Consider the following 57,671-nt stretch of genomic DNA (forward strand, 5'->3'; position numbering starts at 1 on the left):
TTTTCATGATCGGAGTTTGAGCTTCTCCACCAACTCGTGAAACCGAAAGACCGATATTTATAGGCGGTAAAAACCCTTTGGCAAATAGATTGCTCTCTAAGTAGATTTGACCATCGGTAATGGAAATAATATTGGTTGGAATATAGGCGGAGATATCACCTTCTTGAGTTTCTACGATAGGGAGTGCTGACATTGACCCTCCTCCTAGATCATCAGACAGTTGAGCACTCCGCTCCAGTAAGCGAGAGTGAAGATAAAAAATATCACCAGGATAAGATTCCCGTCCGGGTGAACGCCTCATGAGGAGCGAAAGAGACCGATAGGCTACTGCGTGTTTGGAGAGGTCATCATAAATAACTAGAACATCTTGGCCCCCATTCATAAAAAATTCTGCAATGGTACAGCCGCTGTAAGGAGCTAGATAAAGAAAAGCTGGAGAGTCTTCGGCTGAAGTTGAAACAATAATGGAGTATGCCATAGCATTATATCTTTTTAAAATGTCAACCATTTCTGTTATTGCCGATAACCTTTTCCCAATAGCCACATAGACACATAATACATTTTTTCCTTTTTGGTTAAGTATAGTATCAATGGTGAGGGTGGTTTTCCCGGTTCTTCGATCACCGATAATTAATTCTCTTTGTCCTTTTCCAAGTGGAATCATGGCATCAATCGTTTTTATACCCGTGAAGAGAGGCCTATGAACCGGTTGTCGTTGGATAACTTCAGGAGCGTGCAACATAATCGGTCTTTTATAACGGAAATCAGGCGCTGGATTACCATCTAAAGGATTTCCTAAGGGATCAATTATACGGCCCAATAATTCATCACCAACCGGAACTTCTAAAACTCGATTGGTACGAAATACTCTATCTCCTTGTTTTATGAGAGAATGGTCTCCGAATAGAATACAGCTAATCCGCTCTTTTTCTAAATTAAAAACCTGCCCTTTTAAACCATGTGGAAAAATGAGCATTTCACCCATCATGGCTTCTTTTAAACCAGCAATGGTTATTACGCCACCTTGGACCTCGATTACTTCACCAATTTCATTAATCTCCGGTTCAGGGATATATCCTTGAACAACTTGTTTGGCTTTTTTTATTGTATCGGTTAAAATTGCCATTAAATCATGCCTTCCTTCATCTTGTCGAGTTGAGTCCGCAGGCTGCAGTCGATTAGAATTTCTCCATAAATGATGATGATCCCTCCAATGAGAGAGGAATCTACTTCCTCTTGGAAAACCATTTGGTCGATATTCCCAATTCGGGATAATTTATTTTTAACTATTTTTTTTTGCGATAGAGTCATCGGAAGTGGAGTGATGATTTTAACGATTTCTTTATTATTATTGCTTACCATGTTGTACATCCGTTTTAATTTCGATTTTATTAATCGCTTCTTCTAAAAGCTGCTCAATTAACTGGTCCTGCTTGGATATATCGATTCGTTCATGAAGTAATTTAGCAGCCATCTCAGTTGAAATATCAATAATATCCAACTTCAGATCAGAATAAAGTTTGTCAATTTCAATTCTGGCTTTTTCTTCAGCAGTTTGCTTAATCTTCTCGCTTTCCTGGTAAGCCTCGTCAATTATCTTTGATTTAATCTTTACTGCTTCTTGATTGGCATATTCCTGCATTTCTTGGTATTTAATATGAATATTTTTACTTTCTTCTTCATATTTTAAACGCAACTCTTCAGCTGCTTTTTTTTCTTTCTCAATTTTTTCCATTTCTTCACGGATATGATTTGAGCGCTTATCCAAAGCTTGAACCACCGGTTTGAAAAGAAATCGAAATAGGAGAGCAACCAAGATAAGAAAATTGATAATTTGAAAAATTATACTTCGATCAATACTAATCATGGTTTATGAAAACCTCATTTAAAGACATATTTGAGTAGGGGATTGGCAAAGAGAAGAATCAAGGAAACCACTAATACATAAATTGCTAAGGATTCGAGTAAAGCAAGACCAACAAATAATGTTCTACTGATTGGTCCGGTTGCCTCAGGTTGGCGGGCAATTCCTTCCAGTGCTTTCGAACAAGCTTTTCCTTGACCTAAAGCTGGAAAAATAACGCCAATAGCTATCGCAAAACCTGCAGTAAAAACCGTTACACATAAGAAAAGGATTTCTCCTTGCACCTTTAGTCACCTCTTTTGGGTAAATTTAATGGATTCTATCACTATCAAAGTAAAAACACAAACTTATAAACTTTTGCGGAACGATAAATATCTAAAAGCTGCTAGGGGAGGGTTTAATTAAGTTTCGCCTTCTTTTTCAACTGCAGCACTTAAATAAACGATGGTTAATATTGTAAAAATATAAGCTTGGATGACCCCAGTAAAAATTGCAAACAACATCATTGGAACCGGAACAAATATCGGAGCAAGAATAAAAAGGATAGCAATGACAATTTCTTCACCCAGTATATTACCAAATAAACGAAGAGCCAGTGAGAATGTACGAGTTATTTCACTTATAATATGAAAGGGAGCCATCACTGGGGAAGGTAAAATATAAGTTTTTAAGTAATTTTTCCATCCCTGAATTTTTACTCCATAATAGGGGACTGCGGCAAAAACTATTAAAGCCAGAGCCAGAGCAGTATTAAAATCACTGGTCGGTGCCTCTAAGCCGGGGACAAGACCGGTAAGATTTGCTGCTCCGATAAATAATGCCAAAGTACCAATTAATGGGAGGAAAATCCTTCCCCGAGAGGGTGCCATGTCATCAATCATATTCATGATACCTTCAACAAATAATTCCAATAAATTTTGTAAACGGCCAGGCAAGAATTGCAACTTACGGGTTAAAAGAATTGAAACCAAAACTAAAAAACCCATGACTAACCAAGTTGCTACTACTGTTGTCGTAACCGGTAATGGTCCAATCATAAATAATACGTGTGGTCCTAAATTTTCCATATCACTTTCACCTTTAAAAGAATTTAATACTGATAATCCAGACTGTCAAGAAGTATGTAATGAAAAAACCTAAAAAAAACATGAGAATATCTGGTTTTATATATTTTAAAATAAAAATAATAAAGACTCCCGTGGTTGCTAAGCGACCAATAAGTCCAGTAAACGGCTGATATTTTTTAAAATAAATTAATTTTTTGACATTCCAAGCCACTAACCAGGCAACAAATGTAGAAAGACCTGCTCCTAAAAGGATACTAATGATGGCTTTGATTATCGTGTTCATTTTTTTTATCTTTTTTTTCGTATTTTTTTATTTCTTTGTCAAAAAACTGGTAAAGGTTATAAAAAGCAAAAAAAATTCCTAAAATGAGCATTGAAAGCGTCCAGGAAAATCCTTTTGGATACTCTCGATCCAAGTATTGACCTAAAAATAGTCCTAAGATTATAGGTGCAACTGTCATCCAAGAGATATCCCAGATTTGCCCAAAATTTTTCCAGATATTTTCATCGAAACCCCTACGTGTTTTTCTCATAGACTTATTATAAACCAAATTCCGTCTTTGATGACCAATAGTCAATCAATCTATAACTCTCTGTGAGAAACTCTTGAAAAAATATCCAACACCAGCTAATATAATAGCAATAGGGGCGGAAATAGCTCAGTAGGTAGAGCATCGGCTTCCCAAGCCGAGGGTCGCGGGTTCAAATCCCGTTTTCCGCTCCATTATTTTTGGTAAAGCCAAAATATCAATCCCTTCCCCTTGATGACTTCTCAAAATCCCTTCTAAGAGCAACGGCCTAATCTTTTTTTGAGATAATAATTTTGAACTCAATTTAAAGGTGAAACGTAATTCTTGAATAATTCCCTAACCTGTAATTCAGCAATACCATCAACTTGAACGGGTTGGTTTATTTCTATTTGTTTATAAATCCATTTCCTAGTGTAACGAATGGTCCACCCCATTTCTTCAGCCTTGCTATTGATGATTCTGGAACGCAAACTTCGGGCAACACACCCCTCTGTTTTCCAAAGATATTTCAATGTTTCATATCCTTCTTTATCAATCAAATATTGATTAATTGTTTGAATAAATCCTTCTTGGGTAATCTGTTCATAAGATTGACCTACGTTTATAATTTTCCCGTTAACTATTTGCCGATATATCCATCGAATTAAAACATCCAAACTAAAATTTTCAACATCCTGAGCGTAAAGATTTTCATAATAATAAAACAGTTTTGCTGCTTCACGAATTGTAAGAGGGAAAGTAAAATAATTAATTAGCTTATTTCCCTTATTGCCTAACTTATCATTCTTCTTTGATTCAAAGAGTATTTCTAACTTATCACCCTCAACCACCAAATCAGACCTCTTCTTCACTTCATTTAACTTTAATCCTCTAATGGTATTCTTTAGATATATTCTAAATGACCCTTTACTCAATGGTGCTTTCCAGTTTTTCATTAATGCTTCGTAGGTATCCCACGCATAACTTTCAATATCTTCTTTCTTTATGTTCATATGCTTTTGTAAAAATTTTATGAGATATTTAAAAATATATGTTTTAAGCAATTCATTCTCTTCTTGTCCCTGGCGAAGAGCCCAGATACACATTTGGGTGATTATTTCTTCTTGGGAGGCTTCCTCGACAAAAATGATAGGAGAGGGGTGGGGATGAATCTTCCTTAAGTCAGTCTTTGTTTTGGTTATTAATTTTTTATCTTCTCTGAGACGTTTAAATTTCTTTATGTCAATTTCAAGAAGTTTACATTGAGTTTTTATATCGTCAATTCTGGGGAGATTCCCTTTCCTGCTTTCTTCCAACATCCAGGGAATTCTTTTGATTGCTTCCTCTCGATTTTTACCGGCATTTAGCATTACTTCTAAAACATCTTGATAAACTCTATTTTTAATCATATATCTTAAACAAGCAGTTTGCCAAAAGAACAGTCGAGTATTGATATATTTATCTTCTTGTTCTACTTCATAGTGTCCCATATGAAAAGTTTTAGAAAAAATCATATCATCAACTTTCGGGAAAGTTAGTAAACCAGAAAAGATAAAATAAAAATACATATCATAACCCATAAGAAGAACTACGTTAATATGATTTGGTCCGGGTTGAGGTTGATATTCCATAAACCAACTATTTTCATCTTTTATATCAGTAAACTTATACCTATCATCTTCGGACAACAACTGAATAAATAAAGATTCTCGATATGTCCATTGGTTGATTCCTTCACTAGGATGAAATTCTCTTAATCGAGTAAGATTGTCTTCCATTCTTCTAGAAACTAGATTCCAGCCTTTTATTAATTCTTCCGGGGTAAATTCCTTCTCATCCATTTTTCATTAACCTTCAATAATCTTATAGGACACTTTTGACATTATTAAATTATAGCATTAAAAGTTAAAAAATTAAATATAGGAGGAAATATGGTGAACAAAATGAAATTTCTCCGGTTAAGTCGGGGGATGAAAACTTGGGAATTAGGAGCCCGGGTAGGGTGTGGTGAAGTTTTTTTGAACGGTGTTGAAAATGAAAGGATAAAGGCGAGCTCTGAATTGTTAAAGAAAATTTCAAATGAGCTTGGAACTACAAAAGAAGAATTGTTTGAAAGAGTAGAAATTAAAGCGGTGGGAGTCAAGTAATGAAAATATCAACAAAAAAAATCCTGGTGGTCATCATATTCCTTGGTCGGGAGTAACCACCAGGCAAAAAAAAGGAGAAAAAACGTGCACTCCTCGACAACAATTATAACAAAGACTGGTAAAGTTATCGACTTGTGGAAAATATACAAAGTAAAGGGCAAAATACTTTACAAATCGTTAAGCGGTTCTGGTCATACCCTAACAACCCCCCCAGGGTTCGCTGTTGACTATGGGATATTTTTAGAAGCCCGGGATAAAGGGTGTCGGTTCGTCCAGTTTTATGATAGGGAAGTTGAGATTTTTTATACAGCAAAAATTGAAGACTTTTTATCAAAGGGATTCCGGTTTAATCGAGGATTCGGGGAGCAAGTAGGACTTTCATTATCGAAGTGGATAAAAACAAATACGTCAAAAATTTCGAGAAAATTAATTTTTGAAGCTCCATACTTCCCATTTTTTAAGGACAACAATGGACAATAAAAAAGAAATAATTGAAACCCTAAAAGCCCTCTACTCTTCCAATTCAGTTATTGAATTGCGAATTCCCAAATCAAAATATGGTCTGGTGAGCGGTTATTTCAATGACTTCAACCTCCTGGCCGAAGCAGTAATGAAATTTGATGGGAAAGTTGCCGGAATTTATATCACCCTTAACATAGTTAATCCAGACCTTCTATATCGGGCTAAGAACAAGTTGAAGTTTGGCCGGGAAGCCAATCCTACCACCAGTGACCAAGATATTACTGAAATTAGTTGGTTACCCATGGATTTCGACCCGGTCCGGCCTTCTGATATTTCAAGTAACGATGAAGAACATGAAAAAGCATTGGCAAAGGCACAGGAGGTAAGGGAATGGCTGACCGTTCAAGGATGGCCAACCCCTATTTTTTCAGATTCAGGAAACGGAGGCCATTTGATTTATCCGGTCAAACTTCCCAATGACCAAGAAAGCCGAAAGCTAATAGAAAAGTGCTTAAAGGCCTTGGACTTTCTATTCTCTGATGAGGTGGTCAAAATTGATACTAAAGTTGGGAATCCAGGGAGAATTTGGAAACTGTATGGCACAATAAGCGCTAAGGGCGAAAACTCTCCAGAACGACCCTGGAGACGGTCAAGAATAATTGAAACCCCAGAAAAGTTAATCCCTGTAACCCGTAAGCAATTGGAGAAATTAGCCGGTTTTCTTCCTGAGTCCCCAAGAGGTAAGGTTAATGGAAGTATTGATATTGAACGATGGTTAGATGAACACAACATTAAGGTATCCAAAATTAAAAACTGGAACGATGGAATCCTTTATGAACTTGAAGAATGTCCTTGGAATCCGGAGCATAAACGGACAGCATACATTATCCAATTTTCCAGCGGTGGAATAGCTGCAAAATGTTTCCATAATAGCTGTAGTGAAGAAAATTGGTGGACCCTTAGAGACATGTTGGAACCTGGATGGAGGAAGAATAAGCCGGAGAAAAACCAAGATGATAACCCTATCTCATATCTTTCTGTTAACGATATTTTAGCCCAGGAAAAGGACATCATCCCTCTTTGGGGAAATATGCTTTTTTCTGAAGCGGTCCATATACTTGTTGCTAATACTGGGGTTGGGAAAACTACCTTAATTTATAATCTCATTATTCATGCTGCAAATGGTGATGAGTTCCTGGGTGCTCAATTCTCAAGGCCTTTGAAGGTACTCTATTTGACTTTGAAACCCCCCGGGCTCTCCGAGGCCATAAGCTCAAAGCGATAAAAGGATATAAGAGAGCAGCTGAGAATATCCTCATTATTGAAAATCCACTTACCATGGAACAGTTGAAAAGTGAAATAATTAAAAACCATTTTGACATAGTAATCATTGACACTTACGACCTCTTCTTTCCCATGGATAAAGAGGACGATAACGGAAAAATCAATAAAAATATCATCGGACCTTTACTCACTATTGCCCGGGGAACTGGAGTAGCGATAATCTTAGTTCATCATTGTTCAAAAGGCGCATTGGAGCGTGACAAAACCCAAAGAGGCCGGGGAGCGAGTGTACTCAATAATCATGCCCACGTTCTAATTAACTTAGAAACGACCCAGGATGAGGAAATACTTAAACTGGATGTTGTGAAAAACCGTTTTATGCCTAATGTATGTGTGTATCTCAAGAAGGTTTGCGGTGAATTTGAGGTGGTAGACCGGCCGGACTATGAATTTACTAAAACCCAATTGGCCGAGAAATGCATTTTAAAGGTTTTGGAAAAAGGAGAACAGCAATTAAAGGACATCCTTTATGAAGTGGAAAATATGGGAATATCAGAAAAGACCGGGCGGTTGGTTTTAACTACCTTACAAACTTCGGGGAAAATAATTAGAAGCAGTTACGGAAAATATTGCGAAGCGGGGAATTCAGAAAAATTACCAAGTTGCCAAAATATGGCTATACAAAGCGAAGAAAACCTGGTAATCCAAGTTGGTAATGACTTGGTAAATTACCAAGTTCCTCAAAACCAACTTGGTAATACAAAAGATGATTACCAAGTTCCATTACCAGGTTTTTTAGGCTCTACAAAGCACCTTAAACCCCAACTTGGTAATTTGGTAACACAATTAGACGATAAAGATAATACCTCAAACAATAAAACAACCTCCAAGGAAGAAAACCTTTCTAAAATTCCTCCTCCCAGAGAAGAACCAGTGAAAACAACCGAGAAAAAGAATCCATTAAAAGAAGTAACGATATGACCACCTTTGAACTTCTCGAGGAATTAAAAAAGCGAAAGATAATTATTTATTTATCGGAAGGGAAAATAAAGCTAAAAGGGGAAGAGGAAACCCTCACCCCGGAACTCATTGACACCATTCGAAAGTATAAATCGGAATTAGTGAAGTATTTGACCGAACGGTCAAGGAATGATGACCAGACCGAATGGGTAAAATATGCTCAATGGGCCTGGACTGGAATCCTCTTAGAAGCTGAGAGACAAGGCGATTCTGAACGAGCCCATTTTGCCAAACAAGTCTTGGAAACGATATAGTCTTAAAAAGGCTTATATTTAAAAAAAGAATAACATAGAGTTTGAATACAGATGACCTCTTATACAAAAGGAATCAGCACAGAATAAGAAGGTGAACGAAAATAACCGACAATGAGCGACTAAAACTCAAAGATGAAGCGATTATCAGCGCATTATTAGCGACTGGAAGCCAACGGGAAGCCGGCCGGTGCGTCAAGGTGTCAGAAAGTACCATCAGGAGGAAACTAAAGAATCCGGCATTTATAGAACAATACGACCAGGCCAGGCGGAAAGCCTTTTCAATAAGTTTAGGACGGTTACAATACATGACAACCCAGGCTTGCTCAGTGATTGAGGAACTTCTCAACTCTAAGAAACCTTCAAGTACCCGATTGAGTGCAGCCCGGACCATTCTTGAATACGGTGTGAAATGGTTGGAACTTTCCGATATAGAAACCCGGTTAAGCTCACTGGAAAAGAAGATGGAGGGAAAGTAATTTTGAGACAATTTCAAACCCGACTGGAGAAGTTAGAAAACTGGAAGATGAATAGTACCTTTGTTCCTCCGATGATTTTTACCTTCGATCCACGGACAGAAACTCAGGAAGAATTTGAAAACAGGGTTAGTAAGGCCAAAGAATCCATACCAGAAGAGGGCCAGGCGATAATAATTAAAGTTCGGAAGAAATACAAAGAATCGGATGAAAAAGATAAGTAAGAGAATCTATGAATTACTTTTTAAAGTTGTTGGAAAGACAGAATCGCTATTTATTAAGGTAGTATAAGCGTAAGAAAGGTCTTTTATTCTTTGGGTGGTATGTTTATACCTTTTTAGAAAGTTAGGAGCTTTCTATGCCATGCTATCAACGGATAAAGGGCAATGTTTAAGCGATAGTTTGGAAATTCAGAATGATATTGGTAAAACAAAAAGTGCGTAAAGACTAGTAAAGATGATTAAGGTTACATATTCTGAGAAAATTGGTTCTTAGAAAATCAGCATTTGATTTAATCCATATCTCTAAGAACCAATTTTTGGACTTCCAGAAAATCTCAAATTCATTTATTTTGCTCAATAGTAATAAATACTGCCGGTTCGTCTCCTATTACCCAACCATCGTGACCAGGTGAGATAATGACTACATCATTTGGTTTCAGGTCCTTTTCGGTTCCATCGGAAAACTTTATGTGAAGTTGTCCTGAAATCAATATCCCAACGTGAGTCATTTCACACCAATCCGTTTTAACCTGAGGTTTTACATCTTGAGACCAACGCCAACCTGGTTGATAGGTTTGTTTGTTAAAAGTATATCCATCCAATTTCATAATTTCGAATTTCATCTTGGACAGTTTTTTGGTTTCATCTGCAATATCAAAACTTTTAATGAGAATATTGTCCATATTCATCACCCACTTTATACCAATAAAACCCTTTCAATCGAAAAATATTCTTTCTTGTATATCCTAAAATTAATAACATTTTTATTTACTTATCCTAATGTCTATTTATAGAAATTAAAAATCTGACCAAAAAAGATAATTATATAGATTATAATCTCAACTTTCGCAGTTCAATAATAGCACTTTTTCTCTCAACCATGCTGGAAGACTATTTACAAAATAGATGAGTAGCTCTTTGACTTTTTCTTCTGAAAGGACAAGAATCTGTTTGATGGTCGTCTTCAGGAGCTCAAGAAGAAGAGTGAGTGCTTCCATAAGAGTGATATCCTGAATTTCATCATAGCAGGCATAGAAAAGCTCGCCAAAGGTTCGGGGATCGGTGTTTCTCCGGGCAATAACCGCGAGCATGATATAGCGGATAAAGACGATACTGGTATGGGATACCAGAGCATCATAGGATCGAACCTGAAATTCTCGAGTGAGTTTCAAGACCGATTTCACCATCTTGAAGAAAACCTCGATATCCCAGCGTTTCCCATAGAGGGTGACGATCTCGTCTTCAGAAAGAGACAGATCGGTTGAAAGCAGTGCCAGCCACTGGTTTTTTTGTTTTTCACTTCGGACCAAGACGATGCGGGCATACAGGGGGTTATCAGTCAAATTGAGATTAATCACACAAGATCCAAGGATCGGACCCTGTGGTCTTTTCTGAATCCGGTTGAAAAGAGAGGAAAGAGAAAGAACTTTTCCACCAAAAGAATAGTAAATTTTTGGGGTGTTTTTGAGCATGCACACCACTGATAATCCGCGAAGAGCACATTTGCGGATGAGGGCTGGAAAACTGAACCAACTATCAAAGAGAATAGTTGAGACCAAAGGACAGTGTTTCAAGGCTCCATCCAGGAGGTTGAAGAAGACATCTGGAGCTTTTTCTTGGGATTCTTTCCGAAGGTGAGCTCTTTTGCTCCGCCCATCAATGGAGGCATCCATGGGACAGAGCTGGTTTTCTTTTTGGTGAGAACTTAACAATGAAAAAGCAAAGGGAATGAATGTAGCACCATCGGTGAGTCCTAAAGTGAGCATTCTGAAACCCCGACTGAACCGTCCTTGGGCGTGATCATAGAATCGAGAGAGCCCTTCAACTTTCAAGCTCCGAGGCCGTTCATAGGGGGAATCATCCACCACCCAGGTGTAGCGTTTCAAACTGGTAAAAGGAAGGAGCGCTTCAGAGACTACTTTGGTACTCAAAAGAAAGAGCAATTTTCGCCAGCTCCCACTGGTCTTGTGGAGGAAACGGTAAAGAGTGTCTTTCTTTCCTTGGAAAAGGGGATGTCGAGATTGGAGAAGACCAGCAACGTTTTTCTGAGTAAAGACTAGGAGAAAGATCATCTGAAAGACGTCTTTGACTGGGAACCCTTTCTTTTTGTTCATATGGCATTTTCGAAACAGTTGGTTCACTTTAAACTCCTTCATAAAGGAGGAAAACATGGGTAACAAGGTCCTTTCATTTTTCAAATTTTCTGGTAGGATAGTCATGAAGACACCTCTCTCTTTGTGGTGATTGGTTTTTTTCCTTAAGTCAATTCTACCAGAAAGGAGGGGTGTTTTCATTAAAAAACCCTTTAAAATCAAGGTTTTTCAGCATTTATTTTAGTGCGAAAGTTGAGTTATAATATTTAAGATATTTCTTTCTTTTTTGGATAACGTATACTAAAGTTCGCAATTTCGCACCTTGAAAAAAGCCACCGGAGACTCCAAAATGAAGGTTGTACGAAACAAAAACTTCATCGAGGAGGAATATCCGATGGCTCAAAATAATCATACACCATATCTTTTAAAAAATGCTCCTTGAATTCATGACTCAAACCTGATCCGCTTTATGCAATGCTCGAGTGGCTGACCAATGAACTTATGAAACTAAAACTGAAAACAAAGTAGGGGCTCACCAAGGAGAGCATTGTTCAACCCGAACCACCATTCTTTCGGTATCCGAGTCAGACGATTTGATACGAGGTTAGGAACCATCTACCTTCTGGTTCCAAAACTAAGGAAAGGAGGCTATATTCCTTTTTTTGTGACTAAAAAGGAAACGCTCCGAACAAGCCCTCCTGAAAGGTGGTTCAAGAAGCCTTTATCAATGGTGTTTCCACCTTAAAAAATGGAGCGCCTCGCTCAAAGCTTAGGGATTCAAATCCCTCTTTTGCTGGTCAAGGATCAGAAATCACCAAAGATCTCAACGAACAAGTCGAATGGTTCCGTACCCGTCCTTTGGAAAAAGAATACCCAGTCATTTGGGTTGATGCCCTCTACGAGAAAGTTCGCTGTGAAAGACACGTCATCAGCATGGCGGTAGCTGTTGTCCAAGGTCTGACCAGCGAGGGAAATCGAGAGATCCTGGAGGTCGAATCCTTGATAGCTTGAATCAGAAGACACCTATACTCATCTCTTTGAACAGCTTAAAAGCCGAGGAGTGGAAACCGTCTGGCTTTGTGCATCCATTGCTCATGCAGGACTGAAAAATGCCATTTTAGAAATGTTTCTTAGGATCAAGTTGGCAACGCTTTCAAAGTACACTTTATGCGAAATATAGTGGTCCATATCCCCCATAAAGAAAAAGAATCCATAGCCCTCAACTCAAAACAAATCTGGTACCAGCCTGACCAAGAGAGTGCGAAACGGGTTGTTCTGTTGGTCATCCAGGAATACCGAGATCGCTTTCCTCAAGCCATTGCTCTTTTAGAGGAAGGACTGGAAGATTCCTTACAATTCCTGGCTTTTCCTCACCTTGACCAACGAAAGATCTCTTCGACCAACTCACTCGAGCGGATTCACAAAGAGATTCGTCGTCGAACCCGAGTGGTAGGGATCTTTCCTACCACCGATTCCTATCTCCGGTTGGTCACCAGTTATCTCATTGAGTATACTGAAGATTGGATGAGGAGTAAAAAGTATATCAGCTCTGAGGCGATTACCGAGCAACAAGCAGAGCTTCTAAAGATAGCCTAAAAAAAGAAAAGAAAACAAAAAGAAAGAAAGAGGCTGTGGATAGATGGACAACCCTGCGGGTTGACCACAGATCCACAGCCCGACGACTCATGAATAGTTATTCACTAAAACAACAGAAAAAATTGACCAAATAGAAAGGTCCTATTCTTCTCTTTATTTTTTATCATTCATATTGCTGGAAGAGGAGGTGAATAAATCGAGTCATTGTTCAAAGAGAGATGACTTTCCATTCAAGTAAGGTCATCTCTGTGTTCAAAAAGGGTCTCCGGTGTTTGCTAAGAGTAAATTGCGAACATTATTTGACACATACAATAGTAAAAATAAATATATTTTACAAACAATTATTTTTAATTGTTAGAATATGAATATTTATAAAATTCATATTGGAATTTAAATATTCTTTATCCTCTTCTTATTAAACAAATTAACCGGTGAAGCGGTCTCATGCTCTCTCTTCAAATCTTCTCCCGTCAAGGCCAAATATCTCTTTGTCATATTCAAATCAGCATGGCCCATAGTCCGTTGAAGGGCAAAGACATTCCCTCCATTACGAAGGTAGATTAGAGCGAAGGAATGACGGAGAGAATAGGGGGTGATTGAATGGCCAAGTTGTTGACTGTATTTCTTCAATCGGTGAGCCCAGGAGGTTTCAAGCATGGGTTTTCCCTCATAGGAGCAAAAGACTGGTACGGTATCACCCCAGGCATTCAAACGACCCTTTATTAACTTCTGAAGGTAGGTAGCAGTAAGGGGAGAGATTGGAACGGTCCGGGTTGATTTAGTTTTGGCTATTTCCTTTCTGATGGTAACCTCCAGGCCAAGAAGATTTATATCCTTTGGGAGAAGGGATAAGGCCTCACTGGGACGGACTCCGGTATCAAGGGTGAAAAGAATTAGACAGTAATCTCTTAACCCGGTAAAGGTTCTTTTATCAGGTTTTTTGAGGAGTTCCATTAAAAGTTCCTGGGAAATATTTCGAGCCTTATACTCATCCTTCCTTACCGGGAAATCGATTGGATTATTAGGAATAACTCCTATCTTCACCAGGTAAGAAAAGAAACATTTTAAATATTTCCGTCTTATATTGAAAGTTGCTGGAGCAATATCAGAAACGGCAAAATACTTTGAGACTTCTTGACTGAGTAAATAATAATCATCTAAACAGTCAGGTGAATTTTTGAAGAAACGAGGAATATGATGTTGATAATCTTTAATAGTTCTTTCCCGGCAACCCTGGATTTTCTTTTCTGTTATAAATTCAGAAAGATATTCCCTCCAGGTTAAAACTTCAATCAGTCTTAAAGTTCTTCCCATTGAAAACACTCCTTCCAAGAGCATCGGCCTCTTGATTTATTTCAATGGGAAGAGATTTAATTTATGGCTTTGTTGAGCCTTTCAAGCTCAGTAGGTAGAGCATCGGCTTCCCAAGCCGAGGGTCGCGGGTTCAAATCCCGTTTTCCGCTCCATTATTTTTTGTCAAAAACCAATTTCTTTAGTTTACTCCTCAGCATATTTGCTAATTGATTCGGCAGTGATTCTTAAGCGAGGAAGACATTCGGGATAATTTTTTTGAATGAAGGTAATAAGCTTTTCCCGAACTTCGCAACGTAATTCCCAGGCGGAAGAAGAGTCGGCAACACTCATCAAGGCTCTTAGCTCCATTGTCGTTTCTTTGCTATCGGTAACTTGAAGGGCACTGACTCTTTTATCCCACCAAGGTGATTGGTCTAATATATTTAAAAGCTCATGGCGGAGCTCGTCAACGGGAAGGCGATAATCTACATAGAGAAATACTGTCCCTAACATATCTGATGATGTTTTTGTCCAGTTTTCAAAAGGATGCTCCAAAAAATAGCTGGTAGGAACAATTAGACGTCTTGAATCCCATATTTTAACAACCACATAAGTAAAATTGATTTCTTCAACTCGACCCCACTCATTCTCAACAATGACCACATCATCAATCCGTATCGGTTGAGAAAACGCAATCTGAATACCAGCGATTAACGCCGCTCCAGTTTTTTGAGCTGCAAGACCAACAACAATACCCATTATCCCTACTGAGGTTAAAAGGCCTGTTCCTAAGGTCCGTACGCTCTCAAAACGCAACAAAGCAACTGATATGATGACAATGGCTACAATAATGATGCCAAGATGTTTAAATACCATAAATTGAGTATGTATTTTACGGGCAAAAAGATTATCTTTTTCATCCATGCGATATTTTTGAATTAGAAAGTCCTCAAAAACCGAGATCAATTTCACGATTGACCAGCCAATAGCAAAAAGGGTAATAAAATAAAGGAAAGATTGAAGAAATGCATAGATTTCTGGAGAAATAGGAGTCTGCAAAAGTGAAATAGCAGTTCGGATTGCAATTATTATAAAAAATAATCGCACAGGATCTTTTAAGTGTTTAACCAAATACTTATCTAAGTTAATCGTTGTATAGTCTGTTATTCTCTTGAGGATTCGAAATAAAATAAAGTGTACGAAATATCCAATGAAAATAGCGATCGCAAAAAAGAGAATCATCCAAAAGGAATCATGCAATAGATTTAACATAAAAAATCACCTCTCGTTTCAGGGTGTACTATCGTCTCTATCAGGTGATATAAATTGGTCAGACGTAGTAATGATAATGTAGTAAAAAATAGCAAAACACAGCCAACCTATTTTTCGATTGGTGAATTTGAAATGAAGGTTTTTTATTTTCCAAATTAAAAAAATCGAAACGGTTTGTTTCTACAATACCTTAATCCCTCGATGAAGTCTACTTTTCAATTCATATTAAAATACACGGGCATGATAAATCAAGCCACTATAAAAGTTTTAAAAGGCGTCATCCTGAGTGGTGTTTTCCCGAGTAAGGATCACTTTTTTAGTTTTTTCTTTTATTCTTTTTTTATTCACCCCCTTGCTCCCTTTCTCAACCTTTTTCGTGACCGATTACTGTAGCGACGTGCTATGGCTATGGCATGTCGAATCTTGGTTTTCATCCCCATCTGGCGACATAAAAAGTAACATGAAGGTTTATTTTGTAAATATTATAGGAATTGACTAAAGTGAATTATTGAATTAAATATGATTTATGATATTCAGAATTAATCGTAATTAGGGAGGGAAGACTCTTGAAAAAGCTTTTATTGGTTTTTTTATTGGTTTTGATGATTTCATCAATTGCCTGGGGACAAATATTTAGGTGCTACCAAGACGACAAATTGTTCCTTATTAATTTAGATTATATAGTTTTTATTGAGATTGGAAAGCCAATTACCAATGATGACGGAACGAATAACTGGCCTATTACCTTATCAAGTCATTTTAAGCAGATCAATTTGATTTTAACCACTGAAGAAAAGGATTTTTTATTTGAGCTCTATTATTTAAATCATTAAAATAAATTATTTTATCTATTTTTATAACTGATTAATTGTTATAATAAAATGAAAGAGAAACTATAAATAAGGCAAGTATACAGGGAGAGGAGGAGAAAATATAACGAATAAAATATAAAACTATTTAAAGATCATTCTTAATGAGCATGAGTGTTTTAATGGAATTTCCGGTATCTATCATCATTTTGATTTAAAAATCTCACTAAAAATTAATCAAATTTGATAGAATGCCGAATAATCATTTATGGATATTAATAAATAAAAAAGGGGGTTGTAAATTCTATGAAAATGAAGGTTTTTTTAATCGTAATGGCAATTTTAGTGTTAGCTATGATGATGGGAACATCGGGCTGTATTGAAGATGAACCGCTTCCTCCAGGATTCGGGAAAGTATCCATTTGTTCTTCATCGTCGAGTGTTTATGGGAGAGTGTATATTGATGGAAATCGAATTGGCAATGCTTATCTTAATCCAAACGGCTGTTTGTTCAGTTTAGCTAATGTAAAATTATATGAAGAACATATTGTACGAGTTGAGACTGATTGGGGAATTTCTTATACTGAAAGGTTTTATCCAACCTATTCAGGATATACAGTAACAATTTATTAACATGAAAGTCTCTTATAAGGAGAAAGGGTTTATAAAATGAAAAAATATGTTTCTGTCTATTTATTTCTTAAATTCTTCTTAGTGTTTCTCTTTTTAGCCGGATTTTCAAGTATGGTTTTGGCCAAATCTTCGGTTACTTTTCAATTTAATATTTCACCCGAGGACCACCGTTCTCTACCTCGGTCTTCTCAAATCTCACTCTCTACTGACCGAGGCGATGGGGGGTTTTATTCGGTGGGAGAAAGGGTAAACTTGCGTTACCGAACCAGCGTGGGTGGCTACATAACTCTTGCTCAATATAACCCTGGAGGGAGTGCTCAAATCATTGAAGAAAACAAATTTGTTCGGGCCAACTCTCCACAAATGGTCAGCTTTATGGCGAAAGAGCCAGTTGGAACTCACCGGGTTGTAATTATTTTAACTCCTGACACTATACCACGAAATAGAATTCAAGAATTTTTAAGGAATCCAAGCCGCATTTCATCCATATTCGGGGGTCAGTACGCAGTCAACCGAACTGAATTTGTGGTTGATGGTGGTCAAGTTGAACCATTAATTGAGGTTCAACCGGCTACATTTAATCTCAATTCTGGTTCTACGCAGACATTTTCTATTAGATTAACAGACTATTCTGGACGGCCAATCCCTGGTAAAAATTTATTATTGGATGCCCCCTATGGGACTTTAAGCGCCCATCAAATACGAACTAACAGTCGAGGCATGGCCACCTTTACTTATACAGCTTCTTTTGTAAGAAGGTCATCGGTTAGGATTTCAGTTTTGTTCCCTGGCGATACCGATCATGGTTGGACATCAACCGAAATTGTAGGGCATATTCGTTAAGAAAGGTGTCCATTGAAAATAAAATAGTCTTGATGAAAACTAAAGGGGTTTTAGAAAGTAATTTTATTAATAGGAAGAATCATCTTTTTTGCTTTTTTATTATTTGAAAAAAAGAGATTAACAAACCACTATCAGAGCTATTAAGAAATTACTTTGCTCTTTAGAGGTATTTGGGGAAAATGGATAGTTGTTAAAATAACGGGCGCTTCTCTTATAAAGCAAGGTTCAAGTTATTAGAGAAGTGCCCGATAAATTTAGTATTTTTCGAAGGTTTATCAACCACCGGAAGGTATAATCTAAGCTTAATCCTTAATTTCTTTTTTACCCAGTAACTCTTCAACCTTCCGGAGCCATTCTCGAATTGGAATATTTTGGGGACACTTTTCTTCACATATTCCACATTGAATACAAGAAGCAGCATGCATTTCTTCGGGAAAAATGTTTTGATAAATATTTTTATTTAAATTGACTTGATTAAAAACCAAAGCGGTGTTGAACAATTCAAAATTACGTGGAATGTCCACTTGATTGGGGCAGGGCATACAATAACCGCATTTGGTACAGGGAACTGGATTCATGGAAGAATATCTTGACTGTGCTCTTGATATAGTATCCAGTTCCTCAGAACGAAGAGAATTGACATCAGAATGATTCGCGCTGTTTATGTTTTGTTGAACCTGTGTAAAGGAGCTCATTCCACTGAGTACCGTCGAAACTTCAGGTTTATTCCAAAGCCATTGTAATGCCCAATCAACAGGGGAGCGTTGAGGATTAGCCTGGTTTAGCAAGGAGAGAATCTCTGGATGGGGATTGGCTAACGTTCCCCCTAAAAGCGGTTCCATGATTACCACCGCAATGTCCTTTTTAGCAGCATATTTTAATCCTTTTGTGCCTGCCTGGACATCTTCATTCATATAATTATATTGAATTTGGGCTATCGACCAACGATCATAGGAATCAATAAAAACCTTAAAGACGGAAAATGGTTCATGACAGGAAAAACCAAAATATCGAAAAAGACCTTTATCAATTGCTTTTTCAGCCCAGGAGAATATTCCCAGGTTGAGAAGTTGATGAAAAGTTTTCTTTTTAAGATTGTGTAACAAATAAACATCTAAATAATCAGTTTTTAATCTACTAAGTTGTTCATGTAAAAAACGGTCGAAATCATTGCTTTTTTCCACTAACCAGATAGGCATTTTGGTGGTTAATAATACTTTTTTCCGATAGCCATCTTGCAGTGCTCTGCCAATTACTTCTTCGCTTCTCCCGTTATGGTATGTATAAGCGGAATCGATATAATTTACACCGTTATCAATTGCATATTGCAGCATGCGAATGGTTTCCGCTTCATCAATTTCCCCAGATGATGGCTTGTGATCAATGGTTGGAAGTCTCATGCATCCGAAGCCAAGTGCGGAGACTTTTTCTTTTGTCGAGCCGAGTATTCGATATTTCACTGACTGGAATCCTCCGATTAAATATATTTATTTTGACCTTATTAGGAATTTTTTATAGATACCTACCAAGGGTAGTTAAAGTAAGATTATATCAAAATATACCACTAATTTTAAAATCGAAAATAAAAACTGAAGTCGTCACTTCCTTGAAAAGCCCTGAATTTCGTATTCTTTAAAAAAAAGACCCCTCTCATTTTTTTGGGAAGAGAGGGGTGTCTACCGGCAGGATTGAAGCGAATTAGGATTTATTATGGCAGTAATTGGCTAACTTTATTGATAAGAGCTTCTGGGGTGATATCCTGCTCGGATATATCGCTCAACACGGTAAAGTAAATCATAAAGGATTTTGATTCCAGTGGTTGAAGTGTAAATTGAGAAGCATTCGAATAGACTATGTAAGGGGCGGCCCCAGGTTCATTTGAATAATTCTTACCCCAGGACCAAATTTCAGCTCCATTAAAAAATTCCTCAGGTTTCCAAGATTTTATAAACACATCTTTTGTTTCAGGATTATATATCCCAGCCAGGTTAGTACTGAGCTGCGAAGCTGATTGAAATACTAAATAATCATTGATCAGTTTCCATTGAGAGAAAGATTCTGGCCATTCAAATATGCTTTCTTTCGATCCTGCCCAGTCATTTTTACTCTCTAAAAGTTTAATTTTGTTCACTGGTAAAATTATTTGTTCATTGCTATTTTCGTTATCATGAATATAAAAAACCGTAAAATCTCGAAACTCTAAATCTTTGGGATTTTTCTTTGAAGTATTGGATATTTTAGCTTCAATTTCAATAACCGGACTTACTTTTTTCATTCTCACCCAAACTTCGGTGAGAGTTTTTTGGAACATATCTTTTCCAGAAAGGAAGACTTCTCCAAAATCCTCTGAAGAGCTGGTAATTTCAAACTGTAAATCAAAAGGCTGACGATCCCGGGTATTCCACGGGAGTGAAAAATAATAACCACCGAATTCTACAGTGTGGAGACCACCGGGAAGAACCATAGGATCAGGAACGAATTTCTGGTAGAGAAAGGGTTGTTGTTTGTCGGTTAACGAAAAATTGGATAAGATACGACCGCGGTTAGGAATTATATCCAGGGAAATAAGGTCATTTCTCATATGAATGATTTCTGGATTAGTTTTTGTGCTGGCTAGTTCAGCTACCGGAAGAACATATTGATCTTCAGTTACATTGATTGACACTTTTGATTGAGCTATTGAGAATGTACTTATAACCAAACCCGTCATGATCAAAACACTAATTAAAGATTTTTTAATTTTCAATGGGATTCCCTCCCTTTTTATTATTCTTTTACTGCTCCTGCTGTGAATCCTTTAATGAAATAACCTGATACCGGCATGAAAAGGATAAATACTGGTATCATAATAAGAATCGATCCGGAGAGCAATGGTCCCCATTCAATATATTGTTCAGCAGTAAATGTTGCTAATCCCAAAGGCCCAGTCTTTTTTAAATTCGAGCTCATGAGAATTAAAGCAAACATATATTCACCCCAAGCGGTAATAAAAGAATAGGCTCCTGCAGTCACCAAACCGGGTGAAGCTAGTGGAATAACAATTCGAGTGAAAGTAGTAAAAGTACCAGCTCCATCAATTCCGGCAGATTCTTCCAGTTCTCTAGGAATATTTTCAAAGAAAGATACCAACAGCCAGGTACAGAAAGGGGATACTAATGCAGTATATATGATAATGAGGCCAAACAAGTTGTCATAAAGGCCCATAGAGGTAAAAAGTTTGTAAATTGGAACTAAAAGAACAACAGTTGGGAAGACATAAATAAAAAGGAGAAATTTTGAAATCAAACCAGCACGAAGCCTTCGATTCCGGGCAATACCATAACCGCTGATCGATGATATTACGAGAGAGAAAAAAGCAGTAAAGACAGATACATAAAGACTATTGAACAAAAACCGGGGAAAATCTCTGACTGGTGTTCGGGCAAATAACAGGGTTTGATAATTTTTTAAAGTTGGTTCAACCGGCAAAAAAGAAGCCCGAGACATGATTTCTTTTAAAGGTTTAAATGAAGAAATGAATATATATATAAAAGGCCATATAATGAGCGCAAGGACCACTACGACAATGCATACGGTTATAATATTTTTTGTCCGGTTGATTTCTGCCAAACCGTTTCACCTCACCAACAGACTGAATGATAATTCCCTTAATTCAATTATTGCCTTTCTTTCGGAGTAAGATAACTAAAATAGAAAAAACCAAGAATAATTAAAAAGATACCAATGAAAACTGTTGCTGCTGATGCTTCTCCCAAACGGAAGGTCTTAAAGGCAGTTCGGTAGATTAAAACTGGTAAGGTTTGGGTTGCCGTTCCAGGACCTCCCTGAGTCGTTAACCAAATAAAATCAAACGTATTAAAATTCCAGGCGAATGCTAGGAATCCAACAAACCAGATCATTGAGCCGAGAAGCGGAAAGGTAACAAAACGAAATTTTTGAAAACCGGTGGCCCCATCCACCTCAGCTGCTTCAAAAACACTCACAGGGATAGCTTGCAGGGCAGCTAAAATCATCAAAGTTCCAAAAGGAAGAAACTTCCAGGAGTTGAGAAGAATGAGAGCAGGCATGGCTGTGGTATTGTTACCTAAAAAATGAATTTGTTTCTCCATTAAACCAATCGAAGACAAAAAAGCATTAATTATGCCAATTCTAGGAAGTAACATCCATCTCATACAGACTGCAACTGCAACGGTAGGTGCAATCCAGGGGAGCATTACCAGTGATCGAGCAAAATGAATTCCTTTCATTTTTATGTTCAGTAAGATCGCCAAGAAAAGGGGTACAATCAACTGAATAATTAGATTGCCGAAAGTCCAATAAAGACTTTTCCCTAAAGATTCCCAGAAAAAGCCACTACTCAGAAGGTAGGTATAATTTTTTAGTCCTATGTAATTAGATTCGGCACCTCCAAAGGAAATATCATAGAAAGAGTAAATTAAATTTCGAATATATGGATAAGCAAAAATTACCAAGACCACAATAAAAACCGGGAGCAAGAATAAGTATTGCTGTATTTCATTTTTCCGAATTTTAAGCATATAAACCACCCGTACCAATAAAATATCAACGAGCTGGAGCAATGGCTCCAGCTCGTTGATATGAGATTATTGCGCAATCGGTGAAGAGTACTTGGTCATGAGTTCTGCTCCATAAGCTGCTGCTTCTTCGGGAGTCATTTGACCACTTACAACTTTATTTACAGTATCAGCCAAAACATCAGCACCAGAGATGTCGCCAATACCGGTATTAACCCATTTACCATATTCAAATCCATAGAGCGTAGCATAATCATTTAAAGCTTCCATGGCAATTTTATGAGCATTTTCGAATCGTTTAACTATCGGATCATCCCAATATTCCTTGGCTTGGGAAGCGGCAACACTGGTTGGAAAGAAACCACCGGGTTCTTGACCAGATGTTAATATAGCGTTTATATCAGGTCTCATCATGAAACGAACGAAGTCGTAAACTGCTTCTTTGTGGCCTGGTTTTTCTAAAGTATCTTTATAGAGATGGACTTCATTGGGGTAGGTAATTGTCCCCCGTTCAGTTCGCTCTTTATAAAAAGGTATATGGGCAGCATCATAGTCATCGCTATCAAACTCTTCGTGGAATCTTTTCTGGACTGATGGAAAGTAGGGAGACATGGCCAAGGTTCCTGCTGCAATATTCAATTCGATTTCTCCCCAAGACCAGGCTTCTGCTCCGGGTGGAGCAAATTTGATTAAATCGTTATATAGTTTCAGCGCTTCAATTGTTTCTGGGCTATTAAAGGTGATATTTCCATTTTCATCAAAGAATCGCGCACCGGTACTTGCCATAAATATATAGGCTTGTTCGTCAGTCATCAGATTCTTTGCTCCACCAATACCAATACCATATACTTCTTCTTCCGAATTTTCGGTGATCTTTTTGGCATAATCAAGTACTTCATCCCAGGTTTTTGGTGGTTCAGTCGTTCCAACGTATTCTTCGAGGAAACTAGGTCGATAGGTCATAAGCATGACCATAGTCATTATAGGAACTCCCCAATAATCACCGTCATAGAAATACATATTCTTCTGGTTGGGGAATATTTGGTATTTTTCATCAATTTCTTCCACTAAATCAGTTAGTGGTGCCAGAGAACCGGTCTTAAACATGGTTGTAACGAAATCAGGTAAACCAAATTGGAAATCAGGGAGTGTGTTCGCTTCAATAGCAGCTAAGGTTTTAACCCAAGCATCACCCCACATGACAACTTCTTGTTTTAAAATGATGTTGGGGTTTTCTTTCATGAAAAGGTCGATCACTTTTTGAAATGCTGCGACCCGGTGAGCAGGTGCTTCGTGATGCCAAAAGGTTATTTCTAATGGTTGATCTTGAGCAAAAGTTACACTTCCCAATACCATGACTAAAACAAAAACCATCGGGAATAAAATCCCTTTTTTCATTGTATAACCCTCCTATATAAAAAAAGTATTTAACCAAAAACAATTAAACTTAACAAAATCTATAAATTTTTAATTCGGTTAAAATATTCTTCAACATATTTTGCATTGGCTTCATCACCGCCAATTCGATTGGCACTCATCCATACTTTGGGGGTTACTCCTTTGTTCACCATATATTTAATGGTTTCAATTTCAATGCGGCGTACGATATATCCGTCAGTCATAGCTGAAATAGGAGCGAAAGGTCGATCGAAATTATCAATCTCCATGACAGAGTCACCTATAGGGTTATAATCATCAATGAAAAGATCGACCAAATCCATCATGTTCTTACGGCTGGGATGGCGAGTAAAGTGATCCTTGGGGATCTTTTCTTGCCATTCACTTCCTCCAATACCGATCGTGTAAGCTTTTTTCTTTTTGCATTCTAAAGTAGCATCGATAGCGGCAGCATTTACTCCGATATTATTGAATATAATTGTTACGTCTCCAGCTTTGACTCCATAATAATCGACAACTCGGTTCATATAATCCGGACACCTTTCAATACGCATTCCATGAGTAGCCCCACAAGCACCATATAGTGCTCCTATTGGGATGATGTAATTGACCGGAACCAAACCACCAGCTCGATAAAACATATCATACGCAGGAATATCTGTATGTCCTCCAGTACCAATTACATGGAGCAAACCATCTTTCATGAGGGTATCGCCGATAACTTGCCCGGCTTTTTCAAAGTTTTTTGCTTGTTCTTTTTCAATTTTTTGGAGAAACTCAATGGTAATATCAAGATAGCTTTTTCCTTTTACCACGGGCATGACCTCCTTTTTTATTTACTAAAGAAGAATAAAAAATTCACCTCCTCAATATATTTATCAAAAAAACAATTATATCATGTATATACAGGTTACATTGAGATATAATAAGCTGTCAAGAGAAAATGATGAAAATTGTATAGATTTGCCCATTGTTTATAGTAGTTGATCCTTCGGTTTTAATGGTAAAAAAACAAGGTAATTATGAATATTTTAAAACCCGGAGCGCATGAGTAGTCAGTAACTGTCAATATGGGGATGAATACAGATTAATCAAAACTGGTATTTAGAAATAATTTTAAAATTAATAAAAAGATTGAATCCTTATTTTTCTATTGACTATTTATTCTTCTGATGGATAACGTTTCTTTTATCAATCATAAATTTATATCTGTCGGCTCGATAGAGAAAAGTAACATATTCTATCGGTGTATCCAATTCATCAAAAGTGACCCTCTCGCAAAGCAATCCAGGGATATTGGTAGATACATCAAGAAGCTTGGCTTCCTTGGTTTTTAGTAAAACAGCTTCAACACTTTGTTTTGCCCATAAAACAGGGTGATCGATAAAATCATTCAAGATCTCGCACAAATCTCTTCTTTCAATTTCTTGTTCACTGGTTTGCATAAATTTAAAGAATATCCGATAAGGCAAAAACACGTTTTGCAAGCAGATCGGTTCGTGGTTGGCATAGAGAAGCATTTTAACATAAATAATTTTTTCTTCTTGATCAAGATTGAGTACCTCGGTAATTTTGGGATATGGCTCATCAATTCGTCGTTCCAATAGTTTCCGTTCGGGTATAAGACCGCGACAAATCATATCATCAGTAAAGGTTGTAACATAGGTTAATTTCTCAATGATTTTGGGTTCACAAACAAAACTGCCCTTACCGGCAACTCTCTGAATGTATCCTTCGTTTACCAGATCGCTAATAACTCGTCTTACCGTCATTCGACTGATGTTATACTTTTTACAAAACTCGGACTCAGAGAACAACTTATCACCAGGTTTTAATTTTCCACTTTCAATCATTGAAAGAATTATTTTCCTCAGTTGTATATGGAGTGGAACTGGAGATGTTTTTTCAAGAAGCACCTATTCTTTTCACACCTTTCGGTAATATATATATATATTATAACATCTTGTTAGAACTAGTTATAACAAGAATAAAAAATTCTTTTTCATAAGTCAATACTTTTTAGCGGTAACCAGCTAAAAGTCATTAGTTTTGAGTTTAGGTGTTTCCTTCGACTCAGTTTTTATTATCAAGGAAGAATGATCTTTATTTCTCAACTGCTCTTTGCCGGAGTAATTAAATACTTTAAAAAAATAATGGTAAACTACTTTAGTATAAGCAAGTAGATATTCAATATTAGGAGAAAAAAATGGATATGAATTTTGCTTTTAATTTGAGTTATTATGAAAAAGTGAACAATCAGCTCAGGAACATAATTGATTCAGAAAAAGAAAAAATGATGCAAGCTTCAGTTCAAATTGCTCAGTCTATTGCCAATCAAGGACTTGTTCATATTTTTGGAACCGGTCATTCTCACCTGTTCGGTGAAGAAGCTTTTTATCGAGCCGGGGGCTTAGCATGCGTCAATCCGATTCTTGAACCTTCACTTATGCTCCATGCTGGAGCCATGAAATCTTCGGCGCTCGAAGACTTACAAGGCTATGCCGAGAAAATATTCAACCATGTTCAACCTGAGAAATCAGATATATTTATCATTTTTTCCAATTCTGGAGTGAATCATGTTCCAGTTGAGATGGCCAAGATAGTTAAAAATTCTCAGCTTCCTCTCATTGGTATCGGATCAAAAAAATACAGCGAGTTTTTAAAAAACACCAAAAAACGTCAATCTTTGAGTGATTTTTCTGATATATTCATTGATAATCATGCTGAAATCGGAGATGCCGTTTTGTCTGTATTCGGAATTGAGCAGAAAATTGCGCCAACATCTACAGTCTGTGGCGCTTTTATTCTCAATTTGATATTAGCAAATGTTTCAATGTGGCTTGTTCAGCAGCAAAAAATAACCCCTCCAATATTTATTAGTGGCAATCTACCCGATGGGAAGAAGAAAAATACCGAACTCTATAACCAATATCGAAAAAGAGTGAGAGCTTTATGATAAAAGATTCTCCTTATATTTTAACTATAGATATCGGTACCACCAATTTAAAATGTATAATTTATGATAAAAAGGGAAGAATTAAGGCAAAATTATCACAATCCCATCCCACTCACTTTTCGCTTCCTGGATATGCCGAACAAAATCCAACTGTTTGGGTATCCAATCTACAGAATCTTCTTCGGATAATGGGAGGTAAACATCCAGAAATAATTCAATCTATTCAGGGAATATCTCTTACTGGACAGATGCATGGACCGGTTTTTTTAGATTCAAAGCAAGAAATAGCCTATCCTTGTCTTATTTGGTCTGATACCAGAGCACATAAGGAAGTTTCTTTTTTAAAAAACACTTTTACCACCGATTCTATTTTAAAAATTACTGGAAACCCAGTTCAAGAAAGCTTTGCTCTTCCTAAAATTCTATGGTTGAAAGATCAACAACCAAATCTTTTTTCTCAAATCGATAAAATCATATTTCCTAAGGATTATCTCGGATTTCTTTTAACCGGTACTATTGCTACCGATCATTCTGATGCTTCTGGATCGATGCTATACAATCTAGCAAATCACTGCTGGAGTGAAGAAATTATTGATACCTGTGAATTAAGAAAGCCCTTATTTCCAAATATTATCCAGAGTGATGCCATTTTAGGAAGGGTAACTCGAGAAGCTGCCCAGCAATTTGGCATACCAGAAGGAGTTCCTGTTATTAAAGGTGGTGGAGATTTAGCAACAACTGCATTAGCAACTGGAACCGGTAAAAAAGAAAGTATTTCACTCTGTATTGGTACTGCAGCACAAATGTTGATGAGTTTTGATTCAATCGAAGAAAAATTATTGGGACATTTATACTTTTTTTCTCATTGCTTACCCCAAAGCTATTTTTGCCTTGGGACAGTTCCAACCGGGGGATCATCCATACAATGGTTTCAAGATCTTTTTGAGTTGAAAAATATTGAATTTATTTATAATGAATTAAACATCACCTTTGATGATGCAATTGAAAGGAATACTCTCTTTTTCCCTTATTTAATGGGAACTGGTACTCCACATTTTGATTACCGAGCCAACGGTGCCTTTTTAGGACTTCGGATTAATCATAAAAGATGTGATTTGATATATTCCATTGTTGAAGGAATAATTTTTGCCTTAAAAGATTCTCTGACCTCGATATTAAAACCAAACTTAGGAAAAATATTTTTAAGTGGTGGTGCTACTCGTTTTTCTATGTGGCCTAAGTTGGTAAGCAATATTTTTAATCTTCCAGTTTATACTTATCAAAATGCTGACTCTGCCACCATTGGAGCTTTTCTTCTTGGAGCAAGACGATTAGGACTTATTGAAGATTATGACAGCATTATTAACGGTTTTATACCCGAAGAACCAGTTCATCCGCAAAAAAAATTTGTTCAAAAGCTTGAGAAAAAGTTTGAAAAATATAGGCATTTTTCATTATTAATCAGAGAATATTCGACTTATGAAAAAGATTTTTTAGTATAAACTTAAAAAAGCGGAGGATTGATTAATGGATATCATTTATGCCAGCAATTATGAGGATATGAGTCGAAAAGCAGCAACGACTATTGCCCAACAGGTTATTAAAAAACCAACATCAGTATTAGGTTTTGCTACAGGTTCCACACCCCTTAGAACTTATGAAATACTCATTGAATTCCATCGACAGGGGATTGTCGATTTTTCTTACATCAATACCTTTAATCTTGATGAATATGTTGGACTATCCTCAGATCATCCTCAAAGCTATTCATTTTTTATGTTTAAAAACTTTTTTCGTCAAATACAGCTTGATCCAAGTCGTGTTCATATCCCTTTGGGAACCGCTTTAGATCTGTCGAGGGAATGTACTGATTATGAAGAAGCAATTCAAAACTTGAGTGGAATCGATTTTCAATTGCTTGGTTTAGGCTCAAATGGTCATATTGGATTCAACGAGCCAGGAGTACATTTTAACAGTGTAACCCACGTTGTTTCTCTCAGTCAGGAGACCATCAAAGCAAATTCACGATTTTTCAATTCTTTAGAAGAAGTTCCAAAAAAAGCGATTACTATGGGGATAAAATCAATTATGAATACACGAAAAATTCTTCTTTTAGTGAGTGGAGAGAAAAAAGCTGAAATAATTCGTCGAGCTCTTTCGGGATCTATCAGCGAAGAGGTACCAGCATCGGTTTTACAACTTCACCCCAATACAACCGTGATAATCGATCAATCAATTTTATAAAAGTGTTTTGTATCACACTATTCAAAACTATGGAAAATACAAAGGAATATATTGAATAATGCAGCAGGATACCAGTGGCTAAAAATACTTTGATCGTGAACAAAGAGTAATAATTAAACCTGAAAAGAGTGAAATGAAGATAATTGAAACACGGTAGGTTCCAGTTAGGTCGATTAAAGAACCGAAAACGACTGGAAGGGCAAGAGGCCCAACGTTTCCCAATGATGAAATTACACCCACAACACCACCTACCGAAGAAGCATATCTTTCCAGTTCGGCTGGTATAGCGAGGCTAATGGTTAAAATACTATTTAAACAGAATCCAGCTATGAATAAGCTTAAGTTAAATAAAGCATGATGACTGGTATTTATTCCTAAAGTGGATAAAAGGGTTACGATCCCCATTAGAGTTAATAGAGAGTTACGGTTTTTCAATCGATCAGAGACGAATCCAATAATAGGGCCTGAGAAGAAAAAACCTAAAGGGAGTAAAGTTGCCACAGAAGGACTAAGATTTTTCATTTCGATTATTTTTGGAATCCAGGTCGCTAAGGTATCATAACCACCCATACCAGCTATAACTAAAAGTAATAAAATCCACAAAGAACGATCTCTGAGGATAACTTTAAATTGACTCAATTGAATTGTTTCAGTTTTCAAATGAGTCGCGGGAATCAAGATCCACCAAAATGCTGATACCAAAACCGGTATAAGGGCATAAATGAACAGAATGGTCCTCCAACTGATAAAGTTTAATAAACTTGGCGTAAACGCAATAGCAGTTGCATTCCCAGCAGCAAAACCAGCAACATAAATTCCGGTAGCAAAACCAGTTGATGTTTTTTGAAATGATTTTTTAACTAAAATTGGCAGAATTGGGAGAACTGATAATAAACCAAAACCAAGAGCGAGCTGAGTAAGAAGAAGGGTAGCATAACTCTGGGTAAAGGGGCGAATGACTGCTGCAATTGCTGATATGGGAAGAGCAATCCGAAAGGCATTCCGAAAACCAATATGATCTCCTATAAGTCCCCAGGGGATACGAGAAGCAACCAAACTGATCATAGCAATCCCAAAAATAAAGGCAAACCCAGCATGAGAAAGGTTCATTTCTTTCATGATAATTGTTGAAAGTGGAGCAGTTGAAAAGAGAAGGAGATGAAGCATAAAGGCAATCGAAAATGCAAAAAGCGACATTTTTAATTGATGATGATTCATCGAATTTTTTATCATGAAAAGACTCCTTACTTCTTGGAATTGCTTTTACCTTTTAAAATCCGCTTAAATATTTATGCCAATTATTCCAAAATGATAACGCCTTTCATATATTCAGTATTCTCTCCCGATGCTGCTTCAAACCCTTTAGCTAGGTCTTCAAGGTAAAATTTATGAGTGACCAATTGATCGAGAGGAAGGAAGTGGTTTTGATATCCCCAAACCCCTTTGGCGACATCTTCCATAAAATTGAGAGAATGCCAGGGGTGAACCGAGGTGACTATCGGTGATTTAAACATCAGTTGATAACCAAGAGTGTTGCTCATTATTTGATCACCAGCGTAAAATGACGATGCGATGATTCTGCCCCTGCCTTGATACCCATAAAAGGATGCATTGCGAATCATCAACGAAGCCATTTCCAGGCCTTTTAATTTTCCAGTTATTTCAATTGCCACATCTACCCCTCGATTATCAGTTAAATCTTGGATAAATTGTTCACAGTCATCTCGTTTAGGATTGAGGGTTATTTGGGCACCAAATTTTTTAGCCCATTCCAGGCGTGAATCTTGGAGGTCGATAGCGATAAGGCCTTGAAGGGGCATTTGTTTTAAAGCTGATAGCGTTAATAAACCCATTGTTCCACAACCAATGACGGCAACAAAATCACCATATTCAGGACGGGCAGATCGAACCATGTTCGATATACAACCTAAAGGCTCAGCTAAACAGTATTCTGGATTCTTAACCGAATCGGGAATTTTAACCAATTTTTTAGGAATAGTAACCACATGTGACGCAAATGACCCATCAATCGGTCCCCCGACTCGGTCGCCAATTTTAAAATTTTTTACCTCACTTCCGACATCAATAACAATACCTGATGGTTCATGACCCAGTTCAACCGGGTATGGAATTTCTTTTTGAAAGCGATAGTTTTCGAGTCCTTCGATAATCGTGACACTTTCTCCCAAATAGGTGGACATCTCAGTGTGGCATATACCGCAAGTATTAATTTTTACAAGAACCTCATCTTTTTTTAAGAGTGGAATTTCTTCTTGTTCAATAATAAAAGTTTTTGGCGATATGAGTTTGGCAACTTTTCTTTTCATTATGTTCCTCCATCGACTGTGGTTTAATGGATATTAAAATTTTCTATCCATTTTAACCTTTCAAGTCTTTTATGGCTATATCAAAGAGACGCTAATGTTTAATGAATTTGAAAAAAAATAAAAAGATTAAAGATATGCAATATTTTTCCGATAAACATAGGCAAAGAATTATAAAATAAAGCTTTTAAAAAGCTCTCATTTTTAAAAAATAAAAAAAGGAGAATTATATGAGAAAAAACAAGCTTTATCAATTATTTGTCCGATCATCATTTTTAATGCTTTTTGTTATGAGTTGTATTTTAATTACTTCACTATCAGTTTTAGCGAACGACAGCATTAACCATCCCGATCAGGTAGCTTTACAGAAAATTCTTGCTGATTTTGAAGCCTATGCTGAACAAGCTCGCAAAGATTGGGGAATTCCTGGGATGGCAATATCCATCGTCCAAGGAGATGAAATGATCTATGCCAAGGGCTTTGGAGTAAAAAAAGTTGGAGAAAGTGATCCGGTTGATGAACAGACAATTTTCCAGATTGGCTCAACTTCCAAGGCTTTTACCGCCGCCTTAGTTGCCATGATGGTCGATGAAGGAAAATTTCATTGGAAAGATAAAGTCATTGATTATCTTCCTGATTTTCGAATGTATGATCCCTGGGTAACCCGTGAATTTCTCATCAATGATGTTATGGCTCAACATAGCGGTATGCCTGGTTATGCGGGAGATTTTCTATCTTTCCTTGGTTTCGATCGTGATTATATTATTCATTCCATTCGTTATATTCAACCTATAAGTAGCTTCCGAAGTGAATTTGCATATATGAATAATCTTTTTTTAGTCGCAGCATCTTTAGTAGAAAAAGCTTCTGGAAAAACCTGGGAAGATAATTTACAAGAAAGAATATTTGATCCATTGGGAATGAATGATACTACTTGCATCCAAGATGGTTTTACTCAGGCTCTAAATGTTGCTTATCTCCATCAAAATATAAAAGGTCAGGCGAAAATGCTCCCTATGGATTGGCCATATATTGATTGGGTGTATACCTATTCTCCTGCTGGTGGGATTAATTCGAATGTTGTCGATATGGCTAAATGGATGGTTCTTCAACTTAATGAAGGAGTTTATGAAGGAAAACAGCTTATCAGCAAAGAGAATATTCAATACATGCATTCTCCCAAAACCATATTAGATGCAAATAACTTTTATAATTTAGCCTGGCTTACGACTAAATATGAACCCTATTCTTTAATTTGGCATAATGGAGGAACTTCTGGCATTAAATCTGTAATACAGATTATACCTGAGGCTAAATTGGGAATTGTCGTTCTGACCAATATGTCTGATACACAACTTCCTGAAGCACTGGGAAAACATTTTGTTGATCTTTACTTTGGGAATCCCCTAAAAGATTGGAGTGCTGAAAGTTTAAAAGCATTCAAAACATCTCTATCCCAGGAAGCTGAAATTCCTGATATTCCTAAGGAAAAACCTCTTCCCTTGGAAGCTTATACAGGAAAATACGTTAACCCGGTTTTCGGAGAAATTTTAATAAGTATTGAAGGTGAAAATTTAGTTTTTGCTATTGGACCTAAGCAATCTAAGGTTATTTTAACTCCTTGGAATCGAGATACATTTTTATTTTCTATACCCGATTTCTTGGATGAAGGCGGGTTTGTTCAATTCCAAATCGATCCTATGGGGAAGGCGTATAAATTTGTTGATGATACTATTGGTGAATTTGACCGGATCGCTGATTAATAAACTTAATCTTTAATACCTCTTTCTACGAAATTCTCCCCATTATCGAGGGGAGAATTTCGTAGTGAAACCACATCATCTACTAGTTGTTTATTTTAATCCTTCGCTTCTTCGACAGGTATAAGAATTTCGGTAAGCAAATCCTCAGCTGTGGTCGTAGCAGGATCATTATGATAGATTTCTCGAGTAGGATAAACAATTTTATAATGATTTTGAACTAACCAGGAATGAATTGACTGGTAAACAGCATTCATGCCTTGATAAGAACCCTTGAATATAATTCGAGCTGCTTTAATTTTAGGGAGTTGGTTATTAGAATATTGGGCTTTGTCCACCGGCCAAGCGACCTCGGTTAAGATTTTTCCTAAGGGTTGATTAAAATCCACATTTTTTAAATAATAAAGGACAATTAACGGTCCGGAGGGCTTCCCTCCCATTTTGGTTAGCTCAACTACTGAATCGTGTATGATTTGTGGTAATTCCTGAGAAAAGTCTTGAATTTCTTTTTTCAAAGAAAACACCAAAATTTCGGGTACTTCAACTACTTCAATGTCAAAGGGTTGACTGGTTGTCGATTGATTTTGACCAAAAGCGATATGCCCTATTAGAACAAAAATCATAAGTAAAAATAAAAATAGGATTGTCAATTGCAAACTTTTCATAAACTTCCTTCCTCCTTAATTATCTTTGACGCAGAAAAATACCTATTTGAGTACTTTTATTCATTATACCATCAAGAAATTAAGACCAATAAAGATGAGCTAAGAGTGAGTTATTCTTTATTGTTGAATGCTTTCAGTTTGCTGTCATGACAGGGTAGGTCTTCATGCCACATTGTAGCACCAGATGAAAATGAAAATAGGTATCCCCCTCACCCTGACCCTCTCCCACGAAAGGGTGAGGGAAAAAAGAACAAAAAGAATTCAGAGTTCCTTCTCCCTTGATGGGAGAAGGTTAAGGATGAGGGTGAAAACCTAGAATGAGAACCTAGAATGAGAACCTGGTTGGTTGCTCTGAAAGAATGACATTAAAAAACGGTCCGGTATTTTCAGGATAGAAATCCTTGCCACTTCCGTGGCATTAGGTGACAATAAAAATATGATTTCTCGATTTAATAATATGTAAAAAATGAGATCCTCACAGCTTCATAAAGCGAAGCCTCAGGATGACAGTGTTAAGGTATTCATGGTAAATGTCTTTTACAGGATAAGACAACCGGGAAGAAAAAATAAGTTAGGTATGATAACATTAACTTTAGAATATTGAATATTTATTAGGAGGAAACCATGGAAAGACCAGTTATTTATTATGATCAAACCGGTCCTGAAAACACCGAGCTCACACTGCAAGCAGCACGAAAAAGAGCTCTGGATTTGGGAATTTCTAACCTCATTGTTGCCTCAACTCATGGAGATACTGGTTTTAAAGCTCTGGAAATTTTTAAAAATACCAAAATTCAAATTATTATAGTTGGAATTTCCTGCTCCTATAAAAGCGAAGGGTGGGATATGAGTGATTCGGTTCGTAACCAGTTAGAAGAACAAGGAGCAAAGGTAGTCATTTCTCATCATGTTTTAAGTGACGATATTATTGGGGGAGTGTCCGAACAAGGGATACCCCATCCTCATAAAATTATTTCTGAAACACTTCGTCGATTCAGTCAGGGGGTGAAAGTTGCTGTTGAAATAACCATTATGGCAGCCGAAGCAGGGGTGATTAATACTGATCATGAGGTCATATCCATAGGCGGAACCCACCAAGGAGCAGATACCGCTTTGGTGGTCAAACCCTCTTATGCCAGGAATTTTTATGATTTTGAAATACGTGAAATTATCGCAAAACCACGAATTCCTAGTTAGTAATAAAAAATACCGGTTTTTTGGGAGGGTCTGCGGGTGAATATCGTTGCTATTTATGGGAGTCCCCGACGCGGTGGAAATAGTGATGTAATGTTAGACGTTTTTTTATCTTCCGTTCAACCAACTGACACAATTATCAAAATTATTCCTTCAGAATTGAGCTTCAGTCAATGTAGAGGTTGTCGAGTTTGTGAAAAAACTGGTGTCTGTGTTTTTGATGACGAAATAAAAACAGTTTCAAACCATCTCCTTCAAGCCGACCGAGTCATTATTAGTGCCCCCATCTTTTTTTATGGATTTCCCAGCGCTCTAAAAGCTTTAATTGACCGTTCTCAAGTTCTCTGGTCACGTAAGTACCTTTTGAAAGAGGGAATGAAACTCAAAAAAGGATTTCTCTTGGCTGTAGGTGCAACCCAGGGTAAAAAGTTATTTGATGGAGTCATTTTGAGCAGTCGCTTTTTTTTTGACGGTTTTCATTGTAAATACCAAGGCGAGGTGGTCTTTCGAGGATTTGACAAAAAAGCTGAAATTAAAAATTGTCTGGCTTGCTTGGAAGAAATTCAGAAAGCTGCCCAGAATTTTTTCTATCCAGAAAATACCATCAAATGAATTCTTTAATCTGTTATCCTGAGCCCTCGCTTGTGAGAGCGTGAGGATATCTCATCTAACGCCACAGGCATCATCCAGAGCCCTCGTTTTTCAAGGGCGTGAGGATATCTCATCTAACGCCACAGGCATCATCCTGAGCGGTACTTTCCCGCGTGAGGATCTCATCTGACACCGCCAACGTCATCCTGAGGCTTCGTTTTTCGAAGCCGTGAGGATCTCATCTTTTAATTATTTTAAAAAAATATACTAAATGTGATTGCCACGTCGTCCAACCAAAGAACGGTTGACCGCCTCGCAATGACGGAGGGGGTGGATGTGATTGCCACGTCGTCTAACTAAAAAACGGTTGGACTCTTAGAAATGATATTTTAACCTAAATAATGTAGCGACATGCCATGGCATGTCGAATCTTGGTTTTCATCCTTATTTGGTGATGCCAAACAATAAGATTGTCATGAAATTTTAAAAACCAATAAAAATGCGAGCAATTTGAAAATAAAGAAAAACACCGATCATATCAACGATGGTGGTAATCACCGGTGTTGCAGAAAGCGCAGGATCAAATTTCATTTTTTTCAAGAAAAGAGGGATAATGATTCCAATCAAATTGGAAACAAAAACGACTACCCAGATTGAGATCCCCACGATGATTCCAATCATAGAGCTTTCGCGAAGGAGTAATACCCTAAAAAAACCTACTAATCCAAGCAAACCACCTAAAATACTCCCTACTAATGATTCCTTTAAAGCAATTTTAAAAATATTCCTTGAGTCGACTTCATTCAGTGCAATTCCTCTTACCATTATTGAAGTAGATTGACTTCCAACATTTCCTCCGGTATTTATCAAAGCTGGTATAAAAAAAGAAAGAGAAACAACGGTTTGAATGAGAGCTGATTGGTTTTGGATTATAAAACTGGTGACCATGCCTCCCAAAAGTAAAGCTACTAGCCAAAGAATCCTATTTCGAACCTTTTGCATTACTGTTGAGTGAAGGTATTCATCCTCTGTAGTTTGGATGGCTGCCAATCGATGAATGTCTTCTGTGGCTTCTTCTTCAATGATGTCGATAGCATCATCAACGGTTACGACACCAACCAAGCGGTGTTCATGGTCTACAACCGGCAGGGACAACAGGTCATATTTCTGAATGTTGCGAGCAACCAACTCCTGATCATCATCAGTCGACACAAAAACAACGTCAGTATCCATAATTTCAGTTACTTTTTTTTCTGGAGTTGAGAGGATTAAATCGCGGAGTGTTATAATCCCGATGAGATGTCTTTGGATATCAGTTACATAGGCGGTGTAAATCATATCTTCGGGAGGAGAGAGCTTTCGAATCCTTTCCAATGCCTGCGCAATGGTATAATTTTCTTTCAAATCAATATATCCAGGGTTCATAATTCGACCAGCGGAATTTTCGCGATAGCCCAAAAGAAGACTTGCCATATTCCGTTGATCAGGATTTAAAAGATAGAGCAATTTTTTTACAACTTTCGCTGGTAATTCATCTAACAGTTCAGTGAGGTCGTCTGGTGACATGTAATTCAATATTTCAGAAACTTTATCATCGGTAAAACTGTTTAAAAGATTTTCCTGACGTTCGAAATCTAATTGCTCAAAAACAGCGATAGCCATGTCCTTTTGTAACAATCGGAACAGAACTACCTGATTATCCCGGTCAAAAAAGGTCATAAGCTCAGCTACATCCGCAGGATGCAAATCATTAACGAGTCTTTTTATGTCAAAGAGCTTTTTTTGCTCTAATAACTCATTTATATTTTTTGATAATAATTCCATTTCATTAACGATTCCGGTTGGCATTCATAACACCCCCTTTTGAATGCTCTGGGTTGGTGATAAATAAAAAATAAATCATCCTTACAATTATAACGGAGAACTTGACTTTGTTCATCTAGAAGCGTATTTTTTCAACATGACTTTTTGACAGCAGGAGGATTCAATTGATATACCTTCTTAAAAAAAGACTGAATGAAAGTGAAAAAGATGGGCTTTCCAAAAAATGGAAAGAACAAGGGATTTCTATTTATTTTGTCGATACCGAGAAAACCAACATTATATTTGAAGGAAATGCATCACCAACGGGTTTAATTGATCCCATATTAGTCGAGAAGACTATAGAAATAAACACTCCCTATCAATTAGCTAATCGAAAATATAAACCGGAAGGAACAATTATTGAAGTTGGTTCAATCCCAATTGGTGGGAATAACTTAACCATTATAGCTGGACCTTGCGCTGTGGAATCAAAAGAAAGGCTATTTAAAACAGCTGAAGTAGTTAAACAAATGGGTGCTCAAATACTCAGAGGAGGAGCTTATAAACCCCGCACCTCACCTTATAGCTTTCAAGGTTTAGAGGAAGAGGGATTAAAAATTCTTGCTCAAGCTCGAGAAGAATTTGACCTTCCTATTGTAACCGAAGCGACCAGCCCGGAAAATGCCGACATTGTTGCTCAATATGCCGATATCATCCAGATTGGAACAAGAAATATGCAAAACTTTGAACTTCTTAAGAAAGTGGGGAAGCTCGGCAAGCCCGTTCTTCTTAAAAGAGGAATGTCAGCAACCATAGAAGATTGGTTAAATGCAGCTGAGTACATTCTGAGTTTTGGTAACTTCCAGATCATCCTTTGTGAACGTGGTATTCGTACTATAGAGCGTCTTACCAGAAACACGCTTGATTTAACGGCTATACCTTTAATCAAAGACCTTAGTCATCTTCCGGTTATTGTTGACCCTAGTCATGGAACAGGACTGAGAGAAAAGGTAATTCCCATGGCTCGAGCAGCAGTAGCCTGTGGAGCTGATGGAATAACCGTTGAAGTTCATCATGAGCCAGATAAAGCTTTATCAGATGGTCCTCAAAGTTTGTATCCCGACCAATTTCGTAAATTAATGAACGATTTAGAAATTATTAGCGTTTTAACTGGTAAAGAGGTTATCAAGCGTCCTAAAGTGCGTGACCAAGTATTTATTCCATCACCGAGTCAAATATCTCAAACGCCTAAAGTCGCTTTTTTGGGAAAGATTGGCTCATTTAGTTCTCAGGTAGCTCGAAAAATGTTTCCTGATAGTTCTGAATATATCAATTGCAATAGTTTTCGTCAGATTTTTGAAGAAGTTGTTTCAAAAAATGCTTGTTATGGCGTGTTACCGATAGAAAATACTCTAACGGGAAGCATTCATGGAAATTATGAGCTTTTTCTCGATTACCCGGAAGTATGTATCGTCGGAGAAAGAATCATTAGAGTCTCTCAGCATTTAGCTGTCTTTCCTGGGACAATCAGAGAAAATATCCAAGTTCTTTTTGCTCATCCCCAGGGTTTTGCTCAAAGTAGTCGTTTTTTAGAATCGATGAAAAATATTCGAATTATGGATGTTGGAAATACCGAGGAAGCTGCTCGAAGGATTTCAGAATTTGGTATTGGAGGAGCGGGTATAACCAGTCAGGAAGCAGTTGAGAAATACCACCTTACCGTCTTAGAAGAGGATATTGAAGATAATATTCGTAATTTTACCCGATTTATAATCCTGTCACAAATCTTTAATCCCACGATCGAAGACGACAAGGTGTCGGGAGTTTTTGTATTAAAGAACCAACCAGGTGCTCTATTTCAAGTACTCAAAATATTTGCCGATTCAGAAATTAATATTGTTAAATTGGAATCACGCCCAATCCCAGGAAAACCTTGGGAGTATCTTTTTTATGCCGATTGGGAAGGAAATATTGTTGAAGATCGACATAAAAAAACCATTCAATCTTTAAAAGAAAACACTTTATTTTTAAGAATCTTGGGGAGCTACAAAAATATCTGGAAAAAATAAGAAATCACTTGAATAACTTTTTAAAGTTAGATAATATAACCAAGAAATTTCGACTGAACGGTCAGTTTAAAAGGAGGCCCACTCATTGTGAAAAAATTAGAAGAATACATCGTACGTTATGCCTGGCCAATATTTATTGTAACTATTGCAATAACGATTATTTTCGGTATTCAATTTCGAAATATCCGCTTTGAAGATGATTTCACCAAATATGTCCCTGAAAGTGATCCTCAGGTTTCCTTTTATAACTCCTTAGAAGATAAATTTTCCAGTTTCCAAAAAAAATCGATGATAATTGCCCTAGAATTTGATGACTTATTCACTCCAGAAAGTTTAAATACCTTAGAACAAATAGTAAATGCGGTTGAGAAAGTCTCTGAAGTTAGAACAGTATCAGCGTTGACGAACATGCCCAAAATTATTCCCACCGAAGAGGGATTCAATGTCAAAGAAGTTGTTGAAATCCTTCCACAAACTATCGAAGAAGCCCAAGATCTCAAATCTGATCTTCAAGATGACGAGTTGATCTGGGGCAAAATGGTGACTGAAGATGGAAAGGCAACCATTGTCTCGATTTCTTTTTTTAGCACAGTTGACGAATACAAAGCCATTGATGCCGTACAAAAAGTCGTTGATCCATTGAAGGGAAATGCTCAAAAAGTGACCTACTTTGGGCTTCCGGTTATTACCCGTGAAATGGGCAACGATGCCCGGCAAACCATGGTACGACTTACCCCTATCGCAGCATTGATCATTCTATTAATTCTATACTGGGGTTTTCGGACTTTTCAGGGAGTGATACTCCCCATCTTCGTTGCCTTGTTTTCTTCAATTTGGATTTTAGGTTTCTCAGTGGTATTGAATCGACCTATGACTATGATATCGGCTGTCATTCCCATCATGATGGTTGCTTTGGTCTCGGCTTATGGTGTTCATTTTATGAACCGGTATTACGATTTCCGCCATCAACTGAATGGGAACGAAGTCATAAAAAGCACACTTAACTGGGTGCTGGTACCGATATTCTTAAGTGCAATAACCACCCTTGGTGGATTCTTTTCTTTGATGACTGCTCAATTCAAACCGGTTGCCGATTTTGGGTTATATGCAGGGTTAGGCGTTTTCTTCGGCTTTTTACTTGCAACCTTTTCATTAGCCGCCTTTTTAACCATATTCCGTCCCAAAAAAGCACCAACCCATTTCAGCAAAGTGGACGTTAGAAACTCCAATTCATTAATCAATAAAATCTTAAATTTTATATATAAATCAGTAACTCACCGCAAAAAAGCCGTAGTAATAGGTACAATTATTGCAATTGTCATTTTAGGATTAGGTATTCCCCGAATTAATATTGAAACTACGGTTAAAGCAAGTATGGGTCCCAACCATCCGATTACCATCCTTTTGGAGTATTTTAAAAATCGATTTGGTGGATCCGATTACAATTATGTATATCTTGAGACTGAAGACGTAAAAAATCCTTTTATTCTGCGTGAAATGGTTCGAATCTCTAAATACAGTGAACAGTTCTATGCATTCAAAGATTCTTCATCAATTGCCGACTTTATTATGAATCTAAACGAAGCTGTGGAAGGTCCTGGATACAAAGCAATTCCCGATAGCATAGATAAAATTGGGAATCTCTGGTTATATGCTCAAGGCAACAGCTATATTGAAGGAAGAATAAATAAGGATGAGAATGCCAGCATTGTTGAATGCCGAGCCGAAGAATCAACCTCACAGATTTTAAATGAAGAAGTTCAACATATGATTCAATTTCTTGAATCTCGTCCACATACAGTTCGAGTTGTTCCTATTGATGAACCAGGAGCACAAGAATACTTAGCCGAAACCATCGTAAACGATTTGGAAATATTTCTCAATCAATCTTTCCTTACTCGAGAAGAAGTGAAAAATACAGTGATGTCTATAGTTAAAAAACCAGACTCGGAATTTATCCAACTCGACACCGAAACGGCAGAGAAAACAGCCAAAGGAGCGTCTTTAGAAATAGAAGACCTGGGTTTAACCGTGAGTGATGTTGCCCAAACCTTGCAAAGTTGGTTTACTGATAACCAATCTGTTTCTCTTGATCAAGCATTGGTTCGTGACTTTGAATTCGATGAAGGAACTGCGGAATACCTGGCGGATATCCTTTCTTATTCAATAGAACAAGTTGGAAAAAGAGAAAAAATGAATTTCTTGAAAAGTGAAGTAGAACAAATTGTTGGTAATCCGCTTAGTGATGAATATCAGTTTATTTTTTACCAGGTTCTTGATTCCCAAGTGTATATACCGGACGAAGAAGGAGATATTACGGTTAGCTATCGGCTCACTGGATCACCTATCATTAATGACACGATTAACAGCCGGTTATTTACTGAACAACAGCGGAGCATGATTGTTGCCTTTGCAGTTATCTTTTTATTGGTTTGGTTGCAGTTAAAGAACTTTAAAAGATCGGTTTTTGCTTATATCCCCCTCGCTCTCACTGTGTATACCTCATTTGGAATTATGGGTCTATTTAAAATCCCGCTCAATGTCGCAACATTGATGGTCGCCAGTATTGCAATTGGAGCGGGAATTGACTATACAATCCATTTTATTTATCGATGGAATCGGGAGTTGGAGATTGATCCGAAAAATGCCTTATTCAATACCGTTACCAGTACTGGTCGAGGGATGATTTTGAATTCACTGGCAGTTTCCTGTGGAACCTATGTTATGGCACTTGGTCCAATAAGCATGATGAGAAGTTTTGGTGCATTAATGGCGACCATTCTATTATTAGCTGTCGTTTATACTTTGTTCCTTCTCCCGTTACTTCTTTCGATCTGTGATCGAAAATTATTCTTATGTGAAGAAAACAACCACCATTCTCCAGTAAAAAAAGAAAAATCACCATTAAAAAAGAATAAAGGAGCCAAAAGAAAATGAAAAAATTAATAATGACTTTTTTCCTCATAATTGTATTTGTGGCCTTTTCGCTTCAGGCATTTGCAATAACAGCAGACGAAATTCTCGATGAGATGGAAGCAAGAAGTGCATTGAATGCGACTCAAAAATCAGTTGGAACCATGATTATGACTGACGAAAAGGGGAAAGAAGAGAAACGAGATCTAGTTATGTATTCATACGATGATTCCGAGGACACCGAGAATCGGGCATTTATATTTCGTTTTCTAAGTCCGGCTGAAGTGAAAAATGTAACCATGCTTAGCATGAAAGATGGGGATCAGATATATCTCTTCATGCCGGCATTTAAAAAAGTTCGTCGTATTGCCGGTTCAGGCAAAAAAGAAAAATTCGCTGGAACCAATTTTTCTTTTGAGGATCTGAGCGGAGGTTACAGCAAAGACGATTATGATGCAACTTTAATGAATGATGATGACGATGAGAATTACATTTTAGATCTCGTTCCGAATGATCCTGACTCTGATTATTCCAAGCTCATCATGACCGTTGATAAAGAGAAGTTTTACTTTAAAAAAATTGAGTTCATCGATCTCGACGGCAATCAGTGGAAGGTTTTAGAAGTCCAAAAAGTACAGGAAGAAGAGGATGGAAGTATTACTATTTTAAAAATGTACTTCCAAGACCTTAAAGACAACTCAACCTCTTTGGTTGAGATGGAAAGCGTTGAAAAAGGAATTGATCTACCGAGTAACTTTTTCAGCGTTCGGACCATTCAAAGACCAGAAATTTGAGGGCTGAATGATGAAAGGTATTCTATTTTCTATATCAATTATGATCATTATTCTGGTTTTTACTCCTTTTTCGTTTGCTGCAGATATTTATGGCGAAGTAAGTGCCTATGGAAACTACGCCTTTGATACCGAAGGCTTTGGATATGGGACAAAGTTGCAGCTCAAATATAATCCATCTTTATCTGATGATTATTATCTCATGGCTGATGTATCTTTAAAGTACCAATCAGAAAACAACTATTCTCCAATACGATTAAATGAATTGTATATTCAGGGTTTTTCTACGCCTTCTGAAGATATCGATTATAAAGTTGGATATATGCATCTTACCTGGGGTGCGAGTGATGCCTTTAGTCCGATTGATAATATTAATCCCCGACCTTTTTCTCAATCGATCAGCCAAGATGCCCTCGATGAAAAAATCCCTGTTCTTGCCCTTAATGTCGAGTGGTATATGAATCCAACCTGGTCATTGGAATTTGTTTATCAACCTGAATTTCAATCCAATTATCGACCGGATCAAATCGATAATTTGTTTTTAGGGTATCAATTGGCATCAATGCTGGATTTAAATCCTCAAGTTATGCAAATTGATACCATTCAACACCTTCCTGAGGTTGGTTTTCTCAATCCTGTTTGGGGTGTGCGCGCTCGAGGAAATGTGGGAAGCGTAGATACGGCTTTTAGCTTCCTCAAAGGATACTATCTCAATGCTTATCCTTATCGTACTGATATTACAGTCAACCCAGATGGATCGAGTTTGGTACAAACTGAGATGGGATATCCGGAAAGAAGTGTCTTAGGTGCCGAGTTTCAAGGGGAAATTCCTGGAATCGCCGGAGTCACTTTCCGTGCTGACTTTGCCCTTTTTATTCCTGAGAAATGGACCAATCAAATTACAACACATAACGCAGATGGAACCACCAACTTTACCACTGTTGATGTTTTCGATGAAATGTATTGGAAAGCCAGTGTTGGGGCTGATTATACAGCCAGTGACAATAGCTATTATAACCTTATCTACCTGTTGGGAAATCCCTACGAAGAAGGAAAGGATATCAACTCTTATCTCTTCTTTCGATTGGAAAAACCGAGTCCGGACAGCAAATGGAAACCATTTTTAAATTCCATCCTAAACCTCAACGATGGAAGCATGATTAATGTTATCGGAACTGATTATAATCCAAAAGAAAATTGGACCATTACCTTATCCTATTCGATTTCGAGCGGTGCTCCACCTTCATTGCTGGCCATGGCAGGTGATACATTGTCTTTGAGTGTTAAGCATGTGTTTTAGGAATTTTGTATAATCAAGGCTTTTCATTAATTGAATTAATATGAAGGGCCTTGATTTGTCATGACCGTGGGTTTTCTGGATAGACCTTCATGTTGCCTAACAGTACCAGATAACAATAAATATATATGCTGATCAATCTCCCTCTTTACAAAAGGGGGTAAAGGGGGGTTGGATTTTTTTAATGTTCCGTCATTGCGAGGAACGAAGTGACGTGGCAATCTCATTCCTAAAAGTCAAGGGGAGAAAAAATTTAAAAAGATGAGATCCTCATGCCCTCGAAAAGCGAGGGCTCAGGATGACAGATAAAAAACGCATCCCCCCACACCCCTCAATGGGGGAATTCATTTAATAGTATTTTGAGGATAGTACGATTTGTTCTATCCATTCGAATAATAACCAAAAAATAAAAAAGTTATATTTAAGGTGATATATTTGGTCGATAAAAAACAAAAAATTTTAGAAGCAGCAAAAAAAATTTTTGCTGAAAAGAGTTATTTTGAAGCAACTTTGGAAGAAATATCGAGTAGTTCAGGAGTTAAAAAATCTACCATCTATTACTATTTCAGCAGTAAATTGGATTTGATGGTAGGTCTTATCGAACAAGTAATTCTTCAAGCAATGGAAAAAGTGAAGGATATTAATCCCACAGAAAACCAAATAGAAAGAGTAGCTGCCATAATTGAAAATTTGTTTAATTTTATTATGGAAGAGCGCGAATTAATGACGGTATTTCAACGGGCAGGATATGATTTTCTCCATCATCACAATACTCTGGAAGGATTTAAAAAGGTTATGGATAAATTCCAAGTGTTTCGTGATAATTTTGGCGATACCATCGGCAATATCGTTACTATCAATGGTCTCATTATTACCGGAAAAGATTTCATGAGAGTTTTGACATCAAGCATTTGGGGATATTGTATGGATGAAAGTAAAGAAGGTAAAATTATTACTGAAGATAAAAAAGAAATGTTTAAAGAGATATTTACAGCTTTTCTTAGAGAATGATTGGAATCCATTTAAAAATCGCTTATATTTGCTGCATAGTTTATTATTCGGAAAAGCAAGTAACTTGTTCTATGCCATGGATCTTCCCCCACCAAAAGTAAAGAATTTTCCATTTTAAATCATGAAGAGGTTTTACTTAAAACCTAAACCCATTAAAAAGTTTTATTGAGGTGTAAAAAATGAATATTGTCGATTTAAGGCGAGACACTATTACTCTTCCAACGCCGGCTATGGTCGATGCAGCTTTTAAAGCCACCTTGGGTGATTCGGTTTATGGAGAAGATCCCAACCAAGTTCATTTAGAAAAAATTGCAGCTGAAATCCTTGGAAAAGAAGCTTCGATTTTTGTTCCAAGCGGAACTATGGGTAACTTAGTTGCTCTTCTCACTCATACCAACCAAGGTGATGAACTGATTTGCGAAGAAAATGCTCATATTCGACTATCAGAAACCGGTGGCGGAGCAATGGTAGGGGGATTGATGTTTCGGGGCATTGAAGATCATTCTGGTGTTCCCGATGTTTCAGCTGTCGAATCAGCAATTCGAGCCGATGATATCCATTATCCTCGTACCAGCCTTATTTGTACTGAAATTACCCATTACCGTTACGGAGGAATTATACCGCCTTTAGAAAAGATTGAAGCTCTTTATTCTTTTGCTCAAAAGAAGGGGATACCTGTTCATTGTGATGGAGCCCGGCTATTCAACGCAGCTGTTGCTTTAAACAAAGAAGTGGGCGACTTAACCTGTTATGCCGATTCGGTCATGGTTTCTTTGTCAAAAGGTCTTGGTGCTCCAATCGGATCGATTCTTGCAGGGAGTTGCGGTTTTATTGAGAGGGCCAAAAGATATCGAAAAATGCTGGGAGGTGGCATGCGTCAAACTGGATGGTTGGCAGTTTGCGGCATAATATCTCTACAAAAAGAGAACATTCAACTTTTAAGAGAAGACCATCAAAATGCGAATTATTTAGCTCAGGGAATATCCCATCTACCAGGAATTAAAATCGATTTTAATCAGATACAGACAAATTTTATTTTAGTAGATATTTCCGGAACGAAAATTTCAGGAAAACTATTTATTGAAAAACTGAAAGAGAAAGGAGTTTTGGTAACTTTAGCAAAACCAAAGTTAATACGGATGGTCACATCCCGTGTTGTTAACAAACAAAACATTGATTATGCTATTGAAACTATAGGTAAAGTTCTGTAATGCAGCATTTAGTTATGAGGTTAATTTAAAATTACTCACATCTAGACCTACAATTTTAAAGGAAATTGGCATTATCCCGTTCAAAAAATTTTCAAATAAGAGATAATCAATAATAAAAAAACAAAATTATTAAACTATTCTGGTTACTTTCCCAAATTGACTCTTTGTGTTATATTGCCAAAAAGAAATACAAATGTACTTTAAAAACCATTATTGTTGAGGTGGAGAATACAAATGCCTGAAATAATATCTATGGGAGAAGCATTAGTAGAGATTATGAGGGAAAAAATTGGAGCCGGTTTAGACAAACCCGAAGTATTCATTGGTCCCTATCCCAGTGGTGCTCCAGCAATATTCGCTGATTGCGCAGCTCGACTGGGTGGGAAAGTGGGTTTTGTTGGGACAATCGGCAATGATGATTTTGGCAAAGTCATTCAAGACCGCCTTCGTTTTGATGGTGTTGACCTAACCTATTTTCAAAGTAAGCCTGAGGCGACAACCGGAGTTGCATTTGTTGCTTATTTTTCTGATGGATCGAGAAAATTCTTATACCATATCCGAAATGCTGCAAGCGGTGTTATTGATAAAAGTCGGATCGTCAGTTCATATTTTAAAGGAGCCCGTTTTCTTCACATTAATGGCTCAGCGGTTTCAATTAACCAGGATTGGAAAGAAACCATTTACTTGGCTATTGAAACAGCCAAAAAAAATGGGGTAAAAATTAGTTTTGATCCCAATATCCGACCGGAAATATTAGGAGTTGATAAGGTGAGAGCCCTTTGCCAACCAATTATTGAAAATGCTTCAATTGTTTTCCCCTCAGGAGAAGAAGCAACTATGCTCACCGGTAAAAAGGATCCCGAAGAAGCTGTTTTTGCACTTTTAGAAAAAGGTACTGATGTTGTTGTTCTTAAAAAGGGATCATTAGGAAGTACGGTTTATTCACGAGGAACAAAATATGATGTTCCCGCCTTTGAAGTAGAAGAAATTGACCCGACAGGAGCAGGAGATTGTTTTGACGCCGGTTTCTTAGTCAGTCTTATCCAAAAACGTTCTTTAAAGGAAAGTGCACGTTATGCAAATGCGGTTGGTGCATTGGCAGTAACCAGAAAGGGTCCAATGGAAGGTGCTCCCTTCCCAGAAGAGGTAGATAAATTAATAACTCTGAGCAAGAAATAATAATTGAATATTGAGGTTATATAATTTGATTTAGACATGGTGGTGAGATTTTTAAGAATTAATGAAAGTTATTCTTTACAAAATACCTTAATAAAAGGAATATGATCTGAATGCAGGAATTTTATGAAACCATCAAAGATATTCTCAGTGATATAAAAGTATTTATCAAAAAAACCGAAGACCTTAAGGCAGAAATAATTGAGCAATTGATTATTGATTGCCCACAAAAAATATGCCTGACTGTTGAAGAGTATGCTGTTCAAGAAGAAATTAAACACTATTTATCTCAATTAAACGGGGTTTCGATTGAAGAAATAAATACTATCTATCGGAACAACTCGTTTTTGCAAACTATGGAAATCGCTTTAGGAGAAAAGTTAGGGATGCTCTCCGACGAAACGTTTGAATGGATTGTTGAGATTGATTCGGCGTTAGGAACTTTTACTTCACTCCCAACTGATAGCGCGTTGCAAAATAATTCGGCTGATGAAGAATACATATTTTCCGATGATAATGATATTACAAGTTAAAATAAAAAACCTTCTCTGTTTATAAGAGGGAAGCTGTGAACCAAACAAAAGAAAACTTTTTTTATTTTCCCCAATCTAATCTTCAACCTCTCGCTTTTCGGATGCGTCCACAAAAATTGGAAGACGTGGTAGGGCAACCACATCTTACCGAGAAAAATGGTGTTTTATGCCGAATCATTCAAACCGGCACACTTCCTTCTATGATTTTTTGGGGACCACCAGGGTCAGGAAAAACATCGACAGCGTTGCTTATTTCCGAGCAATGTGGTTATGAAATTCAATCGATTAGTGCGGTAGCTTCAGGTGTAAAAGATATTAAAGAATCAATTCGAATCGCGGAAAAAAACTTAGCAGATTCAAAAAAAACGGTTTTTTTTATTGATGAAATTCATCGGTTCCACAAAGGCCAACAAAGTGTTCTATTGCCTTATGTTGAGTCTGGAGTTGTTGTATTGATTGGTTCAACGACCGAAAATCCCTCATTCGAAGTTATTGGACCCTTATTGTCTCGAACCCAAGTTATTGTTTTTAAAAAAATCTCAAATCCTGATTTAGTTATATTATTGAAAAAAGCCATTAAAAGCGAGAGGGGCTTGAATGTTCCTGACTTGAAATTGGAAGATGGCGTGCTCGAAGGTATTGCAGAAATGGCTGATGGAGATGCTCGTCAAGCGCTTAATCTAATTGAGATTGTCGTTAATATTTCTCAAAAACAAAACTTACCTATTACCGTTTCAATAGTAGCTGATATTTTACAAAGACAATCATTTCTTTATGATAAAAGCGGCGAAGAACATTACAATATGCTATCTGCTTTTCACAAAAGTCTTCGAGGAAGTGATCCTGATGGAGCAGTTTATTGGATGTGTCGGATGTTGGAAGCTGGAGAGCACCCTCATTCAATTTTTAGGCGATTGATTGCCTGTGCATCAGAAGATATAGGAAATGCTGATCCTCGAGCTTTACAAATCACTGTAGCCGCTCAGCAAGCTTATGATTTTCTTGGAGAACCGGAAGGAAGGTTATCGATAGCGCAAGCGACTCTCTATGTAGCCAGTGCCCCTAAAAGTAACGCATCTTATAAAGCTTTGCACCGAGCAACAGCTGACGTGCGTGATTACGGATCGTTACCAGTGCCGTTCCACTTAAGGAATGCGCCCACTAAGCTTATGAAAAGTTCTGGCTATGGAAAAGAATATAAATATGCTCATGATTTTCCAGGAGCTTTCGTTGAGCAAGAATTTTTGCCTCGCGAGCTTACGGGAAAAATTTATTATCAACCGTCAACACGAGGATATGAAAAAATGATCCGCAGTTGGCTTCATCAACTTTGGAAATCAAAAAAATATAGTGATCAGGATTAATCTAAGCTTCTAATAACAATTGACCTTCATACTGCTTAGTAGAGCCGGATAGAGATGAAAATATGTATACGCTGATCAATTTCCCCTTTAGCAAAGGGGGTTAGGGGGATTTGTGTTTTTTACTGTTCCGTCAATCAGACTGTGTCACAATCCCTTTCATACACCAAGAAGAGCTTGAAAGTGGAGGATACATTCTATTTATCTTCAGTTTTTTGGTTATCTATTCCCAATATAACTGTAAAATATTAACCTAAGTGGTGGTAAATATTTACAGAATAATTGTGACACAGCCTGAATGCGAGGAGCTCAACCGTTCTTTGGTTGGGCGACGTGTCAATCTCTGCCACCTAATTTGTCATTCTGAGGAGTCCGGTGTTTTTACCGGACGACGTGAGGATCTCATCTTTTTCAATACCACAATTCAACACATAATAAAAGATGAATCATGAGATTGCCACGACCTCAAAAAACCAGGTCTCGCAATGACGACTCAAAGTTCCTTCTCCCTTGATGGGAGAAGGTGAGGATGAGGATGAAAGTCCTGGATGAGATCCTGGTTAGTTGTTCTAAAAGAATTACCTTAAAAAACGGATTAGTATTTTTAGGAAAAAAAGAAGGTAGAAAACAAGAATGGGGATGTAATATTTACTATTTATTACCCACAACTCACTCTTCATTGTATTTACAGGATATAAAAAATAAACTAAAATAGCTTGTTATTAAGCCTTGTGATAAAAAAATAACTAATATTATGATTATTCAGTTTGGAGGGTTATCAATGATAAAAAAAGCCTATATCGGTGTTGACCTCGGAGGAACCAATACCAAAATTGCCATTGTTGACGACCGAGGATCAATCATTGCTCGTTCAATGATACCGACTCAGGCGATGCGACCAGCAGAAAATGTGGTCGAAGATATTGCCAATGAAGCAAAACGTTTAAAAAAGGAAGCAGAACAAAAAGAATACAAGATCTATTCTCTTGGTATAGGCATCCCTGGATTAATTGATTGGAATCGCGGAATATGTTTACTTTTACCCAACTTTCCGAATAAATGGAAGCATATTCCAATAAAAGAATGGTTAGAAGAAAAACTTTCCCTTCCTGTTGCGGTAATTAATGATGTCCGAGCTATTACGCTGGCTGAAAAACGTTTTGGTTCAGGAAAGGATGTCAAAAGCTTAATTCTTATGGCAATTGGAACTGGTATTGGTGGTGGAGTGGTTATTGATGGAAATTTATATATTGGAAAAGATGGGAGTGCCGGCGAACTCGGTCATATTATTGTAGAACCGGGTGGAATAAAATGTGGATGTGGAAACCGGGGATGCCTTGAGTCTTACGCCTCAGGACCTTCCATTGTTGCCCAAGCTCTTCGATCTTTAGTTCAACAGAATGATACTATGATTCGGGATATGATTAAGGGAGATCTCAACCTGGTTACTCCTAAGATTATTGCCGATGCAGCAGTAGCTGGCGACGAAATAGCCAAGGATATTATCAAACAATCAGGTTTTTATATTGGTGTTGCCCTGTCTTCAGCTTGTGTTGTTGTGAATCCAGAAATGATAATAATTGGTGGAGGAGTTGCTCAAGCTGGTCGTCTGCTATTTGAGAGTATTGCCAATAGCCTTAAAGAAAACCTTCATATGGTTCCTGTGAGTACTATTCAATTCACCGAAACTGAATTAGGAATGGATGCTGGGGTTATTGGAACAGCAACCTGGTCTAAGGAGAAACTCATAAAAGGTGAAATAATACTTGACTCAGAATAGCTTCTAAATTTTAATTAAAATCGTTTTAGAAAATTTATAAAGTATAATGAGGTGAGCTGTGGACGATACTTTGGGGTTGGTTACTATTTTCGGAAGTGCTTTTTTGATTGGCTTTTCTGGCGCCCTTATGCCCGGACCCATGTTTGCGCTGGTATTGTCGGGAAGCTCAAGATCCGGTTTTAAGGCTGGTCCGCTAACCGTTTTGGGGCACGGTATATTAGAATTAGCTTTGGTAATTGCATTGGTTCTTGGTCTCAGCTCATTACTTCAAAATGAAACAGTTTTTAAGGTAATTGGAATTGTCGGTGGCGCGGTCTTAGTTTACCTTGGGATAGATATGATTCGGAGCCTGCGACAAGCAAAAATTGATTTAAAGAAAGATGGAAAAGACCCGGGTAAAAACCTTATATTACATGGAATGATTGCGAGTCTTTCTAATCCTTACTGGATTATGTGGTGGGCAACCATAGGAATGGCACTCATAATTTCTGCTTCCAAATATCGTCTGTGGGGAGTGGTAGTGTTTTTTATTGGCCATATTCTATCTGATTTGATATGGTACAGTTCGGTTTCATTTGCTGTTGACCGTGGACGAAAATTCCTTTCCCAAAAAGTGTATCAAAGCATTATTGCAGTCTGTGGAGTCCTATTAATCGGGTTCGGAATATATTTTGTTTATGGAGCGGTATAATGATCAAATTAAAACTCGAACCGGTTCCCTATCGATATCGTGAGACGGTGTTTATTTATTGGGAGTATGAATTAGAAGACTTATTTTCTCTTTGTTTCTTTCCATTTCCATCCTTAAGCACTTATCTTACCGAATCGGTAGGAAAGGAAACCGGTTCTTTAACAGAAATTAATTTGGTCTGCGAAGATAGAAGAATAAAGATTTGGCTTCCAGTAAATCGCTTTTCTGATGATCTTTTTAAAAGAATTGATGAAATACTAAAAGAAAATATTCGAATCCTTATAGAAGAAGTCATGTTTTAGTTTAAGTTAAAAAATAAGCAAGGCATAATGCTCCAAATATTATTCGATAAAAACCAAAAGGTTTCAGCTCCTTATTTTGAACAATTCTCAACAACAAGAAGCAAGCAATCAAACCAGAGATAAATGAAACCATAAAGCCGGGTAAAATTGTTACCCAAGGAATTCGACCACTGGAATTAACTTCCATTAATCCTTTGGCAAAAGCTCCTCCAATAGTGGTTATTGAAAGAAGAAAAGAAAAAAACACTGCATCTTCTCGACGGAAACCAAGCAGGAGGGCGGTAATTAAAGTTATTCCTGAGCGAGATACTCCAGGAATAAGAGCCAGTGCTTGGGATAATCCAATTAAGAGAGCTGAATTCCAATTCATTTCTTCTAAATACCGATTTCCTCTTTCTTTAATGAAAAAGAAAATCAATCCAACTACAATCAAAATTACCGCAATCAATCCATAGTTATTTCTAACTTGACTTTCCACGCTGGACTCAAAAAGCGTTCCAAAAATACCGGCAGGTATCGTTGCCAAAATTACATACCAAATTATTGATGGTTTTTTCCATAAACGATGATATTGAGGAATCATAAATAATAGAACCGCAAATAATGTTCCTCCGTGGAGAAGGACGTCAAACCATAAATCCGGATCTCCAAAACCGAGAATAGGGCGGAGAAGAATCAGATGGGCTGAGGAAGATACCGGGAGAAATTCGGTTAAACCTTGAATAAGACCGAGTAACATTGATTGAACTGGATTCATGTTTCCTCCTGTAAACGCTAAGGCTATTATCGTCAATTATATTCATTTTATTTAAAGATATGTAGATTTTAGCCGATATAATAAATTATAAAGCATAATTTTCACAAATATTTTGTAATATTCGTCAAAAAGGTTGACCAGTACTGAAAAATAAAATACTATAAATTTATCATAAACCAAGGAGGTGTAATATGAAAAGAAATTTAAGTGTAATATTTTTTGTTCTTGCTATAATTTCTTTACTTATTGTCGCTGGTTGCGCCCCATCTCAACCACCAGTACCAACTAATATTCCCCCGCAAACATGTAGCCTCACTATTTATTCCCAGTGTTGGGATTGTTACGGGTATGTTTGGGTAAATGGAATCTCTACAGGGAAGTACTTGGATTTTAATGGGATGGTTCAAGTAACTGTTCCTTGTGGAGTTGTATCGGTTGAACTTAGGGATGAGTATGGTTGGATTAGCCATCCAGAAATAGTTCAAACTCCTCAAACAAGTATATTGATATTTAATGACTTCTAAGGTAAATATTTCAAAGCTTAAAAAGGCTAAACGCTAATTTTTATTAAGTGTTTAGCCTTTTTGCTAAATTATTACTCTATAGAAAGGTTAACATACCAATGAAGCAACGGTTATTTGTTAAACTTGTTCTTGTTTTTATTATCAATATTTTTCTAACTTCTTGTGTACCTAACTCTCCAAATGATAACCCTGGTCTAAATCCAACACCACGACCAACTCCAGGAGCTTATTCAACCGCTTGGACCATCATGGTTTATGTCGATGGCGATAATGACCTCGATCCATACGCCATACAAAATATCAATTCCATGGAATTGGTCGGTTCGACTGACAAAGTAAAAATTGTTGTTCAATACGATTCCTATGGGTATGCTGGTGCTCGAAGATACTTCATTACCAAAGATTATGATCAAGGAAATATTACTTCGCCAATTATTGAAGATATTGGCGAAGTCAATATGGGGACCGGTGAAACCTTGGTTGATTTTATCCAATTTTGTGTCAAGAATTACCCCGCTCAGAAATACTCTTTAATTCTATGGAATCATGGAGGCGGATTTAAAAAACCAGGATACTTGCCAAAGGATATTTGTTGGGATGAAACATCTGGCGACGATGCTTTAACCATTCCCGAAGTTGAGCAAGCGTTAAACCGATCGGGTGTCTATTTTGATCTTTTAGCTATGGATGCCTGTTTAATGGGAATGTTGGAAGTGGCATACGAAGTTAGAAATCATACGGAAATATTTGTTGCATCGGAAGATAACGTTCCTGGAGAGGGATTTAACTATCACCATTTTCTGGAAAATTTAGTCACTTCTCCCAACATGGGTCCAGATAGCTTAGCTCGGGCGATGATCGATTCTTATATTTCTCATTATCCTTTTGGAACAACACTTACTTTAGCTTCAGTAAATTCCATGCAACTTTCAGCACTTGCCAATGAAGTCAATAACTTGGCAATGACAATAATGCAAGACAATAGAACTTCAAAAGAAGTCTATCGGAATATTATTACTCGTGAAACTATCTGTTTTAGTGATGTTGATTTTATTGACCTGGGTGATTTTGCTTTAAAATTAATTGGACATCCTCAAATATTGAGCTCTCAAGTAAAATATTCAGCCCAGCAGGTGTTAAACCAGGTTTCAAATTCGGTTCTCTATAGTAAAAACCAGGGAAATAATAGTTATTGGACGCTGAACAATGCCCAAGGAATAAGTATCTATCTACCTATCTACACTAAATATGTAGAGAAGTACCAAAACCTTCAATTTGCTAAAAATACCAATTGGGATGACCTAATCCGGCATCTTACGATAGGCGGATATCGGTAATTTTAAGATAAAAACTCATGCCAGTTTTTTGGTACCAGATGAGGGTGAAAACTCAAGATACGACATGCCATGGCATGTCGCTACATTAATTAAAGAATGGGCGCAATACATTGTGCCCTATATTTTATAATCTTTTGTAGAGGCTTGGTTTATCATGCCCATTCCAAATCCGTCATTGCGAGGAGTTCAACCGTTCTTGGGTTGTACAACGTGAGAATCTCATCCTTTATCCTTTTCTTTAAAATTTTTCTCAGAATAATCAGGAAAAACTGAAAGGCACCCTCCCCGCTGCGAAGCGGCACCCCTTTAAGGAGGGGAGTTGTTAAATATATTCCCCCATTGAGGGGGGATTTAAGGGGGGTGTGCCTTTCTTTTTTTAATCATTTATTATCCGTTTCGGTATTTTCAGAATAGGAATTGTGAAAAGTCATTTATCTCTCTTTAGTTTTTTTCCTTCTTTCTCACTCCTCACTCTTTCCTTGTTCTTCTAATTAATTCATTCTATAATGAAGTTGAACGTCTCCTTGGAGGTTTTATTTTGACTGAAATTCTTGAACCAACCGAAAAAAACTTACTCAAAGCTGCTAAAGCTATACGTCAAAACGGTTTAGTCGCTTTTCCAACTGAAACGGTTTATGGCCTTGGAGGATGTGCTTTTTCTGAAAAAGCAATCGTAAAAATTTTTGAAGCCAAGAAAAGACCGCGTTTTGATCCACTCATCGTACATATCGCCGAAAAGGATGATTATAGTTTATTGTGTAGCATTATTCCATCAAAAGCTGAAAAGTTAATCGAGGTTTTTTGTCCTGGTCCCTTAACTCTCGTTCTTCCTAAAAAAGTAAGTGTTCCCGATATTGTCACCTCTGGTTTAGATACTGTTGCGGTAAGGATGCCTTCTCATCCAATTGCCTTGCAACTCATCAAATATTCAAAGTGCCCAATTGCCGCTCCCAGTGCTAATCGCTTTGGACACGTAAGTCCTACCCAAGCAGAAGACGTTCTTTCTGACCTTGGAGATTCAATCGATTTTATTTTAGATGGAGGACCAACCACGGTTGGGGTAGAGTCGACAGTGATTTTTGTAACCGAAGAAGAGACTATACTCCTTCGACCAGGAGGAATACCTATTGAGGATATCGAAAAAGTAGTAGGCAGGGTTAATGTCAAAATGAAAATATCAAAGTTGTTATCACCTGGCCTTACCAAAAAACACTATTCACCAAAAACACCTCTATACATTTACGAAGGAAACTTTGATAAACTAATAGAAATTGACGTGAATGGTTATGCTCTGTTAACTCCTGATTCTAATTTTGCGATTGAAAGTACTATCTTTTCTCTAAGTCAAGATGGTGATGTGAAAGAGATTGCCGCCAATTTATTTCATCAACTCCGAACGTTAGAAAGAATGGATTATCGAGCCATTATTGCACTTCCGGTGAAGCAAAATGGTTTGGGTCATGCAGTTATGGATCGGTTAATTCGTGCTTCAACCGGAATAGTAAAAGTCGAAAATCATAAGCTTATTTTCATTGACAGATAAGCATTTTAAAAGTAAGATACCAATGAAATAAATCAAGGGGGTAAAACTATGAAAAAGGTAAAAGTATTGTTTTTAATAACCGCGGTTATGGTTACATTGGTAATCGCTGGGTGTGGTGTGGTTGTCGATGTTCCGATTACGCCAGCAACTGGGTCTATCAGAATTTGTACCAACAGTCCCTCAATATATGGAACTCTCTATGTAGATAATAGTAATTGGGGTGTAATTGATGGGGCTAATGTTGTAGGTACATCTTGTCTTGGTGGAACTTTAACCTTTGGAAGAACATATTTAGTTGAAGTTGTAGATTATAGTTTTGGAACTGGGAGTTACTGCTGCCGTTATATTACACCACAATATAGTGGACAAGTATTTTGGCTCCCTTAAACCAGTATTTTTGTTTGCAGATTAATAAATTAAAACATAACAAAGGACACTAATAGAATGTCCAAAAAAAGTATATTCATTGTAATACTAATTGCCCTTCTTCTGGTTTTTTTAATAACTGTCTCTGGTTGTGAGTTTTTAGGTTTTGGAGTTAAGGTAACCACTGGAATCGGAAAAATATTCTTTGATTCAGCTGATCCGCTGGTCTATGGTGAAGTGTATGTTGACAGTATTCATATTGGATACTTAAAACCATTTGATAGGATTAGCACTTTTGTTGCCCTTGATTTTGATCATGAAGTCTGGATTCGAAGTAGTTATGGAGCCGAATACCGGTGGAAATTTAGAGCACCTTTTACAGCTTCACAAATTATTCCTTTAACTCTCGATACTATAGTAAGACCTTAGTTTTTCCAAGGAGGCGCGAATAAATTAAGAAATCACGCCTCCTTATTCTATTCACCCGGTTACTTCATTTCATCTTTTAGAATTAAGTCATATCCTCGGTTGGGAGCTTTCATTGTTAAAAGTCGGTAAGGGACGGCTTTTTCGTATTGTAAATAGAGTATTTCTCCAGCTAAAGTGTATTTTAAAAGGACCGAATTTTCATCCTCATCTACTTTCAAGATTTTACCTGACCAAATCATACCTGATGCTGGGACGAGAACCGGAAATTGT

General features: G+C 37.2%; 62 protein-coding genes and 1 tRNA gene (2 of these 63 only partly in view). 38 read left to right on the top strand and 25 right to left on the bottom strand.

Annotation, left to right across the window (positions count from 1 at the left end; genetic code table 11):
* The 7 genes from RT761_RS10355 to RT761_RS10385 all read right to left on the bottom strand — a co-directional run.
* Nucleotides 1-1,126: the 5' portion of a F0F1 ATP synthase subunit alpha gene (locus RT761_RS10355; protein WP_218111346.1), read on the bottom strand. It extends 398 nt beyond the left edge of the window; the window shows 1,126 of its 1,524 coding nt (coding positions 1-1,126); it begins with the start codon at nucleotides 1,124-1,126; its stop codon lies beyond the left edge, outside the window.
* A complete protein-coding gene (locus tag RT761_RS10360; protein ID WP_218111347.1) occupies nucleotides 1,126-1,362 on the bottom strand; it encodes a F0F1 ATP synthase subunit delta in 237 nt (78 codons plus the stop codon). The genes RT761_RS10355 and RT761_RS10360 overlap by 1 nt, the downstream gene beginning before the upstream one ends.
* Nucleotides 1,349-1,867, bottom strand: coding sequence for a F0F1 ATP synthase subunit B (atpF, locus tag RT761_RS10365; protein ID WP_218111348.1), 519 nt, complete (start codon nucleotides 1,865-1,867; stop codon nucleotides 1,349-1,351). Before atpF ends, RT761_RS10360 begins: the two co-directional genes overlap by 14 nt.
* A 14-nt stretch (nucleotides 1,868-1,881) precedes the next feature.
* Complete coding sequence (gene atpE, locus RT761_RS10370) at nucleotides 1,882-2,148, bottom strand: ATP synthase F0 subunit C (protein ID WP_218111349.1); 267 nt, start codon at nucleotides 2,146-2,148, stop codon at nucleotides 1,882-1,884.
* A gap of 117 nt (nucleotides 2,149-2,265) precedes the next feature.
* Entirely contained in the window at nucleotides 2,266-2,931 is a 666-nt protein-coding gene (locus tag RT761_RS10375) for a F0F1 ATP synthase subunit A (RefSeq protein ID WP_218111350.1), read from the bottom strand.
* A 13-nt stretch (nucleotides 2,932-2,944) separates the two neighbouring features.
* The gene (locus RT761_RS10380; RefSeq protein WP_218111351.1) at nucleotides 2,945-3,214 is read right to left on the bottom strand and encodes an ATP synthase subunit I; all 270 of its coding nucleotides are present in this window, start codon (nucleotides 3,212-3,214) and stop codon (nucleotides 2,945-2,947) included.
* On the bottom strand, nucleotides 3,186-3,464 hold the full coding sequence (locus RT761_RS10385) for an AtpZ/AtpI family protein (protein WP_246465351.1): 279 nt from the start codon (nucleotides 3,462-3,464) through the stop codon (nucleotides 3,186-3,188). Before RT761_RS10385 ends, RT761_RS10380 begins: the two co-directional genes overlap by 29 nt.
* Before the next feature lie 115 nt (nucleotides 3,465-3,579).
* On the opposite strand from RT761_RS10385, the gene RT761_RS10390 reads away from it, so the two are divergent.
* Nucleotides 3,580-3,655 (top strand) — tRNA-Gly (locus RT761_RS10390).
* Between the two features lie 105 nt (nucleotides 3,656-3,760).
* Here RT761_RS10390 and RT761_RS10395 read toward each other — a convergent pair.
* Complete coding sequence (locus RT761_RS10395; RefSeq protein ID WP_218111353.1) at nucleotides 3,761-5,281, bottom strand: hypothetical protein; 1,521 nt, start codon at nucleotides 5,279-5,281, stop codon at nucleotides 3,761-3,763.
* Between the two features lie 90 nt (nucleotides 5,282-5,371).
* On the opposite strand from RT761_RS10395, the gene RT761_RS10400 reads away from it, so the two are divergent.
* The 7 genes from RT761_RS10400 to RT761_RS10430 all read left to right on the top strand — a co-directional run bounded on the left by RT761_RS10400 (nucleotide 5,372) and on the right by RT761_RS10430 (nucleotide 9,304).
* Nucleotides 5,372-5,587: a helix-turn-helix transcriptional regulator gene (locus RT761_RS10400; RefSeq protein WP_218111354.1), complete on the top strand. Its 216-nt coding sequence runs from the start codon at nucleotides 5,372-5,374 to the stop codon at nucleotides 5,585-5,587.
* A gap of 42 nt (nucleotides 5,588-5,629) precedes the next feature.
* A complete protein-coding gene (locus tag RT761_RS10405; RefSeq protein WP_218111355.1) occupies nucleotides 5,630-6,067 on the top strand; it encodes a hypothetical protein in 438 nt (145 codons plus the stop codon).
* The gene (locus RT761_RS10410; RefSeq protein ID WP_218111356.1) at nucleotides 6,057-7,334 is read left to right on the top strand and encodes an AAA family ATPase; all 1,278 of its coding nucleotides are present in this window, start codon (nucleotides 6,057-6,059) and stop codon (nucleotides 7,332-7,334) included. Before RT761_RS10405 ends, RT761_RS10410 begins: the two co-directional genes overlap by 11 nt.
* Before the next feature lie 53 nt (nucleotides 7,335-7,387).
* Entirely contained in the window at nucleotides 7,388-8,314 is a 927-nt protein-coding gene (locus RT761_RS10415) for an AAA family ATPase (protein WP_218111357.1), read from the top strand.
* On the top strand, nucleotides 8,311-8,607 hold the full coding sequence (locus RT761_RS10420; RefSeq protein ID WP_218111358.1) for a TubC N-terminal docking domain-related protein: 297 nt from the start codon (nucleotides 8,311-8,313) through the stop codon (nucleotides 8,605-8,607). The genes RT761_RS10415 and RT761_RS10420 overlap by 4 nt, the downstream gene beginning before the upstream one ends.
* Before the next feature lie 197 nt (nucleotides 8,608-8,804).
* Nucleotides 8,805-9,083, top strand: coding sequence for a hypothetical protein (locus tag RT761_RS10425; protein ID WP_218111359.1), 279 nt, complete (start codon nucleotides 8,805-8,807; stop codon nucleotides 9,081-9,083).
* A gap of 2 nt (nucleotides 9,084-9,085) precedes the next feature.
* The gene (locus RT761_RS10430; RefSeq protein ID WP_218111360.1) at nucleotides 9,086-9,304 is read left to right on the top strand and encodes a hypothetical protein; all 219 of its coding nucleotides are present in this window, start codon (nucleotides 9,086-9,088) and stop codon (nucleotides 9,302-9,304) included.
* Nucleotides 9,305-9,642: 338 nt separating this feature from the next.
* On the opposite strand, the gene RT761_RS10435 is transcribed toward RT761_RS10430, so the two are convergent.
* Nucleotides 9,643-9,984, bottom strand: coding sequence for a cupin domain-containing protein (locus tag RT761_RS10435; RefSeq protein WP_218111361.1), 342 nt, complete (start codon nucleotides 9,982-9,984; stop codon nucleotides 9,643-9,645).
* A gap of 156 nt (nucleotides 9,985-10,140) precedes the next feature.
* A complete protein-coding gene (locus RT761_RS10440) occupies nucleotides 10,141-11,595 on the bottom strand; it encodes an IS4 family transposase (RefSeq protein ID WP_218111362.1) in 1,455 nt (484 codons plus the stop codon).
* 504 nt (nucleotides 11,596-12,099) lie between these two features.
* Here RT761_RS10440 and RT761_RS14195 point away from each other — a divergent pair.
* Genes RT761_RS14195 through RT761_RS10455 form a run of 3 tightly spaced genes read left to right on the top strand, consistent with a single transcriptional unit; the run spans nucleotide 12,100 to nucleotide 12,990 of the window.
* Nucleotides 12,100-12,405 (top strand): transposase, encoded by a 306-nt coding sequence (locus tag RT761_RS14195; RefSeq protein ID WP_218111363.1) that lies wholly within the window; start codon nucleotides 12,100-12,102, stop codon nucleotides 12,403-12,405.
* Between the two features lie 49 nt (nucleotides 12,406-12,454).
* Nucleotides 12,455-12,574, top strand: a complete 120-nt coding sequence (locus RT761_RS14305; RefSeq protein ID WP_343073750.1) for a hypothetical protein — start codon at nucleotides 12,455-12,457, stop codon at nucleotides 12,572-12,574.
* Nucleotides 12,562-12,990, top strand: a complete 429-nt coding sequence (locus tag RT761_RS10455) for a transposase (protein ID WP_218111364.1) — start codon at nucleotides 12,562-12,564, stop codon at nucleotides 12,988-12,990. Before RT761_RS14305 ends, RT761_RS10455 begins: the two co-directional genes overlap by 13 nt.
* A 390-nt stretch (nucleotides 12,991-13,380) precedes the next feature.
* Here the strand turns inward: RT761_RS10455 and RT761_RS10460 are convergent, their stop codons facing one another.
* Both RT761_RS10460 and RT761_RS10465 read right to left on the bottom strand, forming a co-directional pair.
* Nucleotides 13,381-14,304, bottom strand: a complete 924-nt coding sequence (locus RT761_RS10460; protein ID WP_218111365.1) for a tyrosine-type recombinase/integrase — start codon at nucleotides 14,302-14,304, stop codon at nucleotides 13,381-13,383.
* A gap of 183 nt (nucleotides 14,305-14,487) precedes the next feature.
* Nucleotides 14,488-15,555 carry a mechanosensitive ion channel family protein gene (locus RT761_RS10465; RefSeq protein ID WP_218111366.1) on the bottom strand — a complete coding sequence of 356 codons (1,068 nt, stop codon included), beginning with the start codon at nucleotides 15,553-15,555 and terminating at the stop codon, nucleotides 14,488-14,490.
* A gap of 566 nt (nucleotides 15,556-16,121) precedes the next feature.
* Here RT761_RS10465 and RT761_RS10470 point away from each other — a divergent pair.
* The 3 genes from RT761_RS10470 to RT761_RS10480 all read left to right on the top strand — a co-directional run bounded on the left by RT761_RS10470 (nucleotide 16,122) and on the right by RT761_RS10480 (nucleotide 17,840).
* A complete protein-coding gene (locus tag RT761_RS10470) occupies nucleotides 16,122-16,388 on the top strand; it encodes a hypothetical protein (protein ID WP_218111367.1) in 267 nt (88 codons plus the stop codon).
* 282 nt (nucleotides 16,389-16,670) lie between these two features.
* Entirely contained in the window at nucleotides 16,671-16,997 is a 327-nt protein-coding gene (locus RT761_RS10475; RefSeq protein WP_218111368.1) for a hypothetical protein, read from the top strand.
* Between the two features lie 36 nt (nucleotides 16,998-17,033).
* Nucleotides 17,034-17,840 carry a hypothetical protein gene (locus RT761_RS10480; RefSeq protein WP_218111369.1) on the top strand — a complete coding sequence of 269 codons (807 nt, stop codon included), beginning with the start codon at nucleotides 17,034-17,036 and terminating at the stop codon, nucleotides 17,838-17,840.
* Between the two features lie 302 nt (nucleotides 17,841-18,142).
* On the opposite strand, the gene RT761_RS10485 is transcribed toward RT761_RS10480, so the two are convergent.
* From RT761_RS10485 to RT761_RS10515, 7 genes are all read right to left on the bottom strand, one after another.
* The gene (locus RT761_RS10485; RefSeq protein WP_218111370.1) at nucleotides 18,143-19,300 is read right to left on the bottom strand and encodes an aldo/keto reductase; all 1,158 of its coding nucleotides are present in this window, start codon (nucleotides 19,298-19,300) and stop codon (nucleotides 18,143-18,145) included.
* A 248-nt stretch (nucleotides 19,301-19,548) separates the two neighbouring features.
* On the bottom strand, nucleotides 19,549-20,586 hold the full coding sequence (locus RT761_RS10490; protein WP_218111371.1) for a hypothetical protein: 1,038 nt from the start codon (nucleotides 20,584-20,586) through the stop codon (nucleotides 19,549-19,551).
* 20 nt (nucleotides 20,587-20,606) lie between these two features.
* Nucleotides 20,607-21,449, bottom strand: coding sequence for a carbohydrate ABC transporter permease (locus tag RT761_RS10495; protein ID WP_218111372.1), 843 nt, complete (start codon nucleotides 21,447-21,449; stop codon nucleotides 20,607-20,609).
* 47 nt (nucleotides 21,450-21,496) lie between these two features.
* On the bottom strand, nucleotides 21,497-22,378 hold the full coding sequence (locus RT761_RS10500) for a carbohydrate ABC transporter permease (RefSeq protein WP_218111373.1): 882 nt from the start codon (nucleotides 22,376-22,378) through the stop codon (nucleotides 21,497-21,499).
* A 66-nt stretch (nucleotides 22,379-22,444) separates the two neighbouring features.
* Nucleotides 22,445-23,773 (bottom strand): ABC transporter substrate-binding protein, encoded by a 1,329-nt coding sequence (locus tag RT761_RS10505; protein WP_218111374.1) that lies wholly within the window; start codon nucleotides 23,771-23,773, stop codon nucleotides 22,445-22,447.
* 59 nt (nucleotides 23,774-23,832) lie between these two features.
* Nucleotides 23,833-24,588 carry a sugar isomerase domain-containing protein gene (locus RT761_RS10510; protein ID WP_218111375.1) on the bottom strand — a complete coding sequence of 252 codons (756 nt, stop codon included), beginning with the start codon at nucleotides 24,586-24,588 and terminating at the stop codon, nucleotides 23,833-23,835.
* Nucleotides 24,589-24,930: 342 nt separating this feature from the next.
* On the bottom strand, nucleotides 24,931-25,689 hold the full coding sequence (locus tag RT761_RS10515; protein ID WP_281387972.1) for a GntR family transcriptional regulator: 759 nt from the start codon (nucleotides 25,687-25,689) through the stop codon (nucleotides 24,931-24,933).
* A 290-nt stretch (nucleotides 25,690-25,979) separates the two neighbouring features.
* Between RT761_RS10515 and RT761_RS10520 the strand changes: the two genes are divergently transcribed.
* From RT761_RS10520 to nagB, 3 genes are read left to right on the top strand one after another with little or no spacing between them, the layout of a single operon-like run.
* Complete coding sequence (locus RT761_RS10520) at nucleotides 25,980-26,729, top strand: SIS domain-containing protein (protein ID WP_218111377.1); 750 nt, start codon at nucleotides 25,980-25,982, stop codon at nucleotides 26,727-26,729.
* Nucleotides 26,726-28,231 (top strand): xylulokinase, encoded by a 1,506-nt coding sequence (gene xylB / locus RT761_RS10525; RefSeq protein WP_218111378.1) that lies wholly within the window; start codon nucleotides 26,726-26,728, stop codon nucleotides 28,229-28,231. The genes RT761_RS10520 and xylB overlap by 4 nt, the downstream gene beginning before the upstream one ends.
* Before the next feature lie 25 nt (nucleotides 28,232-28,256).
* Nucleotides 28,257-28,973: a glucosamine-6-phosphate deaminase gene (nagB, locus tag RT761_RS10530; RefSeq protein WP_218111379.1), complete on the top strand. Its 717-nt coding sequence runs from the start codon at nucleotides 28,257-28,259 to the stop codon at nucleotides 28,971-28,973.
* Between the two features lie 78 nt (nucleotides 28,974-29,051).
* On the opposite strand, the gene RT761_RS10535 is transcribed toward nagB, so the two are convergent.
* Entirely contained in the window at nucleotides 29,052-30,206 is a 1,155-nt protein-coding gene (locus RT761_RS10535; RefSeq protein ID WP_218111380.1) for an MFS transporter, read from the bottom strand.
* Nucleotides 30,207-30,271: 65 nt separating this feature from the next.
* Nucleotides 30,272-31,300, bottom strand: coding sequence for a zinc-dependent alcohol dehydrogenase (locus RT761_RS10540; protein WP_218111381.1), 1,029 nt, complete (start codon nucleotides 31,298-31,300; stop codon nucleotides 30,272-30,274).
* Nucleotides 31,301-31,527: 227 nt separating this feature from the next.
* Between RT761_RS10540 and RT761_RS10545 the strand changes: the two genes are divergently transcribed.
* Entirely contained in the window at nucleotides 31,528-33,060 is a 1,533-nt protein-coding gene (locus tag RT761_RS10545) for a serine hydrolase (protein WP_218111382.1), read from the top strand.
* Between the two features lie 95 nt (nucleotides 33,061-33,155).
* On the opposite strand, the gene RT761_RS10550 is transcribed toward RT761_RS10545, so the two are convergent.
* Entirely contained in the window at nucleotides 33,156-33,722 is a 567-nt protein-coding gene (locus RT761_RS10550; RefSeq protein ID WP_218111383.1) for a GyrI-like domain-containing protein, read from the bottom strand.
* Nucleotides 33,723-34,346: 624 nt separating this feature from the next.
* Here RT761_RS10550 and RT761_RS10555 point away from each other — a divergent pair.
* Together RT761_RS10555 and RT761_RS10560 are read left to right on the top strand one after the other, a co-directional pair.
* Nucleotides 34,347-34,919, top strand: a complete 573-nt coding sequence (locus RT761_RS10555) for a pyruvate kinase alpha/beta domain-containing protein (protein ID WP_218111384.1) — start codon at nucleotides 34,347-34,349, stop codon at nucleotides 34,917-34,919.
* 36 nt (nucleotides 34,920-34,955) lie between these two features.
* Nucleotides 34,956-35,528 (top strand): flavodoxin family protein, encoded by a 573-nt coding sequence (locus RT761_RS10560; protein WP_218111385.1) that lies wholly within the window; start codon nucleotides 34,956-34,958, stop codon nucleotides 35,526-35,528.
* Between the two features lie 462 nt (nucleotides 35,529-35,990).
* Here the strand turns inward: RT761_RS10560 and mgtE are convergent, their stop codons facing one another.
* Nucleotides 35,991-37,355: a magnesium transporter gene (mgtE, locus tag RT761_RS10565; protein WP_218111386.1), complete on the bottom strand. Its 1,365-nt coding sequence runs from the start codon at nucleotides 37,353-37,355 to the stop codon at nucleotides 35,991-35,993.
* Between the two features lie 140 nt (nucleotides 37,356-37,495).
* Here mgtE and aroF point away from each other — a divergent pair, with 140 nt between their 5' ends.
* The 13 genes from aroF (at nucleotide 37,496) to RT761_RS10630 (ending at nucleotide 52,445) form a co-directional block, all read left to right on the top strand.
* The gene (aroF, locus tag RT761_RS10570) at nucleotides 37,496-39,379 is read left to right on the top strand and encodes a 3-deoxy-7-phosphoheptulonate synthase (protein ID WP_218111387.1); all 1,884 of its coding nucleotides are present in this window, start codon (nucleotides 37,496-37,498) and stop codon (nucleotides 39,377-39,379) included.
* A gap of 87 nt (nucleotides 39,380-39,466) precedes the next feature.
* On the top strand, nucleotides 39,467-42,316 hold the full coding sequence (locus RT761_RS10575; protein ID WP_218111388.1) for an efflux RND transporter permease subunit: 2,850 nt from the start codon (nucleotides 39,467-39,469) through the stop codon (nucleotides 42,314-42,316).
* Nucleotides 42,313-43,086, top strand: a complete 774-nt coding sequence (locus RT761_RS10580; RefSeq protein ID WP_218111389.1) for an outer membrane lipoprotein-sorting protein — start codon at nucleotides 42,313-42,315, stop codon at nucleotides 43,084-43,086. Before RT761_RS10575 ends, RT761_RS10580 begins: the two co-directional genes overlap by 4 nt.
* Before the next feature lie 7 nt (nucleotides 43,087-43,093).
* Nucleotides 43,094-44,383, top strand: coding sequence for a DUF1302 family protein (locus RT761_RS10585; RefSeq protein ID WP_218111390.1), 1,290 nt, complete (start codon nucleotides 43,094-43,096; stop codon nucleotides 44,381-44,383).
* A gap of 432 nt (nucleotides 44,384-44,815) precedes the next feature.
* Nucleotides 44,816-45,391, top strand: a complete 576-nt coding sequence (locus RT761_RS10590) for a TetR/AcrR family transcriptional regulator (RefSeq protein WP_218111391.1) — start codon at nucleotides 44,816-44,818, stop codon at nucleotides 45,389-45,391.
* 179 nt (nucleotides 45,392-45,570) lie between these two features.
* The gene (locus RT761_RS10595) at nucleotides 45,571-46,602 is read left to right on the top strand and encodes a threonine aldolase family protein (RefSeq protein WP_218111392.1); all 1,032 of its coding nucleotides are present in this window, start codon (nucleotides 45,571-45,573) and stop codon (nucleotides 46,600-46,602) included.
* A 234-nt stretch (nucleotides 46,603-46,836) separates the two neighbouring features.
* Nucleotides 46,837-47,781, top strand: coding sequence for a sugar kinase (locus tag RT761_RS10600; protein ID WP_218111393.1), 945 nt, complete (start codon nucleotides 46,837-46,839; stop codon nucleotides 47,779-47,781).
* 110 nt (nucleotides 47,782-47,891) lie between these two features.
* Entirely contained in the window at nucleotides 47,892-48,311 is a 420-nt protein-coding gene (locus RT761_RS10605) for a hypothetical protein (protein WP_218111394.1), read from the top strand.
* A 101-nt stretch (nucleotides 48,312-48,412) separates the two neighbouring features.
* Nucleotides 48,413-49,675 (top strand): replication-associated recombination protein A, encoded by a 1,263-nt coding sequence (locus tag RT761_RS10610; RefSeq protein ID WP_484463097.1) that lies wholly within the window; start codon nucleotides 48,413-48,415, stop codon nucleotides 49,673-49,675.
* Between the two features lie 526 nt (nucleotides 49,676-50,201).
* Entirely contained in the window at nucleotides 50,202-50,387 is a 186-nt protein-coding gene (locus RT761_RS10615) for a hypothetical protein (RefSeq protein ID WP_218111396.1), read from the top strand.
* Nucleotides 50,388-50,453: 66 nt separating this feature from the next.
* The gene (locus tag RT761_RS10620; protein WP_218111397.1) at nucleotides 50,454-51,452 is read left to right on the top strand and encodes an ROK family protein; all 999 of its coding nucleotides are present in this window, start codon (nucleotides 50,454-50,456) and stop codon (nucleotides 51,450-51,452) included.
* Nucleotides 51,453-51,510: 58 nt separating this feature from the next.
* Nucleotides 51,511-52,143, top strand: coding sequence for a LysE family translocator (locus tag RT761_RS10625; RefSeq protein WP_218111398.1), 633 nt, complete (start codon nucleotides 51,511-51,513; stop codon nucleotides 52,141-52,143).
* The gene (locus RT761_RS10630; RefSeq protein ID WP_218111399.1) at nucleotides 52,143-52,445 is read left to right on the top strand and encodes a hypothetical protein; all 303 of its coding nucleotides are present in this window, start codon (nucleotides 52,143-52,145) and stop codon (nucleotides 52,443-52,445) included. Before RT761_RS10625 ends, RT761_RS10630 begins: the two co-directional genes overlap by 1 nt.
* 1 nt (nucleotide 52,446) lies before the next feature.
* On the opposite strand, the gene RT761_RS10635 is transcribed toward RT761_RS10630, so the two are convergent.
* A complete protein-coding gene (locus RT761_RS10635; RefSeq protein ID WP_218111400.1) occupies nucleotides 52,447-53,202 on the bottom strand; it encodes an undecaprenyl-diphosphate phosphatase in 756 nt (251 codons plus the stop codon).
* Nucleotides 53,203-53,393: 191 nt separating this feature from the next.
* On the opposite strand from RT761_RS10635, the gene RT761_RS10640 reads away from it, so the two are divergent.
* From RT761_RS10640 to RT761_RS10660, 5 genes are all read left to right on the top strand, one after another.
* Nucleotides 53,394-53,726, top strand: a complete 333-nt coding sequence (locus RT761_RS10640; protein ID WP_218111401.1) for a hypothetical protein — start codon at nucleotides 53,394-53,396, stop codon at nucleotides 53,724-53,726.
* A gap of 98 nt (nucleotides 53,727-53,824) precedes the next feature.
* The gene (locus tag RT761_RS10645; protein WP_218111402.1) at nucleotides 53,825-55,063 is read left to right on the top strand and encodes a clostripain-related cysteine peptidase; all 1,239 of its coding nucleotides are present in this window, start codon (nucleotides 53,825-53,827) and stop codon (nucleotides 55,061-55,063) included.
* Nucleotides 55,064-55,601: 538 nt separating this feature from the next.
* Nucleotides 55,602-56,606, top strand: a complete 1,005-nt coding sequence (locus RT761_RS10650; RefSeq protein ID WP_218111403.1) for an L-threonylcarbamoyladenylate synthase — start codon at nucleotides 55,602-55,604, stop codon at nucleotides 56,604-56,606.
* Nucleotides 56,607-56,654: 48 nt separating this feature from the next.
* Entirely contained in the window at nucleotides 56,655-56,993 is a 339-nt protein-coding gene (locus RT761_RS10655; RefSeq protein WP_218111404.1) for a hypothetical protein, read from the top strand.
* Nucleotides 56,994-57,050: 57 nt separating this feature from the next.
* Entirely contained in the window at nucleotides 57,051-57,401 is a 351-nt protein-coding gene (locus RT761_RS10660) for a hypothetical protein (RefSeq protein ID WP_218111405.1), read from the top strand.
* A 59-nt stretch (nucleotides 57,402-57,460) separates the two neighbouring features.
* On the opposite strand, the gene RT761_RS10665 is transcribed toward RT761_RS10660, so the two are convergent.
* Nucleotides 57,461-57,671 carry the 3' portion of a hypothetical protein gene (locus RT761_RS10665; protein ID WP_218111406.1) on the bottom strand. 500 nt of this gene lie beyond the right edge of the window, so only the last 211 of its 711 coding nucleotides appear in the window; its start codon lies off the right edge, out of view; its stop codon occupies nucleotides 57,461-57,463.

This window comes from Atribacter laminatus, assembly GCF_015775515.1.
GTDB lineage: Bacteria > Atribacterota > Atribacteria > Atribacterales > Atribacteraceae > Atribacter > Atribacter laminatus.

Coding starts and splice junctions, on each gene's coding strand:
- RT761_RS10360 (WP_218111347.1), bottom strand. CDS start 1,362: ATGGTAAGCAATAATAATAAAGAAATCGTTAAAATCATCACTCCACTT.
- atpF (WP_218111348.1), bottom strand. CDS start 1,867: ATGATTAGTATTGATCGAAGTATAATTTTTCAAATTATCAATTTTCTT.
- RT761_RS10375 (WP_218111350.1), bottom strand. CDS start 2,931: ATGGAAAATTTAGGACCACACGTATTATTTATGATTGGACCATTACCG.
- RT761_RS10380 (WP_218111351.1), bottom strand. CDS start 3,214: ATGAACACGATAATCAAAGCCATCATTAGTATCCTTTTAGGAGCAGGT.
- RT761_RS10385 (WP_246465351.1), bottom strand. CDS start 3,464: ATGAGAAAAACACGTAGGGGTTTCGATGAAAATATCTGGAAAAATTTT.
- RT761_RS10395 (WP_218111353.1), bottom strand. CDS start 5,281: ATGGATGAGAAGGAATTTACCCCGGAAGAATTAATAAAAGGCTGGAAT.
- RT761_RS10400 (WP_218111354.1), top strand. CDS start 5,372: ATGGTGAACAAAATGAAATTTCTCCGGTTAAGTCGGGGGATGAAAACT.
- RT761_RS10410 (WP_218111356.1), top strand. CDS start 6,057: ATGGACAATAAAAAAGAAATAATTGAAACCCTAAAAGCCCTCTACTCT.
- RT761_RS10415 (WP_218111357.1), top strand. CDS start 7,388: ATGGAACAGTTGAAAAGTGAAATAATTAAAAACCATTTTGACATAGTA.
- RT761_RS10420 (WP_218111358.1), top strand. CDS start 8,311: ATGACCACCTTTGAACTTCTCGAGGAATTAAAAAAGCGAAAGATAATT.
- RT761_RS10435 (WP_218111361.1), bottom strand. CDS start 9,984: ATGGACAATATTCTCATTAAAAGTTTTGATATTGCAGATGAAACCAAA.
- RT761_RS10440 (WP_218111362.1), bottom strand. CDS start 11,595: ATGAAAACACCCCTCCTTTCTGGTAGAATTGACTTAAGGAAAAAAACC.
- RT761_RS10455 (WP_218111364.1), top strand. CDS start 12,562: ATGCGAAATATAGTGGTCCATATCCCCCATAAAGAAAAAGAATCCATA.
- RT761_RS10460 (WP_218111365.1), bottom strand. CDS start 14,304: ATGGGAAGAACTTTAAGACTGATTGAAGTTTTAACCTGGAGGGAATAT.
- RT761_RS10465 (WP_218111366.1), bottom strand. CDS start 15,555: ATGTTAAATCTATTGCATGATTCCTTTTGGATGATTCTCTTTTTTGCG.
- RT761_RS10475 (WP_218111368.1), top strand. CDS start 16,671: ATGAAAATGAAGGTTTTTTTAATCGTAATGGCAATTTTAGTGTTAGCT.
- RT761_RS10480 (WP_218111369.1), top strand. CDS start 17,034: ATGAAAAAATATGTTTCTGTCTATTTATTTCTTAAATTCTTCTTAGTG.
- RT761_RS10500 (WP_218111373.1), bottom strand. CDS start 22,378: ATGCTTAAAATTCGGAAAAATGAAATACAGCAATACTTATTCTTGCTC.
- RT761_RS10505 (WP_218111374.1), bottom strand. CDS start 23,773: ATGAAAAAAGGGATTTTATTCCCGATGGTTTTTGTTTTAGTCATGGTA.
- RT761_RS10520 (WP_218111377.1), top strand. CDS start 25,980: ATGGATATGAATTTTGCTTTTAATTTGAGTTATTATGAAAAAGTGAAC.
- xylB (WP_218111378.1), top strand. CDS start 26,726: ATGATAAAAGATTCTCCTTATATTTTAACTATAGATATCGGTACCACC.
- nagB (WP_218111379.1), top strand. CDS start 28,257: ATGGATATCATTTATGCCAGCAATTATGAGGATATGAGTCGAAAAGCA.
- RT761_RS10535 (WP_218111380.1), bottom strand. CDS start 30,206: ATGATAAAAAATTCGATGAATCATCATCAATTAAAAATGTCGCTTTTT.
- RT761_RS10540 (WP_218111381.1), bottom strand. CDS start 31,300: ATGAAAAGAAAAGTTGCCAAACTCATATCGCCAAAAACTTTTATTATT.
- RT761_RS10545 (WP_218111382.1), top strand. CDS start 31,528: ATGAGAAAAAACAAGCTTTATCAATTATTTGTCCGATCATCATTTTTA.
- RT761_RS10550 (WP_218111383.1), bottom strand. CDS start 33,722: ATGAAAAGTTTGCAATTGACAATCCTATTTTTATTTTTACTTATGATT.
- RT761_RS10555 (WP_218111384.1), top strand. CDS start 34,347: ATGGAAAGACCAGTTATTTATTATGATCAAACCGGTCCTGAAAACACC.
- mgtE (WP_218111386.1), bottom strand. CDS start 37,355: ATGCCAACCGGAATCGTTAATGAAATGGAATTATTATCAAAAAATATA.
- RT761_RS10580 (WP_218111389.1), top strand. CDS start 42,313: ATGAAAAAATTAATAATGACTTTTTTCCTCATAATTGTATTTGTGGCC.
- RT761_RS10585 (WP_218111390.1), top strand. CDS start 43,094: ATGATGAAAGGTATTCTATTTTCTATATCAATTATGATCATTATTCTG.
- RT761_RS10595 (WP_218111392.1), top strand. CDS start 45,571: ATGAATATTGTCGATTTAAGGCGAGACACTATTACTCTTCCAACGCCG.
- RT761_RS10600 (WP_218111393.1), top strand. CDS start 46,837: ATGCCTGAAATAATATCTATGGGAGAAGCATTAGTAGAGATTATGAGG.
- RT761_RS10605 (WP_218111394.1), top strand. CDS start 47,892: ATGCAGGAATTTTATGAAACCATCAAAGATATTCTCAGTGATATAAAA.
- RT761_RS10610 (WP_484463097.1), top strand. CDS start 48,413: ATGCGTCCACAAAAATTGGAAGACGTGGTAGGGCAACCACATCTTACC.
- RT761_RS10615 (WP_218111396.1), top strand. CDS start 50,202: ATGAGGATGAAAGTCCTGGATGAGATCCTGGTTAGTTGTTCTAAAAGA.
- RT761_RS10620 (WP_218111397.1), top strand. CDS start 50,454: ATGATAAAAAAAGCCTATATCGGTGTTGACCTCGGAGGAACCAATACC.
- RT761_RS10630 (WP_218111399.1), top strand. CDS start 52,143: ATGATCAAATTAAAACTCGAACCGGTTCCCTATCGATATCGTGAGACG.
- RT761_RS10635 (WP_218111400.1), bottom strand. CDS start 53,202: ATGAATCCAGTTCAATCAATGTTACTCGGTCTTATTCAAGGTTTAACC.
- RT761_RS10640 (WP_218111401.1), top strand. CDS start 53,394: ATGAAAAGAAATTTAAGTGTAATATTTTTTGTTCTTGCTATAATTTCT.
- RT761_RS10645 (WP_218111402.1), top strand. CDS start 53,825: ATGAAGCAACGGTTATTTGTTAAACTTGTTCTTGTTTTTATTATCAAT.
- RT761_RS10655 (WP_218111404.1), top strand. CDS start 56,655: ATGAAAAAGGTAAAAGTATTGTTTTTAATAACCGCGGTTATGGTTACA.
- RT761_RS10660 (WP_218111405.1), top strand. CDS start 57,051: ATGTCCAAAAAAAGTATATTCATTGTAATACTAATTGCCCTTCTTCTG.